The organism is Lysinibacillus sp. NPDC098008, assembly GCF_044760715.1.
Taxonomy (GTDB): domain Bacteria; phylum Bacillota; class Bacilli; order Bacillales_A; family Planococcaceae; genus Lysinibacillus.
The window spans coordinates 173,014-222,637 of record NZ_JBIWBA010000004.1 but is presented as its reverse complement, the minus strand read 5'-3'; the positions used below and the strand labels follow the sequence as shown (position 1 = coordinate 222,637).

Genomic DNA, 49,624 nt, shown 5'->3' with positions numbered 1-49,624 from the left:
GCACATGCGGAAGTAGTTCAGTGGTAGAACACCACCTTGCCAAGGTGGGGGTCGCGAGTTCGAACCTCGTCTTCCGCTCCAAATGTGCCGGGGTGGCGGAACTGGCAGACGCACAGGACTTAAAATCCTGCGGTAGGTGACTACCGTACCGGTTCGATTCCGGTCCTCGGCACCATTTTTATATGCGCCCGTAGCTCAATTGGATAGAGCGTCTGACTACGGATCAGAAGGTTATGGGTTCGACTCCTGTCGGGCGCGCCAATAAAATGTACGGGAAGTAGCTCAGCTTGGTAGAGCACTTGGTTTGGGACCAAGGGGTCGCAGGTTCGAATCCTGTCTTCCCGACCATTTCCAAAAAAATTATGGGGCCTTAGCTCAGCTGGGAGAGCGCCTGCCTTGCACGCAGGAGGTCAGCGGTTCGATCCCGCTAGGCTCCACCATGATTTAATAACCAGTATAAAGATCCTGGCGGCGTAGCTCAGCTGGCTAGAGCGTACGGTTCATACCCGTAAGGTCGGGGGTTCGATCCCCTCTGCCGCCATCTTAAAGGACCTTTAGCTCAGTTGGTTAGAGCAGACGGCTCATAACCGTCCGGTCGCAGGTTCGAGTCCTGCAAGGTCCACCATTTATATATTGTTACGGAGGTATACCCAAGTCTGGCTGAAGGGATCGGTCTTGAAAACCGACAGGCGGGTAACACCGCGCGGGGGTTCGAATCCCTCTACCTCCTCCAGTTTTAAATTTTGATAAATGGTGCTTGAAAAACTCGAAACAGTATATAATTATCGCGGGGTGGAGCAGTGGTAGCTCGTCGGGCTCATAACCCGAAGGTCGTTGGTTCAAATCCGGCCCCCGCAACCAATTTTTATGGATGAAAGCAATCAAATGGTCCCGTGGTGTAGCGGTTAACATGCCTGCCTGTCACGCAGGAGATCGCCGGTTCGATCCCGGTCGGGACCGCCATTTATTTTAACATGTGGGTCAGTAGCTCAGTTGGTAGAGCATTAGATTGAAGCTCTAAGTGTCGGCGGTTCGATTCCGTCCTGACCCACCATGTATGCGGGTGTAGTTTAATGGTAAAACCTCAGCCTTCCAAGCTGATGTCGTGGGTTCGATTCCCATCACCCGCTCCAGAGAGGGCCTATAGCTCAGCTGGTTAGAGCGCACGCCTGATAAGCGTGAGGTCGATGGTTCGAGTCCATTTAGGCCCACCAATATTCCGAAGTAGCTCAGTTGGTAGTAGCACCTGACTGTTAATCAGGTTGTCGCAGGTTCGAGTCCTGCCTTCGGAGCCAAAAGGGGAAGTACTCAAGAGGCTGAAGAGGCGCCCCTGCTAAGGGTGTAGGTCGGGTAACCGGCGCGAGGGTTCAAATCCCTCCTTCTCCGCCATGGGCCCGTTGGTCAAGTGGTTAAGACACCGCCCTTTCACGGCGGTAACACGGGTTCGAATCCCGTACGGGTCATACAAAATGCAGTAGATGAACGTTCATCTACTGCATTTTTTTGTTCAAAATAGTCGAGAGCTGGATAGCCGCCTCTACTAGACGGATAGAAGCGTGAAAGTGACGCTAAATCGACGGATAGCATCTAACAGTGCAGTGGATGAGTTTAGAGTCATTCGCTGCACTTTTTGATTACATTGAAAGTAGTGAATTTTAATATTTGCAATTTTATATGCACCGTAATCACCGTATAGATCTTATAGCGATCATAGAATTGATAGTTATCTTGTGCATCGTAGAAATCAAATATCCTATTTATTTCTATATAGTATTGACCATTTGAATATTGAACATCTAGTATCTCATTGCCTGCAAAAAAGAAATAATGATCTTGGTATGCAATGTCATTCACATATTCCTCTGTAAGGCTATCGGCAATCCAGTAAAAATCACCTTCATTGAGTGCCATTTCATAATAAAGCCGGAATGCTTGCACGAATTGCCCTGCTAATAGGGCATCCGTTTCGTTCATTGTGTCCTCTTCAATTGGAGCTTCTCGATCATTTACATAGACATTCGCAACAGCATGAACCTCATTAGCAGTAAGAGGCTTAGCAGCCCATCCCTCAAATGCTATAAAGAGGAATGGAGAAGGCGAAATTAGTGCTTGTTCCAGTTGTGTATAACAGAGAGTTAATGCCTATTACATTGCCTGTATTGACATCAACCAATGGGCTGCTGCTACTACCTTTATCAATGTGTACATCTACCTGATAGATATGCTTATATATAAAATTTTCAAGTTCCATATCACGTTTATTGCCTAGTATGTAGCCAATAGAAGCCGAATTTTCAAAGCCTTGTGGCTACCAAATGCAATGACCTTTAAGTCTATTGGGGATTCAGACGTTTCAATACCTAATGGTTCAGTGTCTTAATAGCTAGGCACATGTTGCAATAAAGCAGACTGATAATACGATAATTGCCCATGTAGGAATACCTTGCTTGCGTAATGATGAATTAGTAAGTTTGCGACCACAGTCTGTGCAAAACTTGCCGTCCATAGCGTTTTCATGCTGACAATTTGGACATTTCATCCTATCATACTCCTGTGAAAATTTTGCTAGTTATATCGGCTTGTAAATATAATTTTATAGGTAGTTGTGGAATGATATAACTAAAAAAATTATGATTAGATTAAATTATTTTATTGACTTTAACGTTGCGTCAACGTTTACAGTAGCATTAGTGGAGGTGACAACATGGAATATACCATTCAGGAGCTTGCGAATTTGTCAGGTGTGAGTACAAGAACACTGCGCTATTATGATGAAATTGGGTTACTAAAGCCAGCAAGAACAAATGAGGCAGGCTATCGTTTTTACAGTCAGGTTGAAGTCGATATGTTACAGCAAATTTTATTTTATAGAGCACTGGATATGAAGCTATCGACGATTCAGGATATTATTCAAGCACCTAATTTTCAGCACTTTGAGGCACTGAAAGCACATCAAGTAGCATTGCAAAAACGCAAGAAACAGCTTGAAGAAATCTTACAAACAGTGGAAAAAACAATACAATCTATCGAGGAGGAACGACCAATGTCAAATGAAGAAAAATTTAAAGGCTTTAAAGAAAAGTTAATCGCAGATAATGAAAAGCAATATGGTCAAGAAATACGTGAAAAATATGGCGATGAAACAGTGGATGCTTCGAATGCTAAGCTTATGAATATGACTGAGCAGCAATATCAAGAAATGCAACAGCTAGAGCAGCAAATGTTTGAACGTTTAACAGAGGCGATGGAGCTTGGTGATGCGACAAGTGATATTGCTATGGAAGTAGCTGAGCTGCATAAAAGGTGGCTAAGCTTTACATGGAAGGAATATTCGAAAGAAGCACATGCAGGGCTTGCACAAATGTATATAGCAGATGAACGTTTTGCAGCATACTATAATGAGCGTGGTACAACAGGAGCAGTACAGTTTTTACATGATGCTATTATAGCCTACACAAGTAAGTAACAAACGCTTCCTTATGCTGACATGTTTTAGAAAGCGTAAATTCGGAAAACATGAAAGCATAAGGAGGAGATTTTTGTGAATCAACAAGTAATGCAAAAATTGAAAAGACAATTGGAGCAAGAATTACAAGAAATTGAACAGCGACTAGATGAATCCGAACGACCACAAACAACAGAGCTATCTAATTATGATAATCATCCAGCAGATAATGCTAGCGATTTAACAGATCAGTTGACGGAAATGGCTATTGATGAGCATCGCAGTGATGACGCAGAGGAAATTAAACAAGCATTACAAGCAATGAAGGATGGAACATATGGGACATGTGTTGTCTGTGGTGAGGAAATTCCTACAGGACGTTTAGAGGCTATGCCAAAAGCATTGACCTGTGTGGAGCATGCAGAGAAAAAAGAAGAACAGCTACGACCAGTGGAAGAGGATTTGCTAGCTTCAACACCTAAATCAAATGACTTTATAGAGCTTGAGGAATTTGGCTCTTCAGATACACCGCAAGATAAAATTTAGGAAGCTTTCGCTCACAAAAACAGTATAATAGCTGTAGAGGTGAGAGGATGAAGATTATCGATTTACACTGTGATGCTCTGTTAAAATTAACAACACTTGAAACAGCCAACTTTGCAGGTGATACACGGCTAGATACGAATCATAAAAGACTACAATTAGGGCAGATAGAGGTTCAGGTATTTGCTATTTTTATTAATCCAAAAATACCGCAACAGCAGCAATTTCTTGAGGTGGTACGCCAAATTGAGGCATTTCATAGCCATGTATTACAAACAGAGGGCATGGTGCATATTACAGATTGGGCACAGCTAGAGCAATTAGCACCACATGAAATAGGCGCTATTCTAAGCTTAGAGGGCTGTGGTGCAATTGGTGAGGATTTAACTAAGCTCATCGCCATTTTAGATGCTGGTGTAAAATTAGTAGGATTAACATGGAATGAAGAAAATGCTCTTGCTCATGGAGCTGAACAGGATGCAAGTCTTGGTTTAAAACCATTTGGGAAAGAAGTTATTCAATTACTCAATAAACGTGATATCATCATTGACGTTTCACATCTTAACGAGCAAAGCTTTTGGGACGTGTTACCACTAGCGAAGCATATTATTGCAAGTCATAGTAATGCACGTGCCCTATGTGACCATCCGCGTAATTTAACAGATGCACAGGTAAAGGCTCTTGTTCAACATGGTGGTCATATCCATGTTGTTTACTATCCACCGTTTATTGGTAAGGATGCAACACTAGAGCATTTAGTAAATCATGTAGAGCATTTAGCAAATCTAGTAGGTGTTGAGCATATAGGGTTAGGCTCTGATTTTGATGGCATTGATGTGACTGTCGATGGTTTAGCACATGCAGGAGAGGCACAAAATTTAGTAGCGGCATTACGAGCACGCTTTTCAGAGGAAGAGGTACTAGGGATTACTAGTCATAATTTTAAACGTTATGTAAAAAAAACAGCAACCCATTAAGGCTGCTGCATCTGTTAATAAAAGAAATAATGAATTAATAAACCAATTCCTAATAGGAAGCCAAAGATTGTATTGGTTTGCGCTGTATATTTCATCGCAGGCATCACTTCTTTGGCTTCTTTTTTATCTCGGAAAATTTGAATAGCGCGCAATGGCTTTGGCACGCTTAAGAAGATAATAAGCGCCCAAAATGTAATACCGTCGATGGCTACAAGCGCAATTACCCATAAATAGGAAACGATAAAAAAGCCTGATAAGACAGAAATAGCACTATCACGTCCTACCAAAATCGCGAGCGTTTTGCGTCCACCCTCTGTATCCCCAACAATATCGCGTATATTATTCGATAACATAATAGCGCCAACTAGAATCATACTTGGTACAGAAAGCAAAACAGCATCTAGCGTTATTGTAAGCGTTTGAATATAGAAGGCAATCAGCACAATCCCCATGCCCATAACGGCTCCTGAAATAATTTCGCCAAACGGTGAGTAGGCAATTGGATATGGACCACCTGTATATAAATAGCCGATAAGCATACAAGCAAGTCCAACGGCTGCTAGCCACCAGGATGTTGAGGCACATATATAAATACCAAGAAGCATCGCAATGGCATAAAAGCTTAATGCAATCATCATAATCGTTTTTGGCTGTACACCATGCCGAACAATCGTCCCGCCAATTCCAACAGAGTGCTCGTTATCTAATCCCAATTTGTAATCATAATATTCATTGAACATATTCGTTGCTGCTTGGATAAGCATACTTGCAATGAGCATAGCAAAAAATAGTCCAAAATCAATTGTTTCTTGTTCAATTGCTAAGGCAATTGCTGTTCCTAGGAATACGGGAACAAATGAAGCGGTTAAAGTATGTGGACGTGTTAAATGCCACCAAACTTTCAACCCCCTATCAGCTTCAATGACTTTGGTCATAAGGTCTTTCTCTCCTTCAAATGTTGTCGACTCTTCTTATTTTAAACGAAGATTGAGAAAATGGGTAGGTTCACAGCTTATTACATACTGTTTCATGAAAAAAAGTGATACAATAGAACATGCATTTATGAACTGAAAGTAAAAAATAAGCGATAGGCAACGGTACGAATCATAGAGTTGCCAAGCAATTGATAATGTACATTGCAACAACGGAGGTAATTTTCATGCAACAGAAGTGGTACCAAGCCACAGAGGTAGAAGTGGACTCTTTGGGCCGAAACCTTCATTTTTATATGGAAACAATTGAGGTAAGCCACTTATCTGCATTGGCATTTTATGCAGCAGGCGAGGAATGTTATAAAGGTGAACGATTTTATTGGCAAAATAGAGAAAAAACAATGACTTTAGTGGGACTTGGACATGCCCATACCATTCAAAACAATGCAAAAGATGAACGTTTTGATGCTGTAGAAGCAGAATGGAAAAGCTTAACGAAAAATTGTTTCAAACAGCAACGTGAGCTACATCCTATTTTATTTGGCGGTTTTACATTTGACCCACAGAATAATGTTGATGGAGAGTGGACGGGCTTTCCAGAAGCTTATTTTGCATTAGCAACCTTTCAACTAGTAATACGTGATGATAAATCCTATGTCAGCATTCATCTTCTAACACAGGAGCAACAGGGTGAAGAACAGCTTGAAGCATTGCGTAAGGAGCGAGATCATTTAATTCACGCGGCACAGGTTAAAGAAGTGAAAACGTATTCAAAGCCTGAAATTATAAGTTATTTCGAGCCATATAAGGACCCATATTTAGCTTCCATTGACCAAGTAACAGCATTAATTAAGCAAAAAAAGGCAGGGAAAGTTGTCATTGCACGATCACTGGCATTGCAATTTAAAGAGCCTGTATCCGCGCCACAAGTGCTCTCACAAATTATTCATGAGCAGCCAGAAAGCTATTTATTTGGCTTAGAACGTCACAATTTATTGTTCTTTGGTGCATCGCCTGAGCGTCTTGTAAAAGTGGAGGATAGGCGTGCCTTTTCATCTTGTATAGCTGGCTCGATTAAGCGAGGAAAGACAGCGGAGGAAGATGAAGCCTACGGGCAAAGCTTATTAAATGACCCTAAAAATGATGGCGAGCATCAATATGTGGTTGATATGATTGCAGATACATTCCGCAAAAATTGTGTAAATATGACGATTCCAGATCGACCACGTTTACTAAAAATACGAGATATTCAACATCTATACACACCTGTTGAAGGTCAGTTAAATCAAGAAGCAACGATACTACAGCTTACAAAATCATTGCATCCAACACCAGCTTTAGGCGGTGTACCACGTCAAGAAGCACTAGCGGCTATACGTAAATATGAGCCGATGAATCGTGGGCTGTATGCGGGGCCGATTGGCTGGATGGATGCAGAGGGCAATGGTGAATTTGCAGTGGCTATTCGTTCAGCTGCGCTATTGCAAGATAAAGCGTATTTATATGCTGGTGGCGGTATAGTAGCAGATTCAGAGCCACAATCTGAATATGAAGAAACATTAGTGAAATTCCGTCCAATGCTTCGTGCGTTAGGAGGACAATTACATGAGTGAACGACAAATTTTAAGTGACTATGTATATACAATGGTGGCATCATTAGTCCAGACTGGTGTAGAAAACGTTGTCATTAGTCCTGGCTCACGCTCAACACCACTTGCTTATGCATTTGCTTCAGCAAAGCAACTAACGATGTATCGACAGGTAGATGAACGTTCTGCAGCTTTCTTTGCATTAGGGTTAGCGAAGGCTACTGCAAAGCCTGTTGTTTTATTATGTACATCTGGTACAGCAGCGGCAAACTATTTTCCTGCAATTGTAGAGGCAAGCTATGCACGTGTGCCGTTAATTATCATAACGGCTGATCGCCCGCATGAATTACGAGAAGTAGGCGCACCACAGGCAATTCATCAGCCCAATTTATATGGCACACATGTAAAATGGAGTGTGGATTTCCCGCTAGCAGACGGTGCGGCACCAACATTGCCCTTTATAGAGCATCATCTTGCGCGTGCGGTAGCGATTGCAACAAGTGCACCATTTGGGCCAGTACATATTAATGTACCGTTCCGTGAGCCGCTATTAATTGATTTTTACAGTGAGCTACCACCAGCAACATTCAAGCATAGCCATATAGGACAATTAATCCCAACAACTGCTGCACAGCAGCAGCTTTCGGCTATTTTACAAGCAACGAAAAAAGGTTTTCTTATTATTGGTGAATTACCCCTCGGCACAGATTTATCCGTTGTATGGGAATTTGTACGCCAGTTAAAATGGCCAGTGATTGTTGAAAGCTTATCAAATATGCGCGCAGCCATCCCAGAGGATTGTTTACCATATATTATGGCGACCTATGATGCTATTATGAAAAGCGAGGATTTTCAAGCACTTGTCCAGCCTGACACAGTATTGCGCTTAGGGGCACAGCCTGTGTCAAAATTTATCATGCAATTTATTACAAAATCACAGCCAAATGCTTATATTATTATTGATGAGGATGCGATGTTTAGAGATGCTACAGGTGTGTCTACACATTTTATTCACGCCAATATCGGACAGTGGCTAACACAATTAACGCCTTCAAACACAGCGTTTGATGAGGCTTATCTTGTCAAATGGCAAAAGGCTCATGCACTGGCTACCATGTATATTGAGCAGCATTCAGAAGTAGCAAAGGATGAAGGGGCAATTGTGAGTCGGTTGCTAAAGATGATTCCTGATGGCAGCGATATTTTTGTTAGCAGCAGTATGCCAATACGTGATATAGATACATTTTTACTGCCCACACCAAAGGATTTACGTATTTTTGCAAACCGTGGGGCAAATGGAATTGATGGTGTTGTGTCAACAGCTTTAGGCTTTAGTCAAGCGAATGATAGAGAAACGTATTTATTGATTGGCGATTTAGCCTTTTTACATGATATCAACGGCTTAATTGCATCTAGGTATCAGTCATGTCATATAACGATTATTGTGTTAAATAACGATGGTGGGGGTATTTTCTCTTATTTACCACAGTCAACAGTCGAGGCACATTATGAGGATTTATTTGGTACACCAACTGCATTGACATTCCATGATATTGCCAAGATGTATGATATGGATTATATACGCGTGGATACGATAGATGAGCTATCAGAAAAATTTTCAACGGTGAGAAAGCAGCCTTTACGTTTAATCGAAATTTTTACGGACCGAGCAGAAAATGTCAAGGCACACCGAGAGCTGTGGCAGCGTATTAATACGGAGCTAAAAGCATGATGATTCGAGGACTCGAAACGCATATTGAGATATGGAATAAGGATGCCCCTTCTACATTAGTTGCTTTGCACGGCTTTACAGGAAGTACAGCAACATGGCATTATTTAGCGCAAGCGTTGCCAAATGTACGAGTGGTGGCAATTGATTTAATTGGGCATGGACGAACAGCCGTACCAGCGCACGTGCAGCGTTTTTCAATGGAGGAGCAAGTACAGGATTTAGAAGAAATATGCTGTCAGCTTCAGTTAGAGAAATTTACGCTATTAGGCTATTCAATGGGGGGCAGAATTGCCTTGTCCTATGCTATGTCATATCCAGAGCGTATTGATAAGCTTATTTTAGAAAGTGCTTCACCAGGACTACGCACGGCAGCAGAACGAGCTGAGCGTTGTGAGCAGGATGAGGCACTCGCCCAAAAAATTATAGCAAATGGTATCGAATCATTTGTCAATGCGTGGGAAAATATCCCGCTTTTTGCAACACAGCAGCAGCTCCCTAAAAGTGTACGAGAAGCTGTGCGAGCAGAAAGGCTGTCACAGAAGGCGGAAGGATTGGCAGGAAGCTTAAGAGGTATTGGCACAGGTGTCCAACCTTCAAATTGGGAGCGGCTGGAGCAGCTAGTCATCCCTGTCCTTCTTTTAACAGGAGCATTGGATAAGAAATTTTGTAAAATCGCACAAGAAATGAAAGCGTTATTAAAGAATGGCACACATATAACCGTAAATCATGCGGGACATGCAATTCATGTGGAAAATCCCGCTGAGTTTGCTACAATAGTAGAGGAGTATTTAACGTAGTATTCCTCGCTTTATAACGAATTTCTTAATATAGGAGGCAATTCAATGACACGTCAATGGACTACATTACATACTTATGAAGATATTAAGTATGAGTTCTATAACGGTATCGCAAAAATTACGATTAACCGTCCAGAAGTGCGCAACGCATTCCGCCCAAAAACAGTGATGGAAATGATTGATGCATTCTCACGCGCACGTGATGACAAAAATATCGGTGTAATTATTTTAACAGGCGAAGGTGAGCATGCTTTCTGCTCAGGCGGCGACCAAAAAGTTCGCGGACATGGTGGCTACGTAGGAGAAGATGAAATCCCGCGTCTAAACGTTCTAGATTTACAACGTTTAATCCGTGTAATTCCAAAGCCTGTAGTGGCAATGGTAGCAGGCTATGCAATTGGCGGAGGACATGTTTTACATGTTGTTTGTGACTTAACAATTGCTGCTGATAATGCTCGCTTTGGACAAACTGGACCAAAAGTAGGCTCATTCGATGCTGGTTATGGCTCAGGCTATCTTGCTCGTATTATTGGACATAAAAAGGCACGTGAAATTTGGTATCTTTGCCGTCAATACGATGCACAGCAAGCACTTGATATGGGCTTAGTCAATACAGTTGTACCTTATGAGCAACTGGAAGATGAAACGGTTCAATGGTGTGAAGAAATGCTACAAATGTCACCAACTGCTCTACGCTTCTTAAAAGCAGCGATGAATGCAGATACAGATGGCTTAGCAGGTCTTCAACAAATGGCTGGCGACGCAACACTTCTTTACTACACAACAGATGAAGCAAAAGAAGGTCGCGATGCCTTCAAAGAAAAACGTCAACCTGACTTCGGTCAATTCCCAAGATTCCCTTGATGTAACAAACAGCTCGTATCTTTTGAGAGATACGGGCTTTTTTTATATGCGGAGGCGGATAGAACTGCGAAAGTGATGGATAGACCTATAAAAGTGACAGATAGAGCCACCAAAATAAAGGATAGCCACATAAAACCGATGGATGGACAAGGAATAGAGGAAAGCGATAAGATATAGGATGATTGGAGTGACAACTATGTATCCAAATTGGATTTTACAGCGAGCTTATTTAACGCCACATCGTACAGCATTGAAGTATAAAGAACAAAGCTGGACATTTCAGCAATTAAATAATGTATCACTAAAGCGAGCTCGTCAATTAGCAGCACTTGGTATTCAACAAGGGGATCGTATCGCGATTATGGGGCCGAGTAAGCCAGACCTTGTGGTAATACTCTATGCCTGTATGCATTTACAGTGTGAAATGGTGATGCTCAATCGACGACTATCGCAGGATGAGCTGGCATATCAGCTAGAGGATTCTGAGGCAGTGGTGGTATTAATTGCGGATGAGGATGTTGCAAAATTACCTTCTGAAACAGCATATCATGTCTTTTCAACAATTGCAGAGGGCATGGAAGAACCTCTTAATATTGCTAAGGAATGGCCAATCCATCAAACAACAACCATTATGTATACATCAGGTACAACGGGTTTTCCAAAAGGGGTTCGTCAAACAGTTGGCAATCATCAGGCTAGTGCAACCGCCTCTGTCCTTAATATTGGGCTACAGCCTCATGATGTTTGGCTCTGTGCAGTGCCGTTATTCCATATTAGTGGATTTTCGATATTAGTACGCTCATTGCTATATGGCAATCAAATTTATTTGTATGATCAATTTGATGTAGAAGCCATTGCACAAAATATTATAGACGGGGATGTTACACATATGTCAGTTGTTGCTGTAACATTGGAAAGAATTTTACATATGTTAGAGCAGCGCAATGCGAAAGCCTCACCGCAATTTAAGCTAATGCTAGCAGGAGGGGGACCTGTGCCTATTGATTATTTAACAAGGGCACATGCCTTAAATCTAGCAGTTGCCCAAACATATGGTATGACAGAAACCTCCTCACAAACTGCTACGTTGGCAAGCGAAGATGCAATGCGCAAGTTAGGCTCTGCAGGAAAGCCATTATTTTTCAATCAAATTCAAATTGCTGAGCCCAATGCCTTTGGTGAAGGGGAAATTTGTATTCGTGGCCCACATGTGACACCCGGCTATATCGGACGCTTTGCACAAAAAAGCGCAACGATTGATGGCTGGCTGCATACAGGGGATATTGGGTATATTGATAAAGATGGTTATTTATTTGTGATTGACCGCAGAGCAGATTTAATTATTTCGGGTGGGGAAAATATTTACCCTGCTGAAATTGAAAATGTTCTGCTGACACATCCTGCTGTTCAAGAAGCGGGTGTTTGCGGAAGACATGATGATAAATGGGGGCAAGTCCCTATTGCATTTGTTGTACTAAAGGAGCAGGTGTCTATAGAGCAATTACACGTATTTTGCTTACGAAAGCTTGCTAAATATAAAGTGCCACAAGAAATTATCGTAACAGATAGCCTACCACGCAACGGAGCTAATAAGCTAGTAAGACGAAAATTAGTACAATAATAAAAGAAGCCTTCTAACAATGGAGGCTTCTTTTATTATTTGCAAAAACTAGTATGAAATTTTTCTTTCCTTAACATAATAAAAAAAAGAGAGGCATAAACTATTAGTAAAGGAGAATGACTCAGATGAGGAAATATATATATAATGTTGTCATTATATTATTTGTTCTACAAATGAGTCATGTGCAAGTATTTGCAAATTATGAAAAAAATAATCTAGCAACTGCTGATTCAATAGGAACATTACAAGCTCTTATTTCCCAAGAGGTTATGCAGTTCTCAACCGAATTTTCTATTCGCTATACAGGTGATGTAGCTACTATTAAAGATGAACTAACAGAAATCACGAAAGCTGCTATTCAAAATGATTATATTTATGCGAATATCTCTAGCTTTAAATGGAAGTATAATGGAACTAATAATAATATTGTCATTGACTTTACATTTACGTATCATATGTCGCAAGCAGAGGCAGCATTTGTAGAGCAAACATTGGCAACGATTATTGCACCTATGCATGGATTTAATGATCTAGAAAAATTACAGGCTGCACATGATTTTATTGTTTTATCCACGGAATACTCCAAAGAAACAGAAGGAAGTCAATATTCCCCTTATACATTACTAACAGAAAATAAGGGCGTCTGTCAGGCATATGCTTTAGTGCTGTACCGAATGCTAGAAATGCTGGGCTTTGAGGTGCGCTATGTACCTGGCAAAGCAGGTGAACAGTTACACGCATGGGTATTAGTGAAGCTTGATCATGCTTGGTATCATATTGATGTTACATGGGATGACCCGCTGCCTGATCACAAGGGAGAGGTTCGCTATCAATATTTTTTACAATCAGATCGTCAGCTATCACAAGATCATATATGGGATTATATGAAATTCCCTGCTGCGACAAGTGAAAAATATAGAGAAATGCAGCAAATGACAAAAACGCAAAATGGGCAATTTAGCTTTCCACACAATTTAGGACTATCTGCTATAAATGAACATAAGCTAGCTATTCAGCAGCCAACAAAGCTTGTGGCTTCAAAACAAAGTGAGCAAGAAGCGTTCACGATGGATGAATGGGTACTACTGCATACAGAAAGCTTTGTCATTTTTACAGAAATGCTATCCACAAATATTGTACTAAAAACAAGCTCGTTTACATCTATTGATCGAGTGGAGAAACGTATGCCGCAAGAAAAATACGTCATACGAAAGGAGGTGCCCCAGTGAATATTTGGGACACCTCCTTCCTTGTGCTATTAATGAGTGTTTAGAGCTTTTTCTAATGTTTGAATATTTTTCTCCATTAGCGTAAAGTATGTTTCATTATTTTTTTCATCATCAGCTGTTAGGACACTTAAATTATGCAAAACTAGTGATTCAGCTCCAACTTCTTTTTGAATAACCTCCGCTAATTTAGAAGAAACATTTTGCTCAAATAAAATATAGTGAATATGCAATTCATTTGCTTTATCAACAATTTTTGTTAATTCCTTTTGAGATGGCTCATCCTGAGAATTTAATCCTGCAATTGGTACTTGTGTTAAGCCGTATTGACCCGCAATATAACCAAATGCAGCATGAGATACAAAGAATGTTTTATCTTGTGCACCATCAGCCATCGCTTTAAAGTCACTATCTAAATCCTGTAACTCTTTCACTAATGCTTCATAATTTGAGTTAAATGTAGCTTCCTGTTCAGGCATTTTTTCAACAAGTGTATTTTTAATAGCAAGTGCTAAATCTTGGCTAATTGTGGGTGATAGCCAAACATGTGGGTCAATATCGCCATGGTCATGGTCGTGACCTTCATGCTCATGCGCTTCCGCCTCATGGTCGTGCTCTTCATGCTCGTGTGCTTCTACCTCATGGTCGTGACCTTCATGCTCATGTGCTTCCGCCTCATGGTCATGCTCTTCATCTTCTGGATGTACATGACCAGTGCTTATGGCTAATTTTTCCTCTGCTACTTGGTCAGCCGTTGCTACCATTGTAACATCCTCATTTGCTAATGTTTTTTTCGCATTTTCCACAAAGCCTTCAAGCCCTAAGCCAATATAGAAAAAGATTTCTGCATCCGCTAGTTTCATCATATCCTTTTGAGTTGGCTCAAAGGTATGCTCATTTGCTCCAGCAGGATAAATAGAAGATACATCAACAAAATCTCCGCCAATGCGCTCTGCAAAATAGCTTAAAGGATAGACTGTTGTATAAATGGCTAACTTATCACTCCCAGTATCTTTGGCCTTGCTATCAGATTGTTGGGAAGTTGAAGCTTTATCACCGCAGGCAGCAGTAAATACAGCAAGAACTGCAACTAGAAATACTAAATATACTTTTTTCATCTAATTAAATATCTCCTTTAAATAGTAATGATTACGGTTTGCTTTTTGGAACAGTTACTATAATAACGCACAATTTTAAAAAGCACAAGAAAAAATGACCTTCGAAAATTAATTTTTTTTCGAAGGCCATTTTTCTGGCACAGGATCAAAGCCACCAGCATGAAATGGATGACATTTGAATACCCGTATTATTGTTAATAAAAAGCCCTTGAACGCTCCATGTTTTTGAAATGCCTCAAGCCCATAGGAGGAGCATGTAGGATGGAAGCGACAAGTAGGCGGGGTCATTGGTGAGATAAACTTTCTATAAAATTGAATAAGCCAAATAAAAGGATATTTCATCTTTGCTCATCCTCTTGTTTAGGCTTTGCATCAACGGTTTGAGCAAAAATATGTTTATTTTTCTTGTAAATAATAATTGCTGCTACAGCAAACATTAGCATCATCATGGCAATCATTATAATAATTGGTAATGGCACACCCATTGCTTTCACTCCAAATTCATTAAATCAATTATGCCCCAGCGCGTAATTGTACCTGTCGCTAATGCTTTTGGTACATAAAACATCAGCCGCTGACGCTTCGCTTTCGATACAAAAAGAATTTGCTAAACCAAGATAATAACTAGTTCTCATCTTGCTGATAGTTGTTTTTTGGTTTTTCATCAATCGTATGTTGAAAGGCATATGCACGGTTGACACTAATAATTGTTGCCATAGTAATAAAAATAACGATAATAATCGCAACGATTAAGAGCGCAGTTAAACTCATAGCATCCACTCCGTTTATTAAGTTTAGTATTTATATTATAAATGATTCACTGTTCTTAAGTGTGAAGGAAGTTTGACATTCCAGCGAATAAAATCACTGCTTTTCCTCCATACTATGGAAAAAGGAGTGAATCGTCAAGATGGAGCGTCACCGTGTATATTTTTCACTTGCCAATAGAACCTATTATACAAATCCATATGCAGGGCCTTGGAATTTTGAGCTAAATATTGATCGACAAGGATTAGATGTTTTTGAAAAAATTTTTCAGCAAATGCAGCTACTAGAAATTTCGAATGCATGGCGTGCACAACTACCCTATATACAATATCATCTAGATCAAGAAAATGATGAAATTGATCGACGTTTAATGAAGATTTATGCACTTGTTCATGAGTATGGAGATGATGATACAAAAGCATTTGTTGAGCAATTACCTTATTTCAATAAACGTGTCTAGCATGCTAAAAGATCACTGAATAAACAGCGACCTTTTTAGCATTAACAAATTGCTTTTAAAATTGTAAATACAGCTTCCCTTGGAACAATAATTGGTATAGAAAGCTTATCTTTGATTTTATTTTTCATTGTTGTGGAGTAACCCATGCAATCAAGAATAAGTAAATCGCTTCCTTGGGATTCTAGTTGCTGTGCCTTTGCCAATAAATCTTGGTCATTAAAACGGTAGGGTGAGCTAGCTGAGAAAAGCACATTAAATTGTGCTTTTTGCCATTTCTCAGCTACTGTTAGCTGCTGCTCAGGTTCAGGGCCGATTAAGCCAAGTGTTAATTCTGTATGTAAGCCCTTTACTAAATTTGTCATCATACGATCAGGCAATAATAGATTTTTAAAGGTTAGCTTATTGGCAAAATCGCCTGTGCACATTAATAAAACCCATGTGAATTCCTGTAAATCATCAATGCGTTTATGAATATAAGGCATAAGCTTTTGTTTGCTTAGCTTCACTTGCTGACCATTTGCAAGAAGTGTGACTAACACATCTGTATCTTTATGTGACGGTGCAAGTGCAGCAATTTCAGCAGAAGAGAGTAAATCAAGTACACCGAATTCATCGACATGTAAGCCTGCCTCTCTTAATTGCTGAATATCGTTTGCCATATCTTTACGAGGTGCTTGACCAATTGTTACAACAGCAATTTTTGAGTTTTCCACTATACTCACTCCGCTTCGTAATATTTTTGTCCATTTACATATGTTTGTAAAACCTTCGCCTCTGTTTCAAAAATAGGATGTGACCAAACAACAAAATCCGCATCTTTGCCTTCCTCAAGGCTACCAATTCGATGATCGAGTTGAACAAGCTTAGCTGCATTGATTGTAATACTTTTTAAAGCTGTATCGTGATCTAAGCCATAGCGAATGGCTTCAGTGGCACAATATTTTAAATATTGAATTGGCACAAAAGGATGATCAGTCATAATAGCAAATGGAATCTGATGCTCCTTAAACATAGCTGCAATTGCTGGTGTAGAATTGCGTGTTTCGTATTTTGAGGGTGTTAACATATAGGGACCAAGTGTTGCATGAAATCCACTATTTTTTACTGCATCAATGATTAGGTGACCTTCTGTACAATGCTCTAAATGGAGCTGAACATCAAATTCTTTAGCGATTCTAATAGCGGTCATAATATCATCTGCCCGATGGCAATGAAGGCGCAAAGGCATATCACCTCGTAGCACCTCAATAAATGGGCGTAGCTCTGTATTATGTTTGATCTGCTCATCCTGTTCCAGCGGCTGAAGCTGATTGGCACGTTGGAAGCCATCACGTAAAAGCTGAGCAATTGCCATACGTGTCATAGGCTTGCGTTTATATTGATTGCCAAAGACGTTTTTAGGATTTTCTCCTAAAGCCCCCTTTAAGCCACTACGCTCTACTAAAACACGTGAGTCAAGGGTTGGACCTGCTGTTTTAAGGATGCTCCAAATGCCTCCAATAACATTGGCACTGCCTGGTCCTGTTTGCACAGTTGTGACGCCACCTTCCAGTGCGTGCTGAAAGGAAAAGTGACGAATATCTACACTATCTAAAGCATGCATAAGCGGTGTAAAGGGCTCACTATATTCATTTGCATCATTAATCTCTTCTGTTACCTCAGCCCATGTGCCAACATGTGCATGGATATCAATTAGCCCTGGTGTCACATAAGCCCCCTGTAAATCTACTGTTGTTGCATCAGCAGGAATTTCTTTAGCTGGACCTATATAAACAATACGACCGTTTTGCACCCATAGCTGCTCAAAAATATCATTCTGTTCATTGACTGTGAGAAATTTTGCATGGTGATAAATAATCATTGTGCTATACCTTCTTCCCGTGCATAAACTTTTTTCCCTTTAATAAAAGTAGCGATAACCTGTGCATCTAACTCTAGTGGATGCTTATCCCATATAACAAAATCAGCATAAAGCCCATTGCGAATAGCCCCTGTTTTATGGGCAATACCAAGAAAGTTAGCAGCTCCTGCTGTTAATGCATAAAGAACATCTGAACGTGTCATTCCTTCTCTTACGGCTAAACAGCCTTCTAGTGTAAGATGTGATGTACTGCTAGTAGGGTGGTCTGTACAAAAAACAAACGGAATATTGAGCTGTGATAGCTGGCGATAAAGCTTTGGCGAAAGTGCCATCATTTCATTATGCTCGATATAGCGGAATGTTGGACCAGCAATAACCGTTGGGAAAGCTGCTTCCTGCAGAAGCGGTAGTTCAGTGCCATGAATAATATGAAAATCAAAAGCTTCGTTAAATTCTTGCTGAAGTCGACCAATAAATTCAATATCCACTGCTTTATGTGCACGAATCATAACTTTTTGGATGGCTGGTTCTTGCTGTTGAATACGCTGCAATGTTTCTCTTAAAATATTAGCGATGCCCATACGTGTTAATGGCTTGCTCTTTTCAGCAAAAAATGTACTTTTTGCTTGATGTCCGATGGAGAATGCATAGGCAACATCTTGTGAGATAACCATTTCATCAACCGTTGGATGTGTATGATGGATAATTGCTGTTTTTGCCCCAATCAGGCTTTTAGGGGAGGGCACAATATGAGATGCTGTCACCCCATGTGAGATGGCTTTGTGAAATGCTGCATCAAAAGGGTAGATACCATCAACGACAGAATATTGTAAATGTGCATCAGATTCATAGCTATCATCACCTTCCCAGCGAATACCTATTTCTGCTAAACCAATTTGTGAGCAACTGTCAATAAAGCCTGGGGTAATATAATAGCCATCTAAATTGATTTCCGTGTCAGCGGTATTGGAAGATTGCTCGAAAAATTGTCCTTGCACTTGAAATGATTGTTGGTCGAAGTTACGAGTGTCAGTGTTAAAAACAAGTCCATTTATATAGCGAGTCATCGGATTCAATCTCTCCTTATGAAGAGAAAAGCGGAGATACATATCTCCACTTTTCAAGTTTAATTATTTAGAAATGGATACATTCGTACCGTTTGGATGAACAATTTGGATGGAGTTATCGGCAGAAACTTCAAAGCCTTGTACTTTTTTGTTCACACCTGCAACCGTTTGTGTTGCTTCTAATTCAATACGTGGAACATCTGCTAAAATTAGCTTTAATGCTTCTTGGTATAGTTTTGCACGTTCTTCTTGTACAACTGTTTCAGATACTGCCTGCTCTAATAATTTATCAACCTCAGGATTGCTGTAGCCTTTACCATTGCCTAAAGCGCCAATTTGATTTGTGTGGAATAATTGATATAGGAAGAAGTATGGGTCTGGATACCATGTCCAACCACCAATATTCATTGGTGCATTCCCTTTGGCAACAGTGTCACTGTAAGTACCCCATTCAAGCACTTTAATCTCAACATCAATATTTAAGTTTTCTTTTAATTGGCTTTGGAAAATTGTCGCATAAGGAACACGTGCCTCTGATACAAAGATTTCCGTTTTAAAGCCATCAGCATAGCCAGCTTCAGCTAGTAATTTTTTTGCTTCCTCAGGATTATATTTTGGTACTAAATCAATTAACGCTTCATCATATCCCCATGAACCTGGTGGTAATGGTAAGTAAGAAACATCACCGCCACCCCATTGGTTAACGCCAGAAATAATTTCCTCGACATTTGTTGCCATATAAATAGCTTCACGCACACGTTTATCGGCAGTTGGACCTATCTTATTGTTCAGATCAAGATAAACAATAGATAAACCTGGATTTGTTAAAAGCTCAAGATTGCTATCTTGGTTAATAATTTCTCGGTTTTGACCTTTAACATCCATTGCGATATCAATATCGCCAGAACGTAATGCATTTGTCATCATATTTTGGTCTGAGATAAACTTCATTGTTACATTATCAACATGAGGCTTGTCGCCCCAGTAATTTTCATTGCGCACTAGTTTTACTTCCTGGTCTTTTTTCCATTCTGTTAATTGGAATGGTCCAGTACCCACGAAATGCTCAGAAAAATTATCGCCCCAGCCTTCAACCTCTTCTTTTGGAATAATAATATTTCCTGCATCCGTTAACATAGCAAGTAGAGCAGCATTGGGTGAAGCTAAGTGAATTTCTACTTCATAATCTGATAGCACTTTTACCTCTGTTACACCACTTAAACGATTCATAGCAGATTCTTTTGCAGAGCGCTCTAAAGAATATTTCACATCCTCAGCCGTCATTTCACGACCGTCTTGGTATTCACCTTTTTGGAATTTTACACCTTCACGTAGCTTAAATGTATAAACTAACATATCGTCTGACACTTTCCACTCTGTTGCTAATGAAGGAATAATATCAGATAGGTCTTTGTTATATACCACTAATGTATCAGCCATTTGACGCATTACCTGTGATTCATAAACGCCTGTATATTTAATCGGGTCAAATGTTTTGGCATTGGCTGAAAGACCAATATTTAATGTGCCACCCTCACTAGCAGTTGCTTCTCCATCTTTATTATCTGATGAACTATCTTTCTCTGTGTTCCCACCACAAGCAGCTAAAATCCCAATCATTAAAGTTAAAAATAATAGTAGTAAAGATTTTTTTACGTTTATTTTCTTCATACATGCTTGCCTCCTTAATAGTTGTTTCACAATATGAACCGTTGATTCAAAAATGATAGGTTCGAAATAAACGTAGCACATTTGTAAACAGAAAGTAAATAAAAAATTATAAAAATTCAGAAAAAATATATTTACAAACAATTAGTGAGGGGTGTAGTATATAGTTATTCACAATATGAACCACTGATTCTAATAATGAAAAGGAGGTCTGGATAAGATGGGCTCATTTATTTTAAGAAGGTTAGTCAACCTGATCCCAACACTGCTAGTAGTAGGAATCATTGTATTTATTATTACGCGCATGATTCCCGGTGACCCAGCTTCAGTAATGCTGGGACCACAGGCGAGTGTAGAAGATGTAGAAAATTTAAGAGAAGAACTAGGCTTAAATAAGTCAATGCTTTCGCAGTTTATTTCATATGTAGGAGATTTAGCACAATTAAATTTAGGATATTCCTATTCTTATAGTGAGTCTGTTATTGGGTTGATTCTTGAAAGGTTCCCAAACACGGTTGTACTAGCGCTGGCTGCATTGCTAATAGCAGTGGTCATTGGGATTCCAGCAGGTATATTAGCAGCTAGAAAACAAAATACCATTATTGATTATATTGTTATGCTTGTGTCATTGGTTGGGGTATCAATGCCAATTTTCTGGCTGGGGATTATGCTTGTATTATTCTTTAGTGTGAATCTTGGTTGGTTTCCTGCCACGGGAATGGGCAATATAAGCGATGGGCTTTGGCCATATTTAAAGCATTTGATTTTACCAGCTTTTGCGTTAGCAACAATTCCCATGGCGACATTTGCACGTATTACACGTTCAAGTATGCTTGAGGTAATTTCACAAGATTATATTAAAACAGCTCGCTCGAAAGGGATTAAAGAATATTTAGTAATTGGTAAGCATGCCTTTAAAAATGCACTAACACCTATTTTAACGGTGCTTGGTATGCAGATTTCTAATTTACTGGGCGGAGCGGTTTTAACAGAAACCATTTTTAGTTGGCCTGGGATGGGTCGATTAATTGTAGATGCCATTGATAAACGTGACTTTGTAGTCGTCCAAGGTACAGTTATTTTCATTGCCTTTATTTTTGTGCTCATTAATCTAGTAGTCGATGTGCTTTATAAAGTTGTTAATCCTAAAGTTAATTTAGAATCGGATGGGGGGAAAAAATAACAATGACTCAAGCAATTGTCAATGAAACAAAAAAAAGAAATACATTGTTGCGTAAGTTGCTGAAAAATAAATTAGCGTCAATTGGACTGATCATTGTAACGCTAATGTCAATTGTAGCTATTTTTGCACCATTGATTGCTACCCACCCACCGAATGAAATGATTGTTGGTAAATCATTTTTACCTATGAATACGGAAGGGCATTTACTTGGAACGGATAACTATGGTCGTGATTTGTTTAGTCGTTTAGTTTACGGCACAAGAATATCAATGATTGTAGGGATTGCGGCAGTGCTGTTTGGTGCAGTATTCGGCACATTACTAGGACTTGTTGCAGGCTATTTTGGTGGACGTATTGATTCCATTATTATGCGTACGATGGATGGTCTTTTCGCATTTCCATTTATTTTACTAGCGATTACATTAATGACAGTCTTAGGACAAGGGCTAGTAAACGTGATAGTAGCGATTGGTATTGCTAATATTCCGGGGTTTGCAAGGCTTGTTCGAGGACAGGTGCTAAGTGTTAAAGAGGAAGAATTTATCGAAGTAACACATTCTTTAGGTGCTACACATGCCAGAATTATTTTTAGTCATATATTACCAAACTGTTTAGCTCCATTAATTGTTTATGGGACGATGAGTACAGCAGGCGCTATTATTTCAGAAGCCGCCCTTAGCTTTTTAGGATTAGGGGTACAGCCACCAACATCTTCATGGGGCAGTATTTTAAAGGATGGGAAAGACTTTTTAGTATTAAACCCCCAAATGGCGACATTTTCAGGTATTTGTATTTTATTAACAGTGCTTGGTATTAACCTGTTAGGGGATGGGCTGCGTGATGCATTAGATCCGAAGATGAAAGTTTAATGGAAGGAGGTGGAGTCATGACTGAACGTTTACTAGATGTAGAAAACTTGACAGTAGAATTTAAAAGTGGCGGCTCTACAATGAAAGCTGTTAATGGAGTAAATTTACAATTAAATAAGAAGGAAACACTAGGAATTGTTGGGGAGTCAGGTTCTGGAAAAAGTGTGACAGCCACGGCTCTTATGCGTTTAATTCCATCTCCGCCCGGAAAAATAACGGATGGCAAAATTCAATTTAATGGACGCGATTTATTGGCAATCTCGGAAAAGGATATGCGCAATGTACGAGGCAATGACATGTCCATGATTTTCCAAGATCCTATTACAAGCTTAAATCCTGTACTAACAGTGGGCAATCAAATTATAGAAGTAATTCGAGCGCATGAAACGATTTCAAAGAAAGATGCAGCTGCAAAGGCTGTAGATATGTTAAAAATGGTGGGTATTCCTGAGCCAGAAAAGCGTTTAAAAATGTATCCACATGAATTTTCAGGAGGGATGCGTCAGCGTGTTATGATTGCCATTGCCCTTGCCTGTAATCCAAAGTTACTGATTGCCGATGAGCCAACAACGGCACTGGATGTAACTGTACAGGCTCAAATTCTTGATTTGATGAAAAAATTGCAGCAGGAGCATGACACAGCCATTATTATGATTACCCATGATTTAGGTGTCGTTTGGGAGCTATGTGACAAAGTCAATGTGATGTATGCAGGGCGAACAGTAGAGTCCACAACAACTCGACAGCTCTATGAAAAACCGCTACATCCATATACATGGGGCTTGCTAGAATCTCAAATTACAATGGGCACACAGGAGCAGCAGAGATTGCCAGCTATTCCAGGTAGCCCACCAGATTTAACAATGCCACATAGCGGTTGTCATTTTTCTTCTCGCTGTCCATTGGCAACAGATATTTGCCGTAGTAAAGCACCTGACCTAGTAGAAGTACAAGATAATCATTTTGTTGCTTGCCACTTACAATCAAAAGAACAAATTGTCGCACGGAAGGAGGGAATTTTTAATGCAACAGCACAATGACCCTATTTTAAAGGTAAGTAATTTAAAAAAGCATTTTCCTATTAAAAGTTCCATTCCTTTTAAAAAATCAACACAATTTGTCAAGGCGGTAGATGGGGTAAGCTTTGACTTATATAAGGGAGAAACACTTGGTATTGTAGGTGAATCAGGCTGTGGTAAATCAACGGTTGCCCGTTTAATTAACCAATTAATATTACCTACAGAGGGAGTCGTGGAGTTTAAGGGAACGGATTTAGCAAGCTTAAATACAAAGGATATTCGCTCTGCTCGAAAATCCATTCAAATGGTATTCCAAAATCCTTATGCGTCACTTGATCCTCGTAAAACAATTGAATACTTAGTTGCTGAGCCACTCGTTATTCATGGTATTGGTGATGAAGCATCACGGAAAAAGCGTGTCATTGAATTGCTTGAAACAGTAGGCTTAAGTGCTTACCATGCAAAGCGCCATCCACATGAGTTTTCAGGAGGACAAAGACAGCGTATTAATATTGCACGTGCCCTTGCGCTTAATCCAGATATTGTTGTTTGTGATGAGCCTGTTTCAGCACTAGATGTATCTGTGCAAGCACAAGTTATTAATTTATTAAAAGATTTACAGAAAGAATTTGGCTTAACCTATATTTTTATTTCACATGATTTGAATGTTGTAAATTATATGTGTGATCGAATTGCTGTTATGTATTTAGGGAAAATTGTGGAAATTGGCACATACAAGGAGATCTATGAAAATCCGCAACATCCATATACACAAGCCTTATTATCAGCTATTCCAAAGGAAAATCCTTTTGATGCAAAGGAACGCATTATTTTATCTGGTGATGTACCAAGTCCAGTAAATCCACCAAGCGGCTGTGCATTCCATAAACGTTGTCGTTTTGCTATGGAGAAATGTGCAACCATGCAACCAACGCTTGATACAGTGACAGCTACACATCAAGTTTCCTGTCATTTATTTGAAGCAATACAGCAAGAAGTACCAACACCTTAACAAATTATTGAAGCAGAAAAAGGAGCGAACTAATTATGTCATTGAAGCATGTTATGGAATTATACGAGTTAATGGATAGTATCTATGTGAACGGTGAGGCTATCAAGGAGTATTTACACAATATTGATCCGGCAGCAAATATAGAGGTAAAAACGATTCAAGGTGAAAGTGGCTCAACGGATTTTGTCCGCGTACTTCTAAAAGGAAAGAACGGGAAATCTTCAGGGGGCAATGCGCCAACATTAGGGATTATTGGTCGCTTAGGCGGTATTGGAGCGCGCCCTGAAATGACAGGCTTTGTATCGGATGGTGATGGTGCATTAGCATGTATGGCTGGCGCTGCTAAAGCACTTGATATGGCATTAAAAGGCGATCAATTAGAGGGCGATGTTATTTTTACGACACATATTTGTCCAACAGCGCCGACTTTGCCACATGAGCCAGTACCATTTATGAACTCGCCAGTAGATATTAGTGTTATGAATGAAAATGAAGTGGATGAAACAATGGATGCCATTTTATCCATCGATACAACGAAGGGCAATCAAGTATGTAACCATAAAGGGTTTGCTATTACACCGACTGTTAAAGAAGGTTACATATTAAAAGTTAGTGATGATTTATTGCATGTTTATACACAATCAGCTGGAATTTCCCCTGTTGTAATGCCAATTACAATGCAGGATATTACACCATATGGTAATGGTTTATTCCATATTAATAGTATTTTACAACCAGCTGTTGCAACAACAAGTCCTGTTGTTGGTGTTGCCATTACAACAGAATCTGTAGTAGCTGGCTGTGCAACAGGTGCGACACATGTAACAGATGTAGAAAGTGTTGTTCGATTTGTTTTAGAAGTAGCTAAAACGTATGGTGCTAACAAATGCACATTCTTTGATGAACAGCAATTTACACATATGAAAAAATTATATGGCAGCATGAGCCACTTACAAACAAAAGGAAATGAGGTACAGGCACATGAATGATTTGCAAGCACTGAAAGAGCAATTAATCGACGTAGTTGAACAACATCAAGATGAATTAATTGAATTTTGTTCAAGGTTAATTCAAATTCCAAGTGTTAATCCTCCAGGGGATACAACTGAAATTACAGCTTTTATTGAAAACTATTTAAGCGAAGTAGGCATCACGTATGAAAAATATGAAGCTGCGGATAAAATGTTTAATTTAGTAGCTTCTATTGGTAATGATGCTGGTAAAGAACTTGTTTATTGTGGACATACAGATGTTGTGCCTGTTGGAGATTTAGCAAAATGGGATTTTGACCCATTCTCTGGCGAGGTGAAGGATGGCTGGATGCTTGGACGTGGTGCGAGTGATATGAAGGCTGGCTTAGCAGGGATTATTTTTGCTACAAAGCTGCTAAAGAAATTAAATATTGAATTACCAGGAAAATTAACTTTAGCCATTGTACCTGATGAAGAAACAGGTGGCGAATTTGGTGTTCCTTGGCTATTAGAGCGAAAGCTAGTAAAGGGTGATGGTTGCCTAATCGCAGAGCCTTCTTCCCCATTAAATCCAACAATTGGGCAAAAGGGATCATATTGGTTTGAACTAGAGGTACGTGGGGAACCAGGACATGGAAGCCTGTCCCCATTGGCTGGACGTAATGCTATTGTCGATGCTATTCGTGCTATTCAGGAAATTCGTACACTATGGGATATAGCTATTACAATTCCTGAAGAAGTGCAGCCGCTTATTGAAGTATCAAAAAAATACATGCGTGAAGTGGAAAAAGATCGCTTGAAATATCAAGAAGTTTTAGAGAAAATTACTGTAAATATTGGTACAATTGAGGGAGGAACGAAGTCTAACGTTATTCCAGATTATTGTAAGGTGCAGGTCGATTGTCGCCTACCATTCGGTGTTACACAAGAGGAAGTAACAGAAATCTTGAAAAATAAACTAGATGCCTTGGAAATTGATTACTCGATCCAACGTTTTGGCTTTAAGAGTGTAGCCAATTATACACCTGCTGAGGACCCAGTCTGTCAATCAATTGTGGAAAATATTTCATTTGTAACTGGACAAGAGGCTTACGGTGTTATGCAATGGGCAAGCAGTGATGCAAGGCATTTTAGACAGTATGATATTCCTGTTTTACAATATGGTCCAGCCTATTTACCAAGTATTCATGGCTATAACGAAAAAGTGCGTGTTGAGGATATCATACGCTGTGCAAAAGTATATATTACTGCTGCTGTTGATTTCCTATATCAAAAGTAAGAGATTAGCTACTCTCTTACTTTTGATAAAGTGATATCAGGTGCTGACGGCTGCTAATCTTTCAATTATTTCCCCCTTTAAGAGAGAGATTTGCAGCCGTTTGTACAGATAAATAGATCAAAAGGATGAGAGATATGCTAAAGACGCTAAATTTATCGATTGCTGTTTTAAAAATGTTTACAAAGGAAAAGCCTACATGGGGTGGGCGAGAGCTAGCAACAGCGATGAATATGAATCATACAAATTTATATCGTATTCTTGAAACATTTGAAAATAATGGGTTTATTACAAAGGACCCTATTACTAAAAAATATTCTCTTGGTATTGCGCTATGGGAGATTGGTATGAATATGTATGATTCATTAAATATTGATCAGCTATGTATGCCTGCTCTTGAAAAGCTAAAAGATACAACGGGTGAAACGGCAATTTTAACAGTTTTAAATGGGCTGGAAGCCTTAACATTATTAAAAGCAGAGCCTGTTAATAAAGTAAAATTCACTGTTTCAAGAGGAAGTCGTTCACCGCTTTATGTAGGCGCTTCCTATCGTTCAATGCTTGCCTTCTTAAGTGAGGAGCAAATCTCAAAGGTTATTGACAAGCCTTTAACGGCTTATACTAATAATACGATGACAGATGCAAATGCTATACGCGCTGAGCTTGAAAAGATTCGTAATTGTGGCTACGCACTTAGTAATAGTGAGTATTCTGTGGATGTATTAGCACTTGCCATGCCTATATTTAATAGTGAGGAGCAGGTTGTGGCTTCTATTACTGTTTCTGGACCGATCTACCGATTTACAGAGCAGCGTGTACCAGAAGTTTTAGAACCTTTAACAGAAGCTAGAAATGAAATAGAAGGAATTATTCGTAGATATCATTTGAATTTTAATTAAGGAGCTTTATTATGCAGCATTTACAAGACATTGCACTTAATATTTTAAAAGGCAATTTGAATGTTCAATCTTCAGAAACACTGTTAATTTTGACAGATATTTATAAACAGGATATTGCAAAAATCTTTTATAACGCTGGGCGAACAATTACAGAGCATACGATGTTAACGGTGATGCCGCTACTTGAAAAATCTGGACAGGAGCCTATTCCTGCTGTTTCATCACTGATGGCGAATGCTGATGTGACACTTTGTATTACCTCCCACTCATTAACACATACAAATGCACGCAAAAATGCCTGTGAAAATGGCGGGCGTGTAGCAACAATGCCTGGTGTGACACTTCAGATGCTTGAGCAAGGTGCACTACATGCAGATGCCCAAGAGATAGAAGAGCTAGTAGAAAAATATGTTCATTCACTTGATAAGGCAAAGAATGTTCGTATTGTGAAGGCTGGGCATGAGCTAACATTTAGTGTAGAAAATCGTTTCGGAATTCGTTCTACAGGCGTTATTCACCAAGCAGGTGAATATGGAAATATTCCTTCTGGGGAATCTTATATTGCGCCAATAGAAACCTCTGCAAATGGAGAGCTTTTAGTAGATGGCTCGATTGCCAATATTGGTGTGTTAAAGGAGCCGCTATTGCTAAAAATACGTAATGGTCGCCTAGAAGAGGCAATTGGTGCTGATGGTTCACGATTACTTGAGCTACTTGGTGAAGGGAATGGCAGAATTATCGCGGAGTTTGGTATCGGAGCCAACAAAAGTGCCATTCTATGTGGCAATGTCCTAGAGGACGAGAAAGTATATGGTACGATTCATATAGCATTTGGCAGTAATGTACCTTTTGGTGGAGCAAATGCAGCAGATGTTCATATTGATTGTGTTGTAAAAAGCCCGTCTGTCTATTTCGATGAACAACAAGTAATCTAAAAAGAGCGTATTTAGATAGAAGTGGTTTATGAGTTGCAAAAGAACAAGATTGTAAACAAACTCAACATTTTGAGAATGTATCTATAGCCTGTAGCGTGTCTTCTCTATATGAAGCACGCTTTTTGCATGTGCGAATTAATAATTGATTATCTTTGTATGGTTACACTATAGTTAGTATAGATAAATGAGAGCAGTGCCATTGATTTATCTCCAATATTATAAAAGCAGGAATGAGGAATCGGCACTGTCCATAAAATAGAAGCACAGAAGCGTGAACGTGAGGGAAAAGATATGCTAACATTTACAGATTTACATGGTCTACAAGTAGATTTAAGCTTTTCAAGAGGTGAGTTTGAGGTAGAGCCTAAGCATGTGCTTGTTTTTTTAAAGCATGAACAGAAATGGCTCTGTACCATTCATAAGCATCGTGGTGTAGAGGTGCCAGGTGGGAAAGTAGAAGAAGGAGAAACATTAGAGGAAGCAGCGATTCGAGAGGTATTTGAAGAAACAGGTGTCCATGTGAAAAATCTTCAATGGTTTGCAGAATATGCTGTCCATGATAAGGTGTTATTTTGTAAAACAGTTTTTACTGCACAATTTGCAGGACAAGAGCAAATTGAATTTGATTTAGAAACATCAGGGATGCTTTGGTTATCTGATGAAGAATTTATGAATCATCCAAATCTAAGCTTTCATATGAAGGATGAGGGAATGAAAAAAATGCTGGAGGAGTTGAAATATCGTGACAAACAATGGTGAAATCGTTGCTAAGCGTGCCTATCCTTCACCAAATCCAGCCATACGCTTATTTGAAATTACATATTTATCACAGGGCTTGCGTGTGAAAGGGTTATTGGCTGAACCAAAGGCAGAAGGTACATATGATGGCTTTTTATATTTAAGAGGAGGCATGCAAGGCATTGGGATGGTAAGACCATCACGTATTGCCCAATTTGCAGCACAGGGGTTTATTGTTTTTGCACCGTATTACCGTGGCAATCGAGGTGGGGAAGGACGAGACGAGTTTGCAGGCGCAGATCGTTATGATGCTATTTATGCAGTAGATGTATTGAAACAATTTTGCAATGACCATATACATGTTTTTGGCTTTTCACGTGGAGGAATTATGGCACTTTGGACAGCCATCTTACGTAAAGATATTACCTCTGTTGTGACATGGGCTGGTGTTTCGGATGCAACAGCTACTTATTGGGAACGGACAGATATGCGCCGTATGATGAAGCGTGTGATTGGTGGCACACCTAATCGTGTACCAGAAGCCTATGATGCTAGAACGCCATTATTTGAGGTAGCACATATTACAGCACCTGTTTTAATTATTCATGGCTATCGTGACGAAAATGTTGATATTGAGCATGCTAGACAGCTTGCGTTTTTCTTAGAGGATGCTCATAAAACGTATGAAACATGGTATGAACGGGATTATGCCCATCAATATCCACCCGCCAAAAATCGAGAAACAGTTCGTGCTCTATGTCAATGGATGAAGCAACAATAAAGAGGCATTTGAAAAACTATATCGAAAACGCCCCCTTTGTAACCACCGCAGGAACACAGGTTTTTAACAAATACTTAGTATTAAAAAAGAGGCTATCTGGAAAGGTAACACCATTCCAGATAGCCTCTTTATCTGTAGTCTATTGATTATTGTAATGGGCCACCAAGTTTTGTGATTGCTTCAGAAACATTTGAGAATTTCTTGAAGTTTTCATTGAATAGACCTGCAAGTTCAGCAGCTTTTGCATCATATGCAGCTTGATCTGCCCAAGCTTCACGTGGATTTAATACGTTTGATGGAACACCTTCAATAGCTGTTGGGATATGTAAACCAAACACAGCATCTTGCGTTGTTTCAACATCTACTAATTTACCATCAATGGCAGCACGTACCATTGCACGTGTATAAGAAAGTTTCATACGGCTACCAGTGCCATATTCGCCACCAGTCCAGCCTGTGTTTACAAGGTATACTTGTGCACCGTGCTTATCAATTTTTTCTCCTAACATTTCAGCATACACAGTTGCTGGAAGTGGAAGGAATGGTGAACCGAAGCAAGTAGAAAATACTGGTTCTGGCTCTGTTACACCACGCTCTGTACCTGCAAGCTTTGATGTGAAGCCGCTTAAGAAGTGGTACATTGCTTGTTCTTTTGTTAATTTACTGATTGGTGGTAAAACACCAAATGCATCTGCTGTTAAGAAAATAATTGTTTTTGGATGACCTGCAACAGATGGGTCAACAATATTATCAATGTATTGGATTGGATAAGCTACACGTGTATTTTCTGTTAATGAACCATCATCGTAGTCACAAATACGTGTTTCTGGATCAACAACTACATTTTCTAACACTGAGCCGAAACGAATGGCATTGTAGATTTCTGGTTCTTTTTCAGCAGAAAGATTGATTGTTTTCGCATAGCAACCACCTTCAATGTTGAAGACACCATTATCAGACCAGCCATGCTCATCGTCACCGATTAATTTGCGTTCTGGATCAGCAGATAATGTTGTTTTACCAGTACCAGATAGACCGAAGAATAATGCTACATCACCAGCTTCTCCAACATTCGCTGAGCAATGCATAGAAAGGATGCCTTGTTGTGGTAATAAGTAGTTCATAATACCGAAAATAGATTTTTTCATCTCACCAGCATATTCAGTACCACCAATTAAAATCACTTTCTTTTCAAGTGATACGATAATAAATGTTTCTGAAGCTGTACCATCAACGGCAGGGTCTGCTTTAAAGTTAGGAGCTGAGATAACAGTGAACTCTGCAACATGAGAAGCTAATTCTTCTTCAGTTGGACGGATAAATAATTGATGAGCGAAAAGATTGTGCCAAGCATATTCATTAATAACTTGAATACTTAATTGTGAATCTTTGTCAGCACCTGCGAAGCCTTTGAATACAAATAATTCGTCACGTTCTTTTAAATATTTTATAACTTTAATATATAAGTTATCGAACACTTCAGAAGAAATCGGTTGATTGACTTTTCCCCAGTCAATTTGATCTTTTATGCTTTCTTCTTCTACTGTATATTTATCTTTAGGTGAACGACCAGTGTATTTGCCAGTTTCTGCACGAACTGCGCCATCTACTGTTAATACTGCTTCACCACGAGCTGTAGCTTTTTCTGCTAACTGTGGTACTGAAAGTTGAACTTGAACATTTCCGCCGTTTAATAATTCCTTCAGTTCGTTTGTAATTTCTACTGAATTCATCGATTAAATACCATCCTTTTTTATAATATTCCCTTGATTCTGAGGGATTTTTTCTTAATTTCAAAAATAGTATAACACAATTACTTAAATAATCTATACTAATTAAGAAATTATTTTCGAGTTTTTATTATTTTTCAACAAACTGACAAAAAATAACGTTTTTCGAGTAGAATCCCTTCAATCCTACTACAAATGCGCTTGAAAATAGCGTCACACATATGTTACCACAACAAGCATGGGATGTTGTAGGGATGAATTTGCTTTTATTTACATCATCATCCATGTATAAAAGGTTTTACAATAATAATATTCTTGTTGTACTGTATTTTTTGAAGTGCTATTGCGTCAAAAATGTGAAACAATCGTCAAGGATTAGAAAATATTTGACAATAGTCAACCTTTTCAGTAACATGGGTTATTGAACGGATACTCTTATCCCGAGCTGGTGGAGGGTCAGGCCCTGTGAAACCCGGCAACCTGCATGAAACATTTCACGACATGCGTTGGTGCCAACCTGATGCAAGGGACATTCCCTTGAACGATAAGAGTGAAAGGTTACGAAGTCATTAGTCCTTTCCTCATGTAAAACAACGTGAGAAAAGGATTTTTTTTATTGTTAAAAATCAATGTAAAGAGCAATGTACATAGTTCTTTCCTTATTATAATGACGGATCTTTCAAAATCCTCGTGTTAAAAGCAGTAGCTGTTTTCGATAAAAACAACACAACAACGGCTTGGAGTTCGATCCTTAAGAGCGGGCTTGACATGGGTAATGAGTACCGTATTCATACACAACTACTTTTCGTAAGAGTAATAGGAGGAAAACCAAATGACAAACCGTCGACTGTTTACATCAGAAAGTGTGACAGAGGGGCATCCCGATAAAATTTGCGACCAAATCTCGGATGCTATTTTAGATGCCATTTTGACAGAAGACCCAAATGCACGTGTAGCATGTGAAACAACCGTTACAACAGGCTTAGTATTAGTAGCAGGAGAAATTACAACCTCTACGTATGTTGATATTAAAGGTATTGTTCGTGATACTGTAGCGGAAATTGGCTATACACGTGGTAAATATGGCTTTGATGCTGAAAATTTAGCGGTGCTTGTAGCAATTGGTGAACAATCACCTGATATTGCACAAGGTGTTGACCAAGCTTTAGAGGCACGTGAAGGCTCGATGACAGATGCCGATATTGAAGCAATCGGAGCAGGTGACCAAGGCTTAATGTTTGGTTATGCATGTAATGAAACACCCGAGCTAATGCCATTACCAATTAGCCTAGCTCATAAATTAGCACGCCGTTTAACAGCAGTGCGTAAATCAGGTGAGCTTGCTTATTTACGTCCTGATGGTAAAACACAAGTAACAGTAGAGTACGATGAGCATAATATACCTGTACGAGTTGATACAATTGTTATTTCAACACAGCATGATGAAGAGGTAACATTAGAGCAAATTCAAGCAGATTTAAAAGAATTTGTGATTGCACCAGTTGTACCAAGTGAATTATTAGATGCGAACACAAAATATTTCATCAACCCAACTGGTCGTTTCGTGATTGGTGGACCTAAGGGAGATGCTGGCTTAACAGGACGTAAAATCATCGTAGATACATACGGTGGCTATGCACGTCATGGTGGTGGTGCATTCTCTGGGAAAGATGCAACAAAGGTAGATCGTTCAGCAGCCTATGCAGCTCGCTATGTAGCAAAAAATATTGTAGCAGCAGGATTAGCAGAGCGTGCTGAAGTACAGCTTGCTTATGCAATTGGTGTTGCTCAGCCTGTTTCTATTGCTGTCGATACATTTGGTACAGGAAAGGTGAAGGAAAGCGATATTGTTGAATGGGTGCGTGAGCTATTTGATCTACGTCCAGCAGGTATTATTAAAATGCTTGACCTTCGTCGTCCAATTTACAAACAAACTGCAGCATATGGTCACTTTGGCCGTACAGATTTAGATGTACCATGGGAGCAAACAGACAAAGCAGATGCATTACGAGAAAAAGCACGTTTATCTTAATTTGATCAATACTTTTGAATCGAACGTGCAGCAGCAAATATAGCAGAATTCTATCATGATCAATACCTGTGCTTCCGCTTTTTAGTAGAAGTTTAAACAAAGATAAAAGCTTTCGTGCTATCAAGGATTCCTCGCACAAGCTCTTCTTGTTAAACTATTGAGCTAAAGCGATAAAGTGATTTAAATATTATAATGATATACTATGTGATAGAAAAGCTGGGATAGCTGAAAGAAGCGCAAGAAATCAATGTAACCATTGATTTCTCGCGCTTTTTAAGGATTAAACTCACTGTATCCCAGCTTTTAATAGCTGAGCTATTTTTTTAATAGTCTATTTTTGAAGCGATTTATAATACTGGCCTTTTTCGGCATATTCGCGTACGATGCGTTCCATATCTTCTTTATCCTCAGCATTTAATTCGCGTACAACTTTTGCTGGACGACCTAATGCTAAGCTATTTGGGGGAATGACTTTACCAGGAGGTACTAGGCTTCCAGCTCCGATAAATGCACCCTCTCCAATCTCTGCCCCATCTAATATAATAGAGCCCATGCCAATCAAGGCATTTTTTCGAATTGTACAGCTATGTAAAGTCACTTGATGACCTACTGTTACCTCGTCCTCAATAATTAATGGATACTTTGGACTTTGGTGCAGACAGCATAGGTCTTGAATGCTTACACGTTTGCCAATAATGGTAGGAGATACATCGCCTCGAATAACTGTATTAAACCAAATAGTTGTTTCAGCACCAATGGTTACATCACCAGTAACTGTTGCGTAATCAGCAATAAAAACAGATGGATCAATCTTTGGCATTTTATCTTTAAATGGATAAATCATGAAAATCGCCTCTTTTCTTTCTATGATGTAGTATTATCGTATCAAATACGCATCTTTATGAAAATATAAAATTAAAATGTGCTATGGATGTCGATATAATCATTGTGTAATTATTTTTTAGGAGGACTATGTGAATGTGGAAATGGGAAGCTGATGGACAAGCAAAGGCTGTGATTGCTATTCTTCATGGTGCTTATGAAAATCACCGATGGTATGCATGGCTTATAGAGAAACTAAGAATGGAAGGCTTCCACATAGTCATGGGAGATTTGCCTAATCATGGGGTAAATACAGGATTTGGTCGTGTCCATGATGAAGAGTTTAAATTGTACAATAAGTATACAAGAAATTTGATTGAGAATGCTTTTTCATATAATTTACCGACCTTTTTAATTGGGCATGGACTTGGAGCAACATTAATTCTTCATACAATGCATAAAAAGCAGTATGAATGTGCAGGTATTATTTTAACATCGCCTTGGCTGCAATTAAAATTACTACCGGGAAAGCTAACAAATACTTTAACAAGCTTAAGTACCTTAACAGGTAATATAAAGGTAACACATCCAATTACATTTGAAAAATTAACGCGCAGTGTTGAAGGAAGAGAGGAAATGAAGGATGATCGACCATTTGTATCTGTTGTATCGGTGAAATGGTATCGTGAGCTACAGCAAATGATGCGGAATTTAGTGTTTATGCCAAAGGGTGAGTTCCCAAATATGCCTATTCTAATGATGACGGGAGAAAGGGATGTCATTACGGAAACGCGACAAACGCGCAATTGGCTTCATCAACAAGAGTTTTCAGAGTTTCAGTTTAAAGAATGGGAAAATTGTTATCATAATTTATTTCATGAAGTAGAGCGCGATGAAATTTTTATGTATATTCGTGATTTTCTTAACAACGGACTTCGAAGAATTGGCTATATTATTGAGTAATTTTCAAATCTCCATTTATTACTATACTTATTATTACTATACTTACTTAAATATTGTTACTCGAGAATAATATTGCAATTTTCAGAAAAGTGTAATACTATAATAATTCAAAACAATATTATTTGAATTGGGGGAGTAGTATGGAAGTTGTTGTTGAGAAATTGAATGGTATTTTATGGGGACCTTGGTTTATTTACGGTATCTTATTGATCGGACTTTTTTTCTCTGTTATCACCAAGTTCCTACAAGTTAGACATATTAAAGATATGTTCGTTTTAATGTTTAGAGGAGAGAAATCAGACAAAGGGATTTCATCCTTTCAGGCGATGTCTATTGCTTTATCAGGTCGTGTAGGTACGGGTAATATTGCTGGTACGGCAACAGCCATTGGAATGGGTGGACCCGGCGCTGTTTTTTGGATGTGGGCGATTGCGTTTATTGGCGCAGCAACGGCTTACGTAGAATCAACCTTAGCACAGATTTATAAGGAAGAAAAAGAAACTGAATATCGCGGTGGACCAGCCTTTTATCTTGAAAAGGGGACAGGTCAAAAATGGTTTGGGGTTTTATTTGCGGTTGTAGCAGTTATCGCGATGTTAATCTTAATGCCTGGTGTACAGTCAAACGCCATTTCAGTAGCAGTGGAAAATGCTTTTGGTTTAGCGCCTTGGATTACAGGTGTTATTATTGTTGTGTTATTAGGTGCTATTATTATTGGTGGAGTTAAATCAATTGCAAACGCTGCACAAATCATCGTACCATTTATGGCTGCTGCCTACATACTTATGGCAATTGTTATTATTGTAATGAATATTTCAGAAATTCCAGCAGTTATTGGATTAATTTTCTCGAGTGCATTTGGTGCACAAGAAATCTTTGGGGGGATTATTGGTTCTGCTATTGCATGGGGTGTAAAACGTGGTATTTATTCAAATGAAGCAGGTCAAGGTACAGGGGCTCACCCTGCGGCGGCTGCGGAAGTATCGCACCCTGCAAAACAGGGGATTGTACAAGCGGCTTCTGTCTATATTGATACATTATTAGTTTGTTCAGCTACAGCATTTATGATTTTATTTACAGGGATGTACAATGTCCATGATGAAAAAGCAGATGCAATTGTCGTGGAGCATGATGCAAAAGAATATGAAATTTACCCAACTATTTTCACAGGTGAGTTTGGTAAAGATGAGTATTCAGGAGATGCACAAATTTCCTTTGCACAAACGATTAAAGAGGGTGCAGCTTATACACAATACGCTGTAGATGATGCACTACCAGGATTCGGTGGTCCATTCGTAGCAGTGGCATTATTCTTCTTTGCCTTTACAACCATTATGGCTTATTACTATATTGCAGAAACAAATGTTGCTTACTTATTGACAGGCTCTGCTGAAAAAATAGGTATTTGGCTTGCAAAGATTGCTATTTTAGTAGCAGCTTTCTATGGTACAATCCGTACATCCGATTTAGCATGGGCTATGGGGGATGTAGGTCTTGGCTTAATGGTTTGGACGAATGTTATCGGGATTTTAATTGTCATGAAGCCAGCGATTATTGCTTTAAAAGATTATGAGAAACAGAAAAAAGAAGGGAAAGACCCTGTCTTTGATCCTCGTAAACTAGGCATTAAAGGCGCAGATTTCTGGGTTCAATATAGTGAAAAACGTAAAAATAAATAGTTAATCTACAAAGCTATCTATTAGTTTACAATGCTAATAGATAGCTTTTTTATAGCATTTACTAAAATAAAAGCCTGAAATCATTGAGCGATTTCAGGCATAGGATAATCTTTCATTTTTTCTAAAGCAATGACAAATGGTGGGTCATTTTGCTGATTCAGAAACTCATATTTTAAAACATGAATATATTTTTGTGGAAGCTGGCGAACATAGTCTATCACCATATCTCGTTCCTCTTTACCACCAGGATGCCCATGATAAATGACAAGTACAATTAAGCCCCCAACCTTTAAGAGCTTGAGTAAATCTTGCAGTGCTTGAATAGTTGTTGTTGGCTTTGTAATAATATGATGATTGCTACCAGGCAAGTAGCCAAGGTTAAAAATAGCAGCAGCTATAGGCTTATGAACAAAATTGGCGACTTCCTCATGCCCTTTATTGAGTACAAGCGCACGGTGCTCTAACCCGTGGTCTAAAAGGCGATGAAGTGTTGTATCAACTGCCTCCTTTTGAATATCGAAGGCATAAACTTGTCCATGATCTCCGACAAGCTGTGCTAAAAACAGTGTATCATGTCCATTGCCAGCAGTGGCATCTACAACTGTATCACCCTCCTGTACACTATCTATTAATAGCTGCTGTGCATATTGTAAAACACGTTGTAATTTCATTTCACAACCTCAGCTTTGTAAAATTTTCCTTGAAAACTACCACGGCGTTCCAGCTCGGCATCAATGCCATTTAATACTTCCCACTTATTAACGCTCCACATCGGTCCAATCATCAAATCAATCGGTCCATCTCCTGTAATACGGTGAATCACCATATCAGGCGGCAGGATTTCTAATTGATCAGCTACAAGCTTTGTATAAACATCCTGATCTAAAAATTCTAGCATGCCTTTTTCATATTGTTTCACCATTGGTGTGCCTTTTAATAAATGCAGTAAATGGATTTTAATGCCTTGAACATCTAGCTTAGCTACTGCTCGCGCTGTTTCCATCATCATGTCATAATCTTCAAGAGGCAGACCATTAATAATATGGGAGCAAACACGAATCCCATGCTTCCGCAGCTTGTCAACACCTTCTACATAGGTTGCATAATCATGTGCACGATTAATAAGGTTCGCTGTTTTTTCATGGACTGTTTGAAGACCAAGCTCAATCCATAAATATGTGCGCTCGTTTAATTCCGCTAAATATTCAACAACATCATCAGGTAAACAGTCAGGACGAGTAGCAATGGACAATCCAACAACACCCTCTTGTGCTAAAGCCGCCTCAAATTTCTCCTTTAACACAGGTAGCGGGGCATGTGTATTTGTATAGGCTTGAAAGTACGCCATATATTTGCCGTCCTTCCATTTCTGATGCATTTTATCTCGAATTTCAGCAAATTGCACATCAATTGGATCAACTTTGTTGCCTGCAAAATCACCAGAGCCTGCTGCACTGCAAAATGTACAACCACCAAAAGCAACTGTGCCGTCACGATTTGGACAATCAAAGCCTGCATCTAATGCAACTTTAAATACTTTGTGACCAAATTGGTCGCGCAAGTAACGATTCCATGTATAGTATCTTTTCCCCTCAGAAGGAAAAGGAAAATTGATTTCTGTCATGTAGCTCACTCCTCTAGTGCTTTATTCTATCATGTGCTTGTCGTTCCGTCATGAGGAAAGGTTACAATACTAAAGACTTCTATTAAATGCTTGTAAAAAAGGCAAATTTATTTTTCTTGTACTTTTAACTATTTCAGCATAAACTAACTATTTAGAGAAGCGAAATAATGGAGGTCATTTTATGCCAAAGAGTGTTTGGTTTTTAATAATTGGAATGCTTGTGAACACAACGGGCAACTCATTTTTATGGCCTTTAAATGCCATTTATATACACGATTATTTAGGGAAATCCCTTGCAATGGCAGGCTTTATTTTAATGCTAAATTCGGCTGCTGGTGTATTGGGCAATCTATTAGGTGGCTATTTATTTGATAGAATTGGCGGCTATAAATCTATTATGCTTGGCATACTTTTAACAATTGCCTCTTTAATTGGCTTAACAATTTGGCACGGTTGGCCACATTATATATGGTTTTTAACAATACTTGGCTTTAGCGGAGGCATTGTATTCTCAGCAATGTTTGCATTAGCAGGTACTGCATGGCCAGAAGGAGGGCGTAAGGCATTTAATGCTATCTACTTGGCTCAAAATGTTGGGGTTGCAGTAGGGCCTGCATTGGCAGGAATTGTGGCGGATTATCAATTTGACTATGTTTTTAAAGTGAATTTAGCGATGTATATATTATTCTTTGCTATTGCACTAATGACATTTAAACGTTTAGAGGCAGGCAGTATTGCCCCTAAAAATGTTGTGAGTGAAAGTAAACGAATAATTAATAAAGCACCGTTCTATGCGTTATTAATTATTAGTGCATCCTCTGTTTTATGCTGGCTAGCTTATTCGCAATGGAGTGCCACGATTTCATCCTATACACAGGATTTAGGGTTAGGTTTAAAGCAATATAGCTTACTATGGACGATTAATGGGCTGTTAATTGTTATAGGGCAACCGCTTATTGCACCACTTGTAAAGCGTTGGGAGCATCATATAAAGCGTCAGCTTGTATTTGGTATAACTCTTATTGCTGTATCCTTTGGCATTATTGCCTTTGCCAATGATTTTAAAATGTTTGGTGCAGCTATGGTTGTATTAACATTTGGCGAAATGTTTTATACACCAGCATTGCCCACAATTGCCAATCAGCTTGCACCAAAGGGACGGCAAGGCTTCTATCAAGGAATTATAAATAGTGCGACAACGGTAGGTCGCATGATTGGACCGTTATTTGGTGGTATTATGGTAGACCAATTTGGTATGATTCCACTTGTTTTAACATTAGTAGTCATTGTGTTATTTGCCATTATTCCGTGTCTTATTTATGATTACCCTTTAAAAAAGGAAAAAATAATAACAGATTAATAAAGTAAGCAAAAAATAGCGTTTAAATGCGCATTTTTTGCTTATTTTTTATTATTGAAAATAAATGGGAACGAGTGTACAATCATACATATTCAAATGTTTGAATATGTAGTTATATGGAGGGGTTTTGGTGGAAGAGGGCTTACAACAGTTTAAGGCAGATTTTTTTAAGGCACTAGCACATCCATTACGAATAAGAATATTAGAGCTGCTTGTAGATGGTCAAAAAAGTGTCAATGAAATTCAAGATTGTTTGGAAAAGGAAGGCTCTGCTGTATCTCAGCAACTAAGTGTCTTGCGTGCAAAAAATATTGTTTATGGCGTCAAAGAAGGTAAAAAAGTTTACTATTCTTTAAGTGACCCCATGATCGGTGAACTACTTGGCGTAGCAAAGGATATTTTTAATAACCATTTAATTAATACCATTACAAGATTAGAAGAAATGACAAGTAATGATAGTGATGAGGAAAATATGTAAACCGTTTATATGAAAAAACGATGCTTTGCTTATTATGTCGAAGGGAAGAGTTATATATGAAGTCACTGTTTACAGGGCGCTTTGAAGGGTATTCCATTCATCATGTAAAGAAGGACTTGTTATCAGGAATTATTGTCGGTATTGTCGCTATTCCACTTGCGATGTCTTTTGCCATCGCATCAGGTGTGAAGCCTGAATATGGTATTTATACTGCTTGTATTGCAGGTATTCTTATTTCGCTGTTTGGTGGTTCCAAATATCAAATTGGTGGGCCAACAGGGGCATTTGTACCGATTTTATTAGGCATTGTTCTTACCTATGGCTATGAAGATTTATTGCTTGCTGGGTTAATGGCAGGAATTTTGCTGTGCTTAATGGGTATTTTTAAGCTAGGAACCTTAATTAAATTTATTCCTCGGCCTGTAACGGTTGGTTTTACAGCAGGTATAGCTGTTATTATTTTTGCAGGGCAAATTGCAAACTTTTTAGGATTAAGTAATATTACACGGCATGAGTATTTGCTAAATAATATTCAAGAGATTATCAAGCATATTGGCACTACCAATATATATAGCATTATAACGGCTACTATTTGTTTACTAACCATTCTTATTACACCGAAATTTTTCCCAAAGCTTCCCGGTGCATTAGCAGGGATTATTGTGTCAACACTTGTAGCAACAGTCTTATTCTCAGGGCAGGTAGCGACGATTGCAACGGCATATGGTCAAATTCCCAATACATTGCCTAGCTTTGCTCTACCACATATTACGTGGGAGCGAGTACAGCAGCTAATTGGACCTGCATTTGTCATTGCAATGCTTGGCGGTATTGAATCGCTATTATCTGCGGTTGTAGCGGATGGGATGACAAATAGTAAGCATAATAGTAATCGTGAGTTAGTTGGACAAGGAATTGCTAATATTGTGACACCATTGTTTGGGGGAATTCCAGCAACTGGTGCAATTGCACGTACAGCGACAAATATTAAAACAGGTGCAGCTTCACCAATGTCAGGCATTATTCATGGTGTTTTTGTGCTAGTCACATTACTTGTTTTAGCACCATATGCCTCTCATATCCCACTGGCAAGCATGGCGCCTGTATTGATGATTGTCGCTTGGAATATGAGCGAACGTCATCACTTTGCCCATATTGTAAAATTAAAGTCAGGAGATTCGCTTGTTCTACTGATTACATTTTTATTAACAGTGTTTACAAGCCTTACATTAGCCGTCGAGGTAGGACTTGTTTTAGCTGTACTACTATTTGCTAAGCGCATGAGTGAAAAGCTTGTTGTGACAAAGGTGCTGCCAGATCATACGGACAAAAGCGCAAAGGTACGCCCACATGTTGTCCACCAGCAGCACGATTGTCCACAAATTAAAATATACACGATTGAGGGACCATTGTTCTTTGGAGCAGCACAAATGTTTGAAGAAACCATTAAAAGCTCCCTTCAGCAACAATCGAAAGTATTAATTTTACGCATGGGGAAAGTGCCCTTTATGGATTCCACTGGCGAAGCATATTTAAGTAATATTGTTGATAACTTTATAGCACAGGGTGGTACGATTTTTGTAACAGGTGTGCAAGAAGAATTACAGCTAGCTCTGCTGCGTACAGGTATTTATGATAAAATTGGAGCGCAGCATTTTTATCAACATACAGGTGAAGTGATTACAAAAGCTTTAACATATTTGGATAGACAGCAATGTAAAGGTTGCCAACATTTTGCGTTTCGTGAGTGCGCTGATTTATCAAAAACGACAGAAAAAGAAGCAATTACTGCACAGTAGCAGGTAGCTAATCAACAAAGGCTTGTGCTTTTTTATACTTTCTATTAGAATAAATGCAATATGATGTAAAGACAGTGATGAGGAATAGTAGGTTTGTTGTTCTTTTTAGAGAGCTAGCGGTTGGTGAAAGCTAGTAGGAAAGCAAATTGAACTCGCCTTCTGAGTCTGCCCATGTGAAAACATGTGCCGTTTTCTTCTGCGTTAAAGAAGTTTGAGCCGAGTGTAATCACTAATTTGGGTGGTACCGCGGGAGTGCAGTTCTCTCGTCCCTTTTATATAAGAAAGGGGCGAGTTTTTTTATTTTTTAAATATTTTGTCAATTCTAATGATGAACCGTATGTTAAGGAGGAAAAAGAATGAGTTTTAATCACCAAAAAATTGAGAGAAAATGGCAAAAATATTGGGCTGACCACAACACATTTAAAACGGAGAATGATGTTGAGAAGCCTAAATTTTATGCATTAGATATGTTTCCATATCCATCAGGTGCAGGTCTACATGTAGGACATCCAGAAGGCTATACGGCAACAGATATTCTTTCTCGCTTTAAACGTATGCAGGGCTATAATGTATTACATCCAATGGGGTGGGATGCATTTGGCTTACCAGCTGAGCAATATGCGCTTGATACAGGCAATGATCCAGCAGAATTTACAGCAAAAAATATTGCAACATTTAAGCGCCAAATTCAAGAGCTAGGCTTTAGCTATGACTGGGATCGTGAAATTAATACAACGGACCCTAGCTATTATAAATGGACGCAATGGATTTTTATTCAGCTTTATAAAAAAGGCTTAGCCTATATTGATGAAGTAGCTGTTAACTGGTGTCCAGCACTTGGTACAGTATTAGCAAATGAGGAAGTTATCGATGGAAAATCAGAGCGTGGTGGGCATCCAGTAGAGCGTCGACCAATGAAGCAATGGATGTTAAAAATTACAGCTTATGCGGATCGTTTAATCGATGACTTAGAGGATGTTGATTGGCCAGAGTCTATTAAAGATATGCAGCGCAACTGGATTGGCCGTTCAGAAGGGGCAGAAGTAACATTTACTATTGATGGCACAGATGACAGCTTTACAGTATTTACAACTCGTCCTGATACATTATTCGGCGCTACATATTGTGTGCTTGCACCTGAACATAAATTGGTAGAGCAAATTACAACGGCTGAGCAACGTCAAGCGGTTGAGGCTTATTTAGAAAATGTCAAAATGAAATCAGATTTAGAGCGTACAGATTTAGCAAAAGAGAAAACAGGCGTATTTACAGGTGCTTATGCCATCAATCCGATTAATGGCAAAAAAGTGCCGATTTGGATCGCTGACTATGTATTAGTGTCTTATGGTACAGGTGCGATTATGGCGGTTCCTGCACATGATGAGCGCGACTATGAGTTTGCGACAGCATTTGGCTTAGAGATTATTCCTGTGCTTGAGGGCGGCGATATTAGCCAAGAAGCATTTACAGGTGATGGTTCACATATTAACTCAGACTTCCTCAATGGCTTAAACAAAGCAGATGGTATTGCAAAGGCAATTGAATGGTTAGAGGACAAAGGCGTAGGAGAGAAGAAAATTTCTTATCGTCTACGCGACTGGCTATTCTCTCGCCAACGTTATTGGGGTGAGCCAATTCCAATGATTCATTGGGAGGATGGCACAACAACGCCAGTACCAGAATCAGAATTACCATTAATGCTGCCAAAAACAGATAATATTCGTCCATCAGGTACAGGTGAGTCACCATTAGCGAATATTACAGATTGGGTAAATGTTGTAGACCCTGAAACAGGTAAAAAAGGACGCCGTGAAACAAATACAATGCCACAATGGGCGGGCTCAAGCTGGTACTTCCTACGCTATATCGACCCAACAAACACAGAAGCCATTGCAGACCCAGAGCTACTCAAACGCTGGCTGCCTGTGGATATTTATATTGGTGGAGCAGAGCACGCGGTACTGCATTTACTATATGCACGCTTCTGGCATAAAGTGTTATACGACTTAGGGGTTGTTCATACAAAAGAGCCATTCCAAAAATTATTTAACCAAGGAATGATTCTTGGTGAGGGCAATGAAAAAATGTCTAAATCTAAAGGCAATGTTGTGAATCCAGATGAGATTATTGCATCACATGGTGCGGATACATTACGTTTATATGAAATGTTTATGGGCCCGTTAGAGGCATCTGTTGCATGGTCTACAAATGGCTTAGATGGAGCACGTCGCTTCTTAGATCGTATTTGGCGTTTATTTGTTAATGAAGAAACAGGTGCACTGTCAGCAAAAATTCAAGCATCTAACGATCAAACACTTGAAAAATCATATCACCAAACAGTGAAAAAGGTAACAGAGGATTATGAGGGCATCCGCTTTAATACAGCGATTTCACAAATGATGGTATTTATTAATGATTGCTATAAAGCAGAGGTTATCCCAACAGCTTATGCAGAAGGCTTTGTGAAAATGCTAGCACCAATCGCACCGCATATTGCAGAGGAGCTATGGCAGCTACTTGGTCATGAAACAACGCTTACGTATGAGCAATGGCCAACATATGATGAGGCGAAATTGGTAGATGATGAAGTGGAAATCGCTGTTCAAGTAGCGGGTAAAGTACGTGCGAAAATCGTTGTTGCGAAGGATGCTTCAAAAGAAGATATCGAAGAAGTAGCACTTGCTGATAGTAAGGTACAGGAATATATGGCAGGGAAAAACTTAGTAAAAATTATCGTGATTCCAGGCAAGCTTGTTAATATTGTTGTGAAATAAAAATAACATGTCCACCACCCAACATGAATTAGGTGGTGGACATGTTTTATAGTATTGAGATGTAACTTAAATAATTAAACCAACAACAATAGCTGTTAAGATACTGACAAGTGTTGCGCCGTAGAGTAATTTTAAGCCAAAGCGAGCAACGATATTTCCTTGCCTTTCATTCAAGCCCTTTACGGCTCCAGCGATAATGCCGATAGATGAAAAGTTTGCAAAGGATACAAGAAAGACAGAAATAATGCCCAATGTACGCTCACTCAAGGAATCAGTGATCTCTCCAAGGCTAATCATCGCGACAAATTCATTTGTCACTAATTTCGTTGCCATAATGCCGCCAGCAGTAATCGCATCTGCCCATGGCACACCCATTAAGAAAGCGATGGGTGCAAAGATATAGCCTAATATTTCTTGGAAAGACACACCAATTACTATATCGAATAAGGAATTAATGCCATCCATTAAGGCGACAAAACCGATAAGCATAGCACCAACAATAATGGCGACTTTAAAGCCATCCATAATATATTCTCCAAGCATTTGGAAGAAAGCTTGCTTCTGCTCATCCTCAATTGTTAAAATATCCTCATTTTCTTCAACCTTATATGGATTAATAATGGAAACAATAATAAATCCACCAAATAAGTTTAAGACAATAGCTGTGACAACATATTTTGGCTCAATCATTGTCATATAGGCGCCAACAACAGACATAGAGACCGTTGACATCGCTGATGCACATAATGTGTACATACGCTGTGGGCTAAGCTTATCTAATTGCTTTTTCACTGTAATAAAAACTTCAGACTGACCGACCATTGCAGAGGCAACAGCATTGTAGGACTCCAATTTCCCCATGCCATTAATCTTACTCAGTAAGAAGCCAACCCATGTCATAAAGAACGGCAAAATTTTAAAATGCTGCAAAATCCCGATCAACGCAGATATAAAGACAATCGGTAATAGGACAGTGAGAAAGAAAGGTGACTCTCCTTGGTTTGCTAAACCTCCAAAAACAAATGAAATGCCCGCATTTGCGTATGATAATAAATGGTCAAAGACATTTGTAATGGCTTTAATTAGCACATAGCCAATTGTTGTATTGAGAAGTAGAGTTGCCAAGAGAAATTGAATCACTAACATCAGTACGATATTTTTGTATTTTATTTCTTTTTTGTTTTTACTTACTAACAGCGCTAAAGCAAAAACGAGTAGTAATCCACAAAAGGATATTAAGTACCTCATAAGTTCCTCCATCAGTATAGATAATAATTGTGAGTGCTCGAATTCATAACTATCACTCATAACATACGCCAATTTCAATTATTGAATAGTTAGAGTATTTTATTAGTCAGACGTCAGACAAACAATCTCACTATACCAGTTTTTTTACTTGTACTTCAAGAGATAAGGGAAAAATATGCTCACCGTATAGAAACTTTTTTTAGTGTGTGAAGCTTTTGCGATATTATGTTTGTTGATTTCAATAAACTTACTGTACTAAAAGTAATTATTTTTTGTTTTTATGAAACCAGCTATTAAGTAACTACGACTATAGAGTGAACAGGAGGTGTTTGGGTGAGTGAGCATTTAGCAGCCGTTATGGAGGAACATGGGGAATATTGTTTGCGTGTTGCCTATCTATATGTAAGGGATTGGGCGATGGCTGAGGAAATTGTGCAGGATGTATTTCTTGCCTATTATCATCAGCAAGAACGTTTTGAACAAAGAGCATCCTTAAAAACATACTTAGTGAAAATTACTGTACATAAAAGTCATGATTATCTTCGAAGCTGGAAAAATAAACGACATCTCTTATTGGAAAAATTCCATATTGGTGTAAGTAAACGCACACCAGAGAAAGCGTTAGTGGAAATAGATGAGCGTAAAACATTGACAAACGTATTATTTCAGATTCCTATTTTATACAGAGAAGTGGTCATTCTTTATTATTATCAGGAATTAAAAATTCGAGAAATTGCAGATATTCTTAGAAGCACAGAAAATACGGTGAAAACAAGATTGCATCGAGCAAGAAAAATGCTATATGAGCTACTAGATGAGCATGAATGGGAGGTGTTAGAGGATGACAGCTTTTAAAAATAAGTTAGATAAGGAGCTTGGCGAAGCACCAAGATTTTCAAAAGCTTTACAAAAGGATATTTTGGAGCAGGCTCGACAAAACAAGCAATCAACAAAGAATTGGCAATATCCAATTATTATGGCTGGGGCAATTGTGCTGTTCTTCTTGTTAATCATAACAGAGCCGTTTAAGCAGACCGATAATGGTCAACAGGCTTCCGTTATTGAATTGGCACAGCAACACGAGATTACAATGTATACAGTAGCTCAAAATGGAAAAGAAACATCATTTCAAGCTGGCAGACCAGGTTGGGTAATAGGGCAGGATATTTTTAAAACTACCGCAGATACGGAGGTATTACAGCAATTATTACAACAGGCTACTGCCACACAGGTACAGGAGTATGATTTATTTGGCTTTAATACGATGGATATATGGGTAGCCTTTGAGAGTGGGCAGGCTGTCAAGTTAAAAATTATGGTTAACGATCAACAATTACTGCTAAAGGATTACACACATCAATCCGTCTATCTTGTCAATGATCCAGAGATGATAGCTACATTTTTAGTCCATATTGATGAAAATAAAAAGGAATTCACGATGGGCAATCTTTTTACATTTCTTATTGTTTTGCTGTTGGGCACATGGTTAATTGAAAAATTGGTAAGGAAAAAATTTAATATACCAAAGGGCTATGCGAATACCGCACATCAACGCGCTACACGAATAATTAAGATTTGTAATACAGTCATGCCAATAATGATGCTACTAACCAATTGGTTTCTCTATACAGCAGTAATTGGTAGCTACCTTATCATTACTGTGATTAGCTCTATTTTTATAGATTATCACTATGGTAGAGAGGAAAAAAGACATTACTTATCAATTGCTTGGGTTATAATAGCTATCCCTGGGCTTATTCTGCTTCTGATGTATATTTAATAAATAAAAGATGCCTTAAAATAACTTTAGGGCATCTTTTTGTGTAAGGTGTAATTTAAAAAGAATAGATAAATAATAGGCAGTAGAACTGTAATGATGACGATACCGTGCCATTTAAAATGTAGCCATATTGGACTAAGTAGGCTGCTTCCTGCAGCAACACCAATATAATACGAAACAAGGTATAAGCTTGAGGCAAGTCCCTTTTGGTGGCTGGCTGTTCGACTTACAGTTGCAGATGTTAGGGAATGTGTTGTGAAAAAACCTAAACAGGCAATACAAAGCCCAACAACAATGAGCGCAAGGGAGGTGCTTACTGTACATAAAATACCACCTACTAATAAAAGCACACCGATTGTTCTAATTTTAGCAATACCTACTTTATTGGCAAGGGCATTGGCAATCGGAGAGCCGATAATACCTAAGCCATACGCTAAAAAAATAAAGGAAATCATTTTTAAGGATAGTAAAAATGGTGGTTCTACTAAATAGTAGGGAATAAACGACCACATACCTGTAAATGATAATTGCAAAATAATGCCGAAGCCAAAAAGAAGTAATAAGTAGGGATTTTTTAAATGCAGCCAAAATCCATGTAAATCTTCTCGGATATAACGACGATGGATTGTAAAGTTTCTTGATTTAGGAAGTGTTAACCAAACAATAATAAAAATGATACTACCAAAAAGGGCTAAAGAGAGAAAGGCTATCTCCCAAGATTTATTTTCTGTTAGATAGCCCATCATTAAACGCCCAATTGTTCCACCTAGTGCATTGCAGGAAATATATAGCGCTGTCGCCAGCCCCATTGATTGTGGATGGATTTCCTCACTAATATAGGCAAGTGCTGCTGCGGGAACGCCTGCAATAGCAAAGCCTTGAATAAATCGTAAAAAAATAATAACCGCAAATGAGTCTGTTAACGGCATTAAAAGAAAAGGAATAATCGTTAAAAGAATGGAAAACCGTACAAATGGTAAACGT

The 49,624-nt window shown here is 38.9% G+C and carries 47 protein-coding genes, 16 tRNA genes, 1 riboswitch and 1 other annotated feature (1 of these 65 cut by a window edge); of the genes, 46 read left to right on the top strand and 17 right to left on the bottom strand.

Annotation, left to right across the window (positions count from 1 at the left end; translation table 11 throughout):
• Positions 1-6 precede the first annotated feature (6 nt).
• The 16 genes from ACIQVU_RS06970 to ACIQVU_RS06895 all read left to right on the top strand — a co-directional run bounded on the left by ACIQVU_RS06970 (position 7) and on the right by ACIQVU_RS06895 (position 1,463).
• Positions 7-81: transfer RNA gene (locus tag ACIQVU_RS06970), tRNA-Gly, on the top strand.
• A gap of 5 nt (positions 82-86) precedes the next feature.
• A tRNA-Leu gene (locus ACIQVU_RS06965) sits at positions 87-175 on the top strand.
• Between the two features lie 9 nt (positions 176-184).
• Positions 185-261: transfer RNA gene (locus ACIQVU_RS06960), tRNA-Arg, on the top strand.
• Between the two features lie 10 nt (positions 262-271).
• Positions 272-348 (top strand) — tRNA-Pro (locus tag ACIQVU_RS06955).
• 16 nt (positions 349-364) lie between these two features.
• Positions 365-440 (top strand) — tRNA-Ala (locus ACIQVU_RS06950).
• A 27-nt stretch (positions 441-467) separates the two neighbouring features.
• Positions 468-541: transfer RNA gene (locus tag ACIQVU_RS06945), tRNA-Met, on the top strand.
• A gap of 7 nt (positions 542-548) precedes the next feature.
• Positions 549-625: transfer RNA gene (locus ACIQVU_RS06940), tRNA-Ile, on the top strand.
• Positions 626-640: 15 nt separating this feature from the next.
• Positions 641-733, top strand: a tRNA-Ser gene (locus tag ACIQVU_RS06935).
• Positions 734-786: 53 nt separating this feature from the next.
• A tRNA-Met gene (locus ACIQVU_RS06930) sits at positions 787-861 on the top strand.
• Positions 862-887: 26 nt separating this feature from the next.
• Positions 888-963 (top strand) — tRNA-Asp (locus tag ACIQVU_RS06925).
• 15 nt (positions 964-978) lie between these two features.
• A tRNA-Phe gene (locus ACIQVU_RS06920) sits at positions 979-1,054 on the top strand.
• Between the two features lie 5 nt (positions 1,055-1,059).
• Positions 1,060-1,133: transfer RNA gene (locus ACIQVU_RS06915), tRNA-Gly, on the top strand.
• 4 nt (positions 1,134-1,137) lie between these two features.
• Positions 1,138-1,214 (top strand) — tRNA-Ile (locus ACIQVU_RS06910).
• Positions 1,215-1,218: 4 nt separating this feature from the next.
• Positions 1,219-1,295 (top strand) — tRNA-Asn (locus tag ACIQVU_RS06905).
• Positions 1,296-1,298: 3 nt separating this feature from the next.
• Positions 1,299-1,389: transfer RNA gene (locus ACIQVU_RS06900), tRNA-Ser, on the top strand.
• Positions 1,390-1,391: 2 nt separating this feature from the next.
• Positions 1,392-1,463: transfer RNA gene (locus tag ACIQVU_RS06895), tRNA-Glu, on the top strand.
• Between the two features lie 151 nt (positions 1,464-1,614).
• Here ACIQVU_RS06895 and ACIQVU_RS06890 read toward each other — a convergent pair.
• Positions 1,615-1,974 carry a TcaA NTF2-like domain-containing protein gene (locus tag ACIQVU_RS06890; RefSeq protein WP_340807081.1) on the bottom strand — a complete coding sequence of 120 codons (360 nt, stop codon included), beginning with the start codon at positions 1,972-1,974 and terminating at the stop codon, positions 1,615-1,617.
• A 113-nt stretch (positions 1,975-2,087) separates the two neighbouring features.
• Between ACIQVU_RS06890 and ACIQVU_RS06885 the strand changes: the two genes are divergently transcribed.
• The gene (locus ACIQVU_RS06885; protein ID WP_340807080.1) at positions 2,088-2,216 is read left to right on the top strand and encodes a hypothetical protein; all 129 of its coding nucleotides are present in this window, start codon (positions 2,088-2,090) and stop codon (positions 2,214-2,216) included.
• A gap of 167 nt (positions 2,217-2,383) precedes the next feature.
• Here ACIQVU_RS06885 and ACIQVU_RS06880 read toward each other — a convergent pair whose 3' ends face one another.
• Positions 2,384-2,539, bottom strand: a complete 156-nt coding sequence (locus ACIQVU_RS06880) for a double zinc ribbon domain-containing protein (protein WP_340807078.1) — start codon at positions 2,537-2,539, stop codon at positions 2,384-2,386.
• 165 nt (positions 2,540-2,704) lie between these two features.
• Between ACIQVU_RS06880 and ACIQVU_RS06875 the strand changes: the two genes are divergently transcribed.
• The 3 genes from ACIQVU_RS06875 to ACIQVU_RS06865 all read left to right on the top strand — a co-directional run bounded on the left by ACIQVU_RS06875 (position 2,705) and on the right by ACIQVU_RS06865 (position 4,965).
• Positions 2,705-3,466 carry a MerR family transcriptional regulator gene (locus ACIQVU_RS06875; RefSeq protein ID WP_340807076.1) on the top strand — a complete coding sequence of 254 codons (762 nt, stop codon included), beginning with the start codon at positions 2,705-2,707 and terminating at the stop codon, positions 3,464-3,466.
• A gap of 75 nt (positions 3,467-3,541) precedes the next feature.
• Positions 3,542-3,991 carry a TraR/DksA C4-type zinc finger protein gene (locus ACIQVU_RS06870; RefSeq protein WP_340807074.1) on the top strand — a complete coding sequence of 150 codons (450 nt, stop codon included), beginning with the start codon at positions 3,542-3,544 and terminating at the stop codon, positions 3,989-3,991.
• Positions 3,992-4,038: 47 nt separating this feature from the next.
• Positions 4,039-4,965 carry a dipeptidase gene (locus ACIQVU_RS06865; RefSeq protein WP_402894542.1) on the top strand — a complete coding sequence of 309 codons (927 nt, stop codon included), beginning with the start codon at positions 4,039-4,041 and terminating at the stop codon, positions 4,963-4,965.
• Between the two features lie 14 nt (positions 4,966-4,979).
• Here the strand turns inward: ACIQVU_RS06865 and ACIQVU_RS06860 are convergent, their stop codons facing one another.
• Positions 4,980-5,900 carry a 1,4-dihydroxy-2-naphthoate polyprenyltransferase gene (locus ACIQVU_RS06860; protein ID WP_402894539.1) on the bottom strand — a complete coding sequence of 307 codons (921 nt, stop codon included), beginning with the start codon at positions 5,898-5,900 and terminating at the stop codon, positions 4,980-4,982.
• 224 nt (positions 5,901-6,124) lie between these two features.
• Between ACIQVU_RS06860 and ACIQVU_RS06855 the strand changes: the two genes are divergently transcribed.
• From ACIQVU_RS06855 to ACIQVU_RS06830, 6 genes are all read left to right on the top strand, one after another.
• The gene (locus ACIQVU_RS06855) at positions 6,125-7,510 is read left to right on the top strand and encodes an isochorismate synthase (protein WP_402894537.1); all 1,386 of its coding nucleotides are present in this window, start codon (positions 6,125-6,127) and stop codon (positions 7,508-7,510) included.
• Positions 7,503-9,218: a 2-succinyl-5-enolpyruvyl-6-hydroxy-3-cyclohexene-1-carboxylic-acid synthase gene (gene menD / locus ACIQVU_RS06850; RefSeq protein ID WP_340807067.1), complete on the top strand. Its 1,716-nt coding sequence runs from the start codon at positions 7,503-7,505 to the stop codon at positions 9,216-9,218. Before ACIQVU_RS06855 ends, menD begins: the two co-directional genes overlap by 8 nt.
• Entirely contained in the window at positions 9,215-10,015 is an 801-nt protein-coding gene (gene menH, locus ACIQVU_RS06845; RefSeq protein ID WP_340807065.1) for a 2-succinyl-6-hydroxy-2,4-cyclohexadiene-1-carboxylate synthase, read from the top strand. Before menD ends, menH begins: the two co-directional genes overlap by 4 nt.
• Before the next feature lie 45 nt (positions 10,016-10,060).
• Positions 10,061-10,879 (top strand): 1,4-dihydroxy-2-naphthoyl-CoA synthase, encoded by an 819-nt coding sequence (gene menB / locus ACIQVU_RS06840; protein WP_274794182.1) that lies wholly within the window; start codon positions 10,061-10,063, stop codon positions 10,877-10,879.
• Between the two features lie 196 nt (positions 10,880-11,075).
• Positions 11,076-12,500: an o-succinylbenzoate--CoA ligase gene (locus ACIQVU_RS06835; RefSeq protein ID WP_340808608.1), complete on the top strand. Its 1,425-nt coding sequence runs from the start codon at positions 11,076-11,078 to the stop codon at positions 12,498-12,500.
• Between the two features lie 125 nt (positions 12,501-12,625).
• Positions 12,626-13,729, top strand: a complete 1,104-nt coding sequence (locus tag ACIQVU_RS06830) for a transglutaminase domain-containing protein (protein WP_402894532.1) — start codon at positions 12,626-12,628, stop codon at positions 13,727-13,729.
• A gap of 29 nt (positions 13,730-13,758) precedes the next feature.
• Here the strand turns inward: ACIQVU_RS06830 and ACIQVU_RS06825 are convergent, their stop codons facing one another.
• The 4 genes from ACIQVU_RS06825 to ytzI all read right to left on the bottom strand — a co-directional run bounded on the left by ACIQVU_RS06825 (position 13,759) and on the right by ytzI (position 15,615).
• Complete coding sequence (locus ACIQVU_RS06825) at positions 13,759-14,844, bottom strand: metal ABC transporter solute-binding protein, Zn/Mn family (protein WP_340807061.1); 1,086 nt, start codon at positions 14,842-14,844, stop codon at positions 13,759-13,761.
• A 108-nt stretch (positions 14,845-14,952) separates the two neighbouring features.
• Complete coding sequence (yidD, locus tag ACIQVU_RS06820) at positions 14,953-15,186, bottom strand: membrane protein insertion efficiency factor YidD (RefSeq protein WP_340807060.1); 234 nt, start codon at positions 15,184-15,186, stop codon at positions 14,953-14,955.
• Positions 15,183-15,329 (bottom strand): hypothetical protein, encoded by a 147-nt coding sequence (locus tag ACIQVU_RS06815; protein ID WP_340807058.1) that lies wholly within the window; start codon positions 15,327-15,329, stop codon positions 15,183-15,185. The genes yidD and ACIQVU_RS06815 overlap by 4 nt, the downstream gene beginning before the upstream one ends.
• Positions 15,330-15,468: 139 nt before the next feature.
• On the bottom strand, positions 15,469-15,615 hold the full coding sequence (gene ytzI / locus ACIQVU_RS06810) for a YtzI protein (RefSeq protein ID WP_340807057.1): 147 nt from the start codon (positions 15,613-15,615) through the stop codon (positions 15,469-15,471).
• A gap of 139 nt (positions 15,616-15,754) precedes the next feature.
• Here ytzI and ACIQVU_RS06805 point away from each other — a divergent pair, with 139 nt between their 5' ends.
• Positions 15,755-16,072 carry a transposase gene (locus tag ACIQVU_RS06805; protein ID WP_340807056.1) on the top strand — a complete coding sequence of 106 codons (318 nt, stop codon included), beginning with the start codon at positions 15,755-15,757 and terminating at the stop codon, positions 16,070-16,072.
• 41 nt (positions 16,073-16,113) lie between these two features.
• Here the strand turns inward: ACIQVU_RS06805 and ACIQVU_RS06800 are convergent, their stop codons facing one another.
• The 4 genes from ACIQVU_RS06800 to ACIQVU_RS06785 form a co-directional block, all read right to left on the bottom strand.
• Entirely contained in the window at positions 16,114-16,785 is a 672-nt protein-coding gene (locus tag ACIQVU_RS06800) for an AroM family protein (RefSeq protein WP_340807054.1), read from the bottom strand.
• 5 nt (positions 16,786-16,790) lie between these two features.
• Positions 16,791-17,933 (bottom strand): amidohydrolase family protein, encoded by a 1,143-nt coding sequence (locus ACIQVU_RS06795; protein WP_402894526.1) that lies wholly within the window; start codon positions 17,931-17,933, stop codon positions 16,791-16,793.
• On the bottom strand, positions 17,930-19,000 hold the full coding sequence (locus ACIQVU_RS06790; RefSeq protein WP_340807050.1) for an amidohydrolase family protein: 1,071 nt from the start codon (positions 18,998-19,000) through the stop codon (positions 17,930-17,932). Before ACIQVU_RS06790 ends, ACIQVU_RS06795 begins: the two co-directional genes overlap by 4 nt.
• Before the next feature lie 63 nt (positions 19,001-19,063).
• On the bottom strand, positions 19,064-20,671 hold the full coding sequence (locus ACIQVU_RS06785) for an ABC transporter substrate-binding protein (RefSeq protein WP_340807048.1): 1,608 nt from the start codon (positions 20,669-20,671) through the stop codon (positions 19,064-19,066).
• A gap of 217 nt (positions 20,672-20,888) precedes the next feature.
• Here ACIQVU_RS06785 and ACIQVU_RS06780 point away from each other — a divergent pair, with 217 nt between their 5' ends.
• The 10 genes from ACIQVU_RS06780 (at position 20,889) to ACIQVU_RS06735 (ending at position 30,351) form a co-directional block, all read left to right on the top strand.
• Complete coding sequence (locus ACIQVU_RS06780) at positions 20,889-21,851, top strand: ABC transporter permease (protein ID WP_340807047.1); 963 nt, start codon at positions 20,889-20,891, stop codon at positions 21,849-21,851.
• A gap of 2 nt (positions 21,852-21,853) precedes the next feature.
• On the top strand, positions 21,854-22,720 hold the full coding sequence (locus ACIQVU_RS06775) for an ABC transporter permease (protein WP_340807046.1): 867 nt from the start codon (positions 21,854-21,856) through the stop codon (positions 22,718-22,720).
• Positions 22,721-22,737: 17 nt separating this feature from the next.
• Positions 22,738-23,760 (top strand): ABC transporter ATP-binding protein, encoded by a 1,023-nt coding sequence (locus ACIQVU_RS06770; protein WP_340807044.1) that lies wholly within the window; start codon positions 22,738-22,740, stop codon positions 23,758-23,760.
• On the top strand, positions 23,744-24,751 hold the full coding sequence (locus tag ACIQVU_RS06765) for an ABC transporter ATP-binding protein (protein ID WP_340807042.1): 1,008 nt from the start codon (positions 23,744-23,746) through the stop codon (positions 24,749-24,751). Before ACIQVU_RS06770 ends, ACIQVU_RS06765 begins: the two co-directional genes overlap by 17 nt.
• A 35-nt stretch (positions 24,752-24,786) precedes the next feature.
• Entirely contained in the window at positions 24,787-25,740 is a 954-nt protein-coding gene (locus ACIQVU_RS06760; protein WP_402894520.1) for a DUF1177 domain-containing protein, read from the top strand.
• The gene (locus ACIQVU_RS06755; RefSeq protein ID WP_402894518.1) at positions 25,733-27,001 is read left to right on the top strand and encodes a M20 family metallopeptidase; all 1,269 of its coding nucleotides are present in this window, start codon (positions 25,733-25,735) and stop codon (positions 26,999-27,001) included. The genes ACIQVU_RS06760 and ACIQVU_RS06755 overlap by 8 nt, the downstream gene beginning before the upstream one ends.
• A gap of 134 nt (positions 27,002-27,135) precedes the next feature.
• Entirely contained in the window at positions 27,136-27,897 is a 762-nt protein-coding gene (locus ACIQVU_RS06750) for an IclR family transcriptional regulator (protein WP_340807036.1), read from the top strand.
• A gap of 11 nt (positions 27,898-27,908) precedes the next feature.
• Positions 27,909-28,832 carry an aminopeptidase gene (locus ACIQVU_RS06745; protein WP_340807034.1) on the top strand — a complete coding sequence of 308 codons (924 nt, stop codon included), beginning with the start codon at positions 27,909-27,911 and terminating at the stop codon, positions 28,830-28,832.
• 291 nt (positions 28,833-29,123) lie between these two features.
• The gene (locus tag ACIQVU_RS06740) at positions 29,124-29,591 is read left to right on the top strand and encodes an NUDIX domain-containing protein (protein WP_340807032.1); all 468 of its coding nucleotides are present in this window, start codon (positions 29,124-29,126) and stop codon (positions 29,589-29,591) included.
• The gene (locus ACIQVU_RS06735) at positions 29,575-30,351 is read left to right on the top strand and encodes an alpha/beta hydrolase family protein (protein ID WP_340807031.1); all 777 of its coding nucleotides are present in this window, start codon (positions 29,575-29,577) and stop codon (positions 30,349-30,351) included. Before ACIQVU_RS06740 ends, ACIQVU_RS06735 begins: the two co-directional genes overlap by 17 nt.
• 146 nt (positions 30,352-30,497) lie before the next feature.
• On the opposite strand, the gene pckA is transcribed toward ACIQVU_RS06735, so the two are convergent.
• A complete protein-coding gene (gene pckA, locus ACIQVU_RS06730) occupies positions 30,498-32,084 on the bottom strand; it encodes a phosphoenolpyruvate carboxykinase (ATP) (protein ID WP_340807028.1) in 1,587 nt (528 codons plus the stop codon).
• A gap of 429 nt (positions 32,085-32,513) precedes the next feature.
• Positions 32,514-32,632: riboswitch (SAM riboswitch) on the top strand.
• A gap of 281 nt (positions 32,633-32,913) precedes the next feature.
• On the opposite strand from pckA, the gene metK reads away from it, so the two are divergent.
• Positions 32,914-34,113, top strand: a complete 1,200-nt coding sequence (gene metK / locus ACIQVU_RS06725; RefSeq protein ID WP_402894514.1) for a methionine adenosyltransferase — start codon at positions 32,914-32,916, stop codon at positions 34,111-34,113.
• Positions 34,114-34,444: 331 nt separating this feature from the next.
• On the opposite strand, the gene ACIQVU_RS06720 is transcribed toward metK, so the two are convergent.
• Positions 34,445-34,957, bottom strand: coding sequence for a gamma carbonic anhydrase (locus ACIQVU_RS06720; protein WP_205445105.1), 513 nt, complete (start codon positions 34,955-34,957; stop codon positions 34,445-34,447).
• Positions 34,958-35,091: 134 nt separating this feature from the next.
• Here ACIQVU_RS06720 and ACIQVU_RS06715 point away from each other — a divergent pair, with 134 nt between their 5' ends.
• On the top strand, positions 35,092-35,898 hold the full coding sequence (locus ACIQVU_RS06715) for an alpha/beta hydrolase (RefSeq protein WP_340807024.1): 807 nt from the start codon (positions 35,092-35,094) through the stop codon (positions 35,896-35,898).
• A gap of 140 nt (positions 35,899-36,038) precedes the next feature.
• Positions 36,039-37,577, top strand: a complete 1,539-nt coding sequence (locus tag ACIQVU_RS06710) for an alanine/glycine:cation symporter family protein (protein ID WP_340807023.1) — start codon at positions 36,039-36,041, stop codon at positions 37,575-37,577.
• Between the two features lie 80 nt (positions 37,578-37,657).
• Here ACIQVU_RS06710 and mnmM read toward each other — a convergent pair whose 3' ends face one another.
• Together mnmM and mnmL are read right to left on the bottom strand one after the other, a co-directional pair.
• Positions 37,658-38,248: a tRNA 5-(aminomethyl)-2-thiouridylate-methyltransferase MnmM gene (gene mnmM, locus ACIQVU_RS06705; RefSeq protein WP_340807021.1), complete on the bottom strand. Its 591-nt coding sequence runs from the start codon at positions 38,246-38,248 to the stop codon at positions 37,658-37,660.
• Positions 38,245-39,201 carry a tRNA modification radical SAM protein MnmL/YtqA gene (gene mnmL / locus ACIQVU_RS06700; RefSeq protein ID WP_340807020.1) on the bottom strand — a complete coding sequence of 319 codons (957 nt, stop codon included), beginning with the start codon at positions 39,199-39,201 and terminating at the stop codon, positions 38,245-38,247. Before mnmL ends, mnmM begins: the two co-directional genes overlap by 4 nt.
• Positions 39,202-39,382: 181 nt before the next feature.
• Here mnmL and ACIQVU_RS06695 point away from each other — a divergent pair, with 181 nt between their 5' ends.
• The 4 genes from ACIQVU_RS06695 to leuS all read left to right on the top strand — a co-directional run bounded on the left by ACIQVU_RS06695 (position 39,383) and on the right by leuS (position 45,612).
• Entirely contained in the window at positions 39,383-40,561 is a 1,179-nt protein-coding gene (locus tag ACIQVU_RS06695; RefSeq protein ID WP_402894507.1) for an MDR family MFS transporter, read from the top strand.
• A 130-nt stretch (positions 40,562-40,691) separates the two neighbouring features.
• Positions 40,692-41,039 (top strand): ArsR/SmtB family transcription factor, encoded by a 348-nt coding sequence (locus ACIQVU_RS06690; protein WP_340807018.1) that lies wholly within the window; start codon positions 40,692-40,694, stop codon positions 41,037-41,039.
• Between the two features lie 56 nt (positions 41,040-41,095).
• Entirely contained in the window at positions 41,096-42,838 is a 1,743-nt protein-coding gene (locus ACIQVU_RS06685) for a SulP family inorganic anion transporter (RefSeq protein WP_340807016.1), read from the top strand.
• 65 nt (positions 42,839-42,903) lie between these two features.
• Positions 42,904-43,112: a binding site (T-box leader), on the top strand.
• Positions 43,113-43,194: 82 nt separating this feature from the next.
• Positions 43,195-45,612, top strand: a complete 2,418-nt coding sequence (gene leuS, locus ACIQVU_RS06680) for a leucine--tRNA ligase (protein ID WP_340807014.1) — start codon at positions 43,195-43,197, stop codon at positions 45,610-45,612.
• Between the two features lie 66 nt (positions 45,613-45,678).
• Here leuS and ACIQVU_RS06675 read toward each other — a convergent pair whose 3' ends face one another.
• Positions 45,679-46,860, bottom strand: a complete 1,182-nt coding sequence (locus ACIQVU_RS06675; protein WP_340807012.1) for a NupC/NupG family nucleoside CNT transporter — start codon at positions 46,858-46,860, stop codon at positions 45,679-45,681.
• Positions 46,861-47,193: 333 nt separating this feature from the next.
• Here ACIQVU_RS06675 and ACIQVU_RS06670 point away from each other — a divergent pair, with 333 nt between their 5' ends.
• Both ACIQVU_RS06670 and ACIQVU_RS06665 read left to right on the top strand, forming a co-directional pair.
• Complete coding sequence (locus ACIQVU_RS06670; protein WP_340807011.1) at positions 47,194-47,715, top strand: sigma-70 family RNA polymerase sigma factor; 522 nt, start codon at positions 47,194-47,196, stop codon at positions 47,713-47,715.
• On the top strand, positions 47,702-48,640 hold the full coding sequence (locus ACIQVU_RS06665; protein ID WP_340807009.1) for a DUF4181 domain-containing protein: 939 nt from the start codon (positions 47,702-47,704) through the stop codon (positions 48,638-48,640). Before ACIQVU_RS06670 ends, ACIQVU_RS06665 begins: the two co-directional genes overlap by 14 nt.
• A 26-nt stretch (positions 48,641-48,666) precedes the next feature.
• Here the strand turns inward: ACIQVU_RS06665 and ACIQVU_RS06660 are convergent, their stop codons facing one another.
• On the bottom strand, positions 48,667-49,624 hold the 3' portion of the coding sequence (locus ACIQVU_RS06660) for an MFS transporter (protein WP_340807008.1). The gene runs 239 nt beyond the window's last position; only the last 958 of its 1,197 coding nucleotides appear in the window; its start codon lies beyond the right edge, outside the window; the stop codon is at positions 48,667-48,669.

What these genes read in the sequence shown, in the direction of transcription:
- ACIQVU_RS06760 (WP_402894520.1), top strand. Translation starts at nt 24,787, where the DNA reads ATGTCATTGAAGCATGTTATGGAATTATACGAGTTAATGGATAGTATC.
- ACIQVU_RS06785 (WP_340807048.1), bottom strand. Translation starts at nt 20,671, where the DNA reads ATGAAGAAAATAAACGTAAAAAAATCTTTACTACTATTATTTTTAACT.
- ACIQVU_RS06795 (WP_402894526.1), bottom strand. Translation starts at nt 17,933, where the DNA reads ATGATTATTTATCACCATGCAAAATTTCTCACAGTCAATGAACAGAAT.
- ACIQVU_RS06815 (WP_340807058.1), bottom strand. Translation starts at nt 15,329, where the DNA reads ATGGGTGTGCCATTACCAATTATTATAATGATTGCCATGATGATGCTA.
- metK (WP_402894514.1), top strand. Translation starts at nt 32,914, where the DNA reads ATGACAAACCGTCGACTGTTTACATCAGAAAGTGTGACAGAGGGGCAT.
- mnmL (WP_340807020.1), bottom strand. Translation starts at nt 39,201, where the DNA reads ATGACAGAAATCAATTTTCCTTTTCCTTCTGAGGGGAAAAGATACTAT.
- ACIQVU_RS06720 (WP_205445105.1), bottom strand. Translation starts at nt 34,957, where the DNA reads ATGATTTATCCATTTAAAGATAAAATGCCAAAGATTGATCCATCTGTT.
- ytzI (WP_340807057.1), bottom strand. Translation starts at nt 15,615, where the DNA reads ATGAGTTTAACTGCGCTCTTAATCGTTGCGATTATTATCGTTATTTTT.
- ACIQVU_RS06695 (WP_402894507.1), top strand. Translation starts at nt 39,383, where the DNA reads ATGCCAAAGAGTGTTTGGTTTTTAATAATTGGAATGCTTGTGAACACA.
- ACIQVU_RS06875 (WP_340807076.1), top strand. Translation starts at nt 2,705, where the DNA reads ATGGAATATACCATTCAGGAGCTTGCGAATTTGTCAGGTGTGAGTACA.
- ACIQVU_RS06715 (WP_340807024.1), top strand. Translation starts at nt 35,092, where the DNA reads ATGTGGAAATGGGAAGCTGATGGACAAGCAAAGGCTGTGATTGCTATT.
- ACIQVU_RS06710 (WP_340807023.1), top strand. Translation starts at nt 36,039, where the DNA reads ATGGAAGTTGTTGTTGAGAAATTGAATGGTATTTTATGGGGACCTTGG.
- ACIQVU_RS06775 (WP_340807046.1), top strand. Translation starts at nt 21,854, where the DNA reads ATGACTCAAGCAATTGTCAATGAAACAAAAAAAAGAAATACATTGTTG.
- ACIQVU_RS06790 (WP_340807050.1), bottom strand. Translation starts at nt 19,000, where the DNA reads ATGACTCGCTATATAAATGGACTTGTTTTTAACACTGACACTCGTAAC.
- ACIQVU_RS06740 (WP_340807032.1), top strand. Translation starts at nt 29,124, where the DNA reads ATGCTAACATTTACAGATTTACATGGTCTACAAGTAGATTTAAGCTTT.
- ACIQVU_RS06675 (WP_340807012.1), bottom strand. Translation starts at nt 46,860, where the DNA reads ATGAGGTACTTAATATCCTTTTGTGGATTACTACTCGTTTTTGCTTTA.
- leuS (WP_340807014.1), top strand. Translation starts at nt 43,195, where the DNA reads ATGAGTTTTAATCACCAAAAAATTGAGAGAAAATGGCAAAAATATTGG.
- yidD (WP_340807060.1), bottom strand. Translation starts at nt 15,186, where the DNA reads ATGAAATATCCTTTTATTTGGCTTATTCAATTTTATAGAAAGTTTATC.
- mnmM (WP_340807021.1), bottom strand. Translation starts at nt 38,248, where the DNA reads ATGAAATTACAACGTGTTTTACAATATGCACAGCAGCTATTAATAGAT.
- pckA (WP_340807028.1), bottom strand. Translation starts at nt 32,084, where the DNA reads ATGAATTCAGTAGAAATTACAAACGAACTGAAGGAATTATTAAACGGC.
- ACIQVU_RS06855 (WP_402894537.1), top strand. Translation starts at nt 6,125, where the DNA reads ATGCAACAGAAGTGGTACCAAGCCACAGAGGTAGAAGTGGACTCTTTG.
- ACIQVU_RS06750 (WP_340807036.1), top strand. Translation starts at nt 27,136, where the DNA reads ATGCTAAAGACGCTAAATTTATCGATTGCTGTTTTAAAAATGTTTACA.
- ACIQVU_RS06780 (WP_340807047.1), top strand. Translation starts at nt 20,889, where the DNA reads ATGGGCTCATTTATTTTAAGAAGGTTAGTCAACCTGATCCCAACACTG.
- ACIQVU_RS06805 (WP_340807056.1), top strand. Translation starts at nt 15,755, where the DNA reads ATGGAGCGTCACCGTGTATATTTTTCACTTGCCAATAGAACCTATTAT.
- ACIQVU_RS06665 (WP_340807009.1), top strand. Translation starts at nt 47,702, where the DNA reads ATGACAGCTTTTAAAAATAAGTTAGATAAGGAGCTTGGCGAAGCACCA.
- ACIQVU_RS06770 (WP_340807044.1), top strand. Translation starts at nt 22,738, where the DNA reads ATGACTGAACGTTTACTAGATGTAGAAAACTTGACAGTAGAATTTAAA.
- ACIQVU_RS06830 (WP_402894532.1), top strand. Translation starts at nt 12,626, where the DNA reads ATGAGGAAATATATATATAATGTTGTCATTATATTATTTGTTCTACAA.
- menH (WP_340807065.1), top strand. Translation starts at nt 9,215, where the DNA reads ATGATGATTCGAGGACTCGAAACGCATATTGAGATATGGAATAAGGAT.
- ACIQVU_RS06890 (WP_340807081.1), bottom strand. Translation starts at nt 1,974, where the DNA reads ATGAACGAAACGGATGCCCTATTAGCAGGGCAATTCGTGCAAGCATTC.
- ACIQVU_RS06835 (WP_340808608.1), top strand. Translation starts at nt 11,076, where the DNA reads ATGTATCCAAATTGGATTTTACAGCGAGCTTATTTAACGCCACATCGT.
- menB (WP_274794182.1), top strand. Translation starts at nt 10,061, where the DNA reads ATGACACGTCAATGGACTACATTACATACTTATGAAGATATTAAGTAT.
- ACIQVU_RS06745 (WP_340807034.1), top strand. Translation starts at nt 27,909, where the DNA reads ATGCAGCATTTACAAGACATTGCACTTAATATTTTAAAAGGCAATTTG.
- ACIQVU_RS06885 (WP_340807080.1), top strand. Translation starts at nt 2,088, where the DNA reads ATGGAGAAGGCGAAATTAGTGCTTGTTCCAGTTGTGTATAACAGAGAG.
- ACIQVU_RS06825 (WP_340807061.1), bottom strand. Translation starts at nt 14,844, where the DNA reads ATGAAAAAAGTATATTTAGTATTTCTAGTTGCAGTTCTTGCTGTATTT.
- ACIQVU_RS06865 (WP_402894542.1), top strand. Translation starts at nt 4,039, where the DNA reads ATGAAGATTATCGATTTACACTGTGATGCTCTGTTAAAATTAACAACA.
- ACIQVU_RS06685 (WP_340807016.1), top strand. Translation starts at nt 41,096, where the DNA reads ATGAAGTCACTGTTTACAGGGCGCTTTGAAGGGTATTCCATTCATCAT.
- menD (WP_340807067.1), top strand. Translation starts at nt 7,503, where the DNA reads ATGAGTGAACGACAAATTTTAAGTGACTATGTATATACAATGGTGGCA.
- ACIQVU_RS06860 (WP_402894539.1), bottom strand. Translation starts at nt 5,900, where the DNA reads ATGACCAAAGTCATTGAAGCTGATAGGGGGTTGAAAGTTTGGTGGCAT.
- ACIQVU_RS06755 (WP_402894518.1), top strand. Translation starts at nt 25,733, where the DNA reads ATGAATGATTTGCAAGCACTGAAAGAGCAATTAATCGACGTAGTTGAA.
- ACIQVU_RS06880 (WP_340807078.1), bottom strand. Translation starts at nt 2,539, where the DNA reads ATGAAATGTCCAAATTGTCAGCATGAAAACGCTATGGACGGCAAGTTT.
- ACIQVU_RS06765 (WP_340807042.1), top strand. Translation starts at nt 23,744, where the DNA reads ATGCAACAGCACAATGACCCTATTTTAAAGGTAAGTAATTTAAAAAAG.